Source organism: Shewanella sp. SP1S2-4 (genome assembly GCF_031932075.1).
Classification (GTDB): domain Bacteria; phylum Pseudomonadota; class Gammaproteobacteria; order Enterobacterales; family Shewanellaceae; genus Shewanella; species Shewanella baltica.
On sequence record NZ_JAUOET010000036.1, the window covers coordinates 1 to 42,114 of the forward strand.

At 46.2% G+C, this 42,114-nt stretch carries 37 protein-coding genes, 1 tRNA gene, 1 rRNA gene and 1 pseudogene; 22 read left to right on the forward strand and 18 right to left on the reverse strand.

Features of this window, described 5'->3' with window-relative positions:
- The first annotated feature begins 260 nt into the window (after nt 1–260).
- The 5 genes from Q4Q52_RS20505 to Q4Q52_RS20525 all read left to right on the forward strand — a co-directional run bounded on the left by Q4Q52_RS20505 (nt 261) and on the right by Q4Q52_RS20525 (nt 8,142).
- Nucleotides 261–1,700, forward strand: coding sequence for an ATP-binding protein (locus Q4Q52_RS20505; protein ID WP_311991521.1), 1,440 nt, complete (start codon nt 261–263; stop codon nt 1,698–1,700).
- Nucleotides 1,697–2,320 carry an HNH endonuclease gene (locus Q4Q52_RS20510; RefSeq protein WP_259541898.1) on the forward strand — a complete coding sequence of 208 codons (624 nt, stop codon included), beginning with the start codon at nt 1,697–1,699 and terminating at the stop codon, nt 2,318–2,320. Before Q4Q52_RS20505 ends, Q4Q52_RS20510 begins: the two co-directional genes overlap by 4 nt.
- Nucleotides 2,321–2,771: 451 nt before the next feature.
- A complete protein-coding gene (locus Q4Q52_RS20515) occupies nt 2,772–4,337 on the forward strand; it encodes a cryptochrome/photolyase family protein (protein ID WP_311991522.1) in 1,566 nt (521 codons plus the stop codon).
- A gap of 147 nt (nt 4,338–4,484) precedes the next feature.
- Complete coding sequence (locus tag Q4Q52_RS20520) at nt 4,485–5,192, forward strand: SDR family oxidoreductase (RefSeq protein ID WP_311991523.1); 708 nt, start codon at nt 4,485–4,487, stop codon at nt 5,190–5,192.
- Nucleotides 5,193–5,805: 613 nt separating this feature from the next.
- A complete protein-coding gene (locus Q4Q52_RS20525) occupies nt 5,806–8,142 on the forward strand; it encodes a M4 family metallopeptidase (protein ID WP_311991524.1) in 2,337 nt (778 codons plus the stop codon).
- Nucleotides 8,143–8,352: 210 nt separating this feature from the next.
- Here the strand turns inward: Q4Q52_RS20525 and Q4Q52_RS20530 are convergent, their stop codons facing one another.
- The 3 genes from Q4Q52_RS20530 to Q4Q52_RS20540 are packed head-to-tail and all read right to left on the reverse strand — an operon-like array spanning nt 8,353 to nt 11,134.
- A complete protein-coding gene (locus tag Q4Q52_RS20530; RefSeq protein ID WP_011847973.1) occupies nt 8,353–8,904 on the reverse strand; it encodes a response regulator transcription factor in 552 nt (183 codons plus the stop codon).
- Complete coding sequence (locus tag Q4Q52_RS20535; protein WP_220777258.1) at nt 8,901–10,211, reverse strand: sensor histidine kinase KdpD; 1,311 nt, start codon at nt 10,209–10,211, stop codon at nt 8,901–8,903. Before Q4Q52_RS20535 ends, Q4Q52_RS20530 begins: the two co-directional genes overlap by 4 nt.
- A gap of 8 nt (nt 10,212–10,219) precedes the next feature.
- On the reverse strand, nt 10,220–11,134 hold the full coding sequence (locus tag Q4Q52_RS20540; RefSeq protein ID WP_311991525.1) for an SDR family oxidoreductase: 915 nt from the start codon (nt 11,132–11,134) through the stop codon (nt 10,220–10,222).
- Nucleotides 11,135–11,312: 178 nt separating this feature from the next.
- Between Q4Q52_RS20540 and Q4Q52_RS20545 the strand changes: the two genes are divergently transcribed.
- Complete coding sequence (locus tag Q4Q52_RS20545; RefSeq protein WP_311991543.1) at nt 11,313–13,163, forward strand: alkaline phosphatase D family protein; 1,851 nt, start codon at nt 11,313–11,315, stop codon at nt 13,161–13,163.
- 4 nt (nt 13,164–13,167) lie between these two features.
- Here the strand turns inward: Q4Q52_RS20545 and Q4Q52_RS20550 are convergent, their stop codons facing one another.
- From Q4Q52_RS20550 to Q4Q52_RS20580, 7 genes are all read right to left on the reverse strand, one after another.
- Entirely contained in the window at nt 13,168–13,557 is a 390-nt protein-coding gene (locus Q4Q52_RS20550) for a hypothetical protein (protein ID WP_226059465.1), read from the reverse strand.
- Between the two features lie 160 nt (nt 13,558–13,717).
- Nucleotides 13,718–14,773, reverse strand: coding sequence for an HlyD family secretion protein (locus Q4Q52_RS20555; protein WP_311991526.1), 1,056 nt, complete (start codon nt 14,771–14,773; stop codon nt 13,718–13,720).
- On the reverse strand, nt 14,773–16,101 hold the full coding sequence (locus tag Q4Q52_RS20560; protein WP_311991527.1) for a glycosyltransferase: 1,329 nt from the start codon (nt 16,099–16,101) through the stop codon (nt 14,773–14,775). The genes Q4Q52_RS20555 and Q4Q52_RS20560 overlap by 1 nt, the downstream gene beginning before the upstream one ends.
- Nucleotides 16,102–16,103: 2 nt before the next feature.
- Complete coding sequence (locus Q4Q52_RS20565; protein WP_311991528.1) at nt 16,104–17,492, reverse strand: hypothetical protein; 1,389 nt, start codon at nt 17,490–17,492, stop codon at nt 16,104–16,106.
- A gap of 346 nt (nt 17,493–17,838) precedes the next feature.
- Entirely contained in the window at nt 17,839–18,750 is a 912-nt protein-coding gene (locus Q4Q52_RS20570; RefSeq protein ID WP_311991529.1) for a pseudouridine synthase, read from the reverse strand.
- A 54-nt stretch (nt 18,751–18,804) separates the two neighbouring features.
- Nucleotides 18,805–19,380 carry an LON peptidase substrate-binding domain-containing protein gene (locus Q4Q52_RS20575; protein ID WP_006083313.1) on the reverse strand — a complete coding sequence of 192 codons (576 nt, stop codon included), beginning with the start codon at nt 19,378–19,380 and terminating at the stop codon, nt 18,805–18,807.
- A gap of 201 nt (nt 19,381–19,581) precedes the next feature.
- The gene (locus tag Q4Q52_RS20580; RefSeq protein WP_311991530.1) at nt 19,582–20,637 is read right to left on the reverse strand and encodes an alpha/beta hydrolase; all 1,056 of its coding nucleotides are present in this window, start codon (nt 20,635–20,637) and stop codon (nt 19,582–19,584) included.
- Nucleotides 20,638–20,954: 317 nt separating this feature from the next.
- Between Q4Q52_RS20580 and Q4Q52_RS20585 the strand changes: the two genes are divergently transcribed.
- From Q4Q52_RS20585 to Q4Q52_RS20600, 4 genes are all read left to right on the forward strand, one after another.
- Nucleotides 20,955–23,348, forward strand: coding sequence for a TonB-dependent siderophore receptor (locus Q4Q52_RS20585; protein WP_259483825.1), 2,394 nt, complete (start codon nt 20,955–20,957; stop codon nt 23,346–23,348).
- Nucleotides 23,349–23,497: 149 nt separating this feature from the next.
- A complete protein-coding gene (locus Q4Q52_RS20590) occupies nt 23,498–23,959 on the forward strand; it encodes a YhcH/YjgK/YiaL family protein (protein ID WP_259483826.1) in 462 nt (153 codons plus the stop codon).
- Nucleotides 23,960–24,102: 143 nt separating this feature from the next.
- Nucleotides 24,103–25,023 (forward strand): manganese-dependent inorganic pyrophosphatase, encoded by a 921-nt coding sequence (locus tag Q4Q52_RS20595; RefSeq protein ID WP_311991531.1) that lies wholly within the window; start codon nt 24,103–24,105, stop codon nt 25,021–25,023.
- Between the two features lie 209 nt (nt 25,024–25,232).
- Nucleotides 25,233–25,847, forward strand: a complete 615-nt coding sequence (locus tag Q4Q52_RS20600) for a DedA family protein (RefSeq protein ID WP_311991532.1) — start codon at nt 25,233–25,235, stop codon at nt 25,845–25,847.
- 12 nt (nt 25,848–25,859) lie between these two features.
- On the opposite strand, the gene Q4Q52_RS20605 is transcribed toward Q4Q52_RS20600, so the two are convergent.
- The 5 genes from Q4Q52_RS20605 to Q4Q52_RS20625 form a co-directional block, all read right to left on the reverse strand.
- The gene (locus Q4Q52_RS20605) at nt 25,860–26,084 is read right to left on the reverse strand and encodes a DUF6500 family protein (protein WP_012586620.1); all 225 of its coding nucleotides are present in this window, start codon (nt 26,082–26,084) and stop codon (nt 25,860–25,862) included.
- 179 nt (nt 26,085–26,263) lie between these two features.
- Entirely contained in the window at nt 26,264–27,730 is a 1,467-nt protein-coding gene (locus Q4Q52_RS20610) for a thioesterase (protein WP_311991533.1), read from the reverse strand.
- 142 nt (nt 27,731–27,872) lie between these two features.
- Nucleotides 27,873–28,913: an MJ1255/VC2487 family glycosyltransferase gene (locus tag Q4Q52_RS20615; RefSeq protein WP_311991534.1), complete on the reverse strand. Its 1,041-nt coding sequence runs from the start codon at nt 28,911–28,913 to the stop codon at nt 27,873–27,875.
- Nucleotides 28,914–28,988: 75 nt separating this feature from the next.
- A complete protein-coding gene (locus Q4Q52_RS20620; RefSeq protein WP_311991535.1) occupies nt 28,989–29,501 on the reverse strand; it encodes a phosphatase PAP2 family protein in 513 nt (170 codons plus the stop codon).
- Nucleotides 29,502–29,914: 413 nt separating this feature from the next.
- Nucleotides 29,915–30,163 (reverse strand): YgjV family protein, encoded by a 249-nt coding sequence (locus Q4Q52_RS20625; RefSeq protein ID WP_006083323.1) that lies wholly within the window; start codon nt 30,161–30,163, stop codon nt 29,915–29,917.
- A gap of 324 nt (nt 30,164–30,487) precedes the next feature.
- On the opposite strand from Q4Q52_RS20625, the gene rraA reads away from it, so the two are divergent.
- The 12 genes from rraA (at nt 30,488) to hemB (ending at nt 41,272) form a co-directional block, all read left to right on the forward strand.
- Entirely contained in the window at nt 30,488–30,973 is a 486-nt protein-coding gene (gene rraA, locus Q4Q52_RS20630; RefSeq protein WP_006083324.1) for a ribonuclease E activity regulator RraA, read from the forward strand.
- A gap of 129 nt (nt 30,974–31,102) precedes the next feature.
- Nucleotides 31,103–32,167 (forward strand): formimidoylglutamase, encoded by a 1,065-nt coding sequence (locus Q4Q52_RS20635; protein WP_311991536.1) that lies wholly within the window; start codon nt 31,103–31,105, stop codon nt 32,165–32,167.
- Nucleotides 32,168–32,412: 245 nt separating this feature from the next.
- A complete protein-coding gene (gene ubiE, locus Q4Q52_RS20640) occupies nt 32,413–33,168 on the forward strand; it encodes a bifunctional demethylmenaquinone methyltransferase/2-methoxy-6-polyprenyl-1,4-benzoquinol methylase UbiE (protein ID WP_006083326.1) in 756 nt (251 codons plus the stop codon).
- Nucleotides 33,168–33,788 carry an SCP2 domain-containing protein gene (locus Q4Q52_RS20645; protein ID WP_113940132.1) on the forward strand — a complete coding sequence of 207 codons (621 nt, stop codon included), beginning with the start codon at nt 33,168–33,170 and terminating at the stop codon, nt 33,786–33,788. Before ubiE ends, Q4Q52_RS20645 begins: the two co-directional genes overlap by 1 nt.
- A complete protein-coding gene (gene ubiB, locus Q4Q52_RS20650; RefSeq protein ID WP_311991537.1) occupies nt 33,785–35,434 on the forward strand; it encodes a ubiquinone biosynthesis regulatory protein kinase UbiB in 1,650 nt (549 codons plus the stop codon). Before Q4Q52_RS20645 ends, ubiB begins: the two co-directional genes overlap by 4 nt.
- A gap of 59 nt (nt 35,435–35,493) precedes the next feature.
- A complete protein-coding gene (gene tatA / locus Q4Q52_RS20655; protein WP_006083329.1) occupies nt 35,494–35,733 on the forward strand; it encodes a Sec-independent protein translocase subunit TatA in 240 nt (79 codons plus the stop codon).
- Nucleotides 35,734–35,739: 6 nt separating this feature from the next.
- A complete protein-coding gene (gene tatB, locus Q4Q52_RS20660) occupies nt 35,740–36,240 on the forward strand; it encodes a Sec-independent protein translocase protein TatB (protein WP_311991538.1) in 501 nt (166 codons plus the stop codon).
- Nucleotides 36,241–36,243: 3 nt separating this feature from the next.
- Nucleotides 36,244–36,999, forward strand: a complete 756-nt coding sequence (tatC, locus tag Q4Q52_RS20665) for a twin-arginine translocase subunit TatC (protein WP_006083331.1) — start codon at nt 36,244–36,246, stop codon at nt 36,997–36,999.
- 45 nt (nt 37,000–37,044) lie between these two features.
- The gene (locus tag Q4Q52_RS20670) at nt 37,045–37,572 is read left to right on the forward strand and encodes a hypothetical protein (RefSeq protein ID WP_311991539.1); all 528 of its coding nucleotides are present in this window, start codon (nt 37,045–37,047) and stop codon (nt 37,570–37,572) included.
- Nucleotides 37,572–38,375: a TatD family hydrolase gene (locus tag Q4Q52_RS20675; protein ID WP_311991540.1), complete on the forward strand. Its 804-nt coding sequence runs from the start codon at nt 37,572–37,574 to the stop codon at nt 38,373–38,375. The genes Q4Q52_RS20670 and Q4Q52_RS20675 overlap by 1 nt, the downstream gene beginning before the upstream one ends.
- A complete protein-coding gene (locus Q4Q52_RS20680; protein ID WP_311991541.1) occupies nt 38,368–40,251 on the forward strand; it encodes a diguanylate cyclase in 1,884 nt (627 codons plus the stop codon). Before Q4Q52_RS20675 ends, Q4Q52_RS20680 begins: the two co-directional genes overlap by 8 nt.
- Nucleotides 40,252–40,264: 13 nt before the next feature.
- A complete protein-coding gene (gene hemB / locus Q4Q52_RS20685; RefSeq protein ID WP_311991542.1) occupies nt 40,265–41,272 on the forward strand; it encodes a porphobilinogen synthase in 1,008 nt (335 codons plus the stop codon).
- A gap of 164 nt (nt 41,273–41,436) precedes the next feature.
- Here hemB and Q4Q52_RS20690 read toward each other — a convergent pair.
- From Q4Q52_RS20690 to Q4Q52_RS20700, 3 genes and pseudogenes are all read right to left on the reverse strand, one after another.
- Nucleotides 41,437–41,715: pseudogene (locus Q4Q52_RS20690) on the reverse strand (transposase); the annotation flags it as partial.
- Nucleotides 41,716–41,856: 141 nt separating this feature from the next.
- Nucleotides 41,857–41,972: ribosomal RNA gene (rrf, locus tag Q4Q52_RS20695) — 5S ribosomal RNA — on the reverse strand.
- A gap of 37 nt (nt 41,973–42,009) precedes the next feature.
- Nucleotides 42,010–42,085 (reverse strand) — tRNA-Thr (locus tag Q4Q52_RS20700).
- Nucleotides 42,086–42,114 lie beyond the last annotated feature (29 nt).

The window sequence follows — 42,114 nt, forward strand, 5'->3', positions numbered from 1 at the left end:
CGCTCACGCAACGACCGCAAATGCCCCGCGGCAACTCCGAGGGGATGTGTATTCTGTGACTTCGACGTTGGCTGTTAATAGCAAGAGCCATCAGCATTGCAAAATTTAACAATGGAAGAAAGCTAGGCGTTGAATACAAGATTGATTGTGACTAGCGATAAACATCTGACCAAACTAATCTTAAAGTGATATCAAATATTGATCAGCAACTATACTTGCCTGATTAGATATGAGAAATTCTATACACATAAAATTGAGTTATGGCAGACTATCATATGGGTTTCAGGGTTAATACAATTTCGAATCATCAACTTTGGAATATGAAATCGACGGATGAAAACGCCTTTTCCGTAATAATAGGAAACAATGGTTGTGGTAAAACACAACTTTTAGTTGATACTTGTGTCTATTATCAAGAAATGTACTCACGTGTACTGGCCAGCGATTCTCCACACATTGCTACTGTGGTTCGTGATGTGAAAGAACAATCTGCCGAGTGGAGTTTATTAGAAGAAAGATTTGGGCATGCTCTACCGAAAAAATTGATTTCAGCTTCAACAAGTCAGTTTGAGAAATTTCCGCTTAGATGGAAAAATAAAAAAGACATTTTGCAAAACGGTTTCTATGCTTATGTTGGTTCTAAACCTTACAATCCGGTTCAATCACCTTCAACTAGAATAGCATCGAAAGCAATCCAACAATTGTTTGGCAATGAAAGGTTTGAAACGAGAAAGATTACAGCTTTAACGAAATTTCTTCAAAAATTTGATTTTGGCAGTATGCTACGGCTGTATTTTAATGTTGCAATTTCCAGCGAAGATTTAATTAATTTGCAAAATGGCGAAGAAGTAAAGCCTGAAACAGCAATTATAATTAGAGATGCACTAGAAGAATATGAGCATAATGAAATATTAGAGCTTATTCAATATTGTGAATTATTAATTAAAGAACCAGAGTTTATTTTTTATCTTGACAATGATAATTTCCAGCTAAAGCATTTAACAAAAAGAAAGCAGATAGGATCTGAGTATAACTTTGATCGTCATATCATATCGACTCTTCTTAGAACTGGCCTTATTCAACTGGAGAACCTTGAGACAATACGCCATAATAATCAACATACTCAATATACAGAAAATCTTGATATCTCAAATTTATCACTGACTGGTTTATCCAAACGTAGCTCTGGTGAACAATGTTTATTTTTACTGTTTCTCGGAATTATTTCATCAATAGAAGATAATTCTCTAATTTGCATTGATGAACCAGAGATAAGCCTTCACCCACAATGGCAAGAAAGATTTGTAGATATACTCCAAGACTCTTTTTCAAGTTATCAAGGTTGCCATTTCATTATTGCGACACATTCTCCATTGATAGTATCAGACATATCTGACTTAAACTGTTGCGTATACGATATGGTCAATAAAAGACTAATTGATGCCCAACTACATAAAGAACGTTCTTCCGACTATCAACTGGCAACGTTGTTCCATAATCCAGGAAATAATAATGAATACTTGATATCTGAAGTAATAGAGGTATTAGACATAATTTGTAAATCCCAAGATATTAAAGACGATACGATTAATAAGGCTTTATGGTTGTTAAGTTTCGAAGATTCGTTGGGCGAAGGGGATAGGGTTAAAGCACTCCTGACAATTTTACGGACAACATTAAAAGCGAGAATTGGAGAATGAATCCATATATTTTGACGTTGGATGAAAAAGAAATTATTTCTGAATTAAAAAACTCTAAATTATCGTCAGAAGAAATGTGGGAACATTCTTCTATTAAAAAGTTAAAGAGCAACATCAAAAAGCACTATCTAAAAGAACAAGGTAACAAGTGTGCCTACTGCCAAGTATGGAATCCATCTACGCATGGTATGGTATGGGATACAGAGCATATAATAGACAAAGACTCATCAATTGAATGGATATTTGAAACCCAGAACCTGTGTGTTTCCTGTAAAGATTGTAACCAAGCTAAAGGTGTAAAGAAGGTAACCAAATCAGACTCATATATATCTTTCCCTAGCAAATCAAATAACTATTCAATAATTCATGCTCATTTCGATCAATATGATAAGCATATACAAGTGTTAGCGCCAGGAGTCACTTACCGCTTTCACGATAAAAAAGGTGAAAAAACGATTGAAGTCTGTGGTTTGCTTAGATATCACCAAGTAGGCGGTAGACAAAATGTGGATCCACAAACACAAGCGATACTGCGCTATGCAGCAGACCTACAAACACCTGAAGCGTTTGCTTTGGCAATTGAACATATAAAATCCAGATCACAAGAGAGAATCAAATAGTACAGGCAAAAAACTTTTTGAGCTTAACAACTAACACTGAAACTTCAGGAGTTCACCTTCCCCTGCGAAGTTGCTGAAGGGCGTTGAAGAAAATAGCGTGACGCAGACAGGACGTCTGCGTAGCTTTCGGGGGGAAGGGACGCCCCATCGGAAGCGTTAGCAATTTTCGAATAAGCACGAAGCCAGTCACTAATGCATGTAACTTCGCTAGGGGCGGCAAGGGAGATCCAAGAGGGAATTGCTGTTGATCCCCTCTTGGTCGGGTGTGGGGTGAAGCCCCACGACTTTGACTTTGCTTTAAAAGCGATAAAACCAAGTTTAGATAAACCTCTTTGTCGAAATCACGACAAATACCCAGCCTTGTGATCCTCACTGCAACCCAATTCGTAATGTCCGGCAATATCCCATCGCGAAATGTTTAACCGCGAAAGTCATTCAACGAGTCCACTTAATGCAATTACAGCAATTCCATACAGTCAGGTTAATTTTAGGCGATCAACTCAATGCCCAGCATTCTTGGTTTAACCGCGTTGATGATCAAGTGCTGTATGTGATTGCTGAATTGCACCAAGAAAACACTTATGTGACGCATCATGTGCAAAAGATATGTGCCTTCTTTGCGGCAATGGCGCAATTTGCTCAAGAGCTTCGCGCGCAAGGGCATCAAGTGCTCTATCTCACCCTTGATGACACCTTCAATAACACTCAGGGCTATAGCGATCTATTGGGGCTCATTCAACATCAGGTAACACAGGTTGGCGCAATCAAGTTTGAATACCAAAGGCCAGATGAATACCGCCTACTTGAGCAATTGAGTCAGCTTAAGCTCAACACCGCCGTGGTGAACTGTGTTGATACTGAGCACTTTATCTTGCCGTTTGACGAAATCGATACGCAGTTCCCCGTCGGCAAACACATTATGATGGAGCACTTTTATCGCCGTATGCGTAAACGCTTCAACATCTTGATGCAAGACGCAAAGCCACTCGGCGGGCAATGGAACTTTGATGCCAGCAACCGCCAGAAGCTTAAAACTCAGGATATAAAAGTCTTGCCTGAGCCATTAATGTTTAGCCTCGATGTGACTGAAATTCTTGCTAGGCTTGAGCGTCACCAAATCCCGACCATGGGTCGCATTGATGCACCATTGCTATGGCCGATAAACCGTGCGCAAAGCCTCGAATTATTAACGTATTTTTGTCAGGTTTGCTTGCCTTCCTTTGGCCGTTTTCAAGATGCCATGACAGCGCAACATCCCGCCAAGTGGAGCTTGTACCATAGTCGGCTATCATTCAGCCTTAACAGCAAATTAATCAGTCCGTTAGAAGTCATCAATGCGGCTATCGACAGTTATCAAACCAATGCTGAAATTGATATCGCCCAAGTCGAAGGATTTGTGCGGCAGATATTAGGTTGGCGAGAATACGTTCGCGGCATTTACTGGGCCAATATGCCGCAGTACGCCAGCACTAACGCGCTCAATGCCCATGGAACGCTGCCCGATTATTTTTGGCATGGCGACACTAAGATGAACTGCATGCGACAAGCGTTATCCCAATCATTAGATTTTGCCTACGCCCATCATATTCAGCGCTTAATGGTGATCGGCAATTTCTGTTTATTAACTGAAATCGAGCCAAATCAAGTCGATGAGTGGTATTTAGGCGTGTATGTTGACGCCATCGAATGGGTTGAAATGCCCAACACTCGCGGCATGGCCTTGTTTGCCGACGGCGGCATTGTCGGTACTAAACCCTACGCAGCCAGCGGTTCCTACATCAATAAAATGAGTGATTACTGCAGCGGCTGTCACTACAAGATAAAAGAGCGCAGCGGCGCACTCGCCTGCCCGTTCAATAGCTTTTATTGGCGCTTTATGGACAAACACCGCGCGCGATTGTCGCAGAACCCAAGGATCGGCATGTTGTACCAGACTTGGGACAAGATGGACGAGTCCGTAAGGCACGCCATATTAGCCACGGCCGAACACAATCTTGTTCATCTAAACCGTTTATAGCTGAACCATTAGCACTGAGTGTTAGTGCTTAGCATTTGTACTGATTGTTAGTACTTAGCATTAGTACTGGGCCTAAGCGTGACTCTTGGATATAGAGAGTTTGATATGGAAAGTTTGATATAGAGATTTGGATAGGGAGAGTTTGCTATGAAAGTACTTATCGTCGGTGGAAGTGGGGGTATTGGCCAAGCTATGGTTAAACAAGTCCAAGAGACATATCCCGACGCAACCGTGCACGCCACCTACAGGCATCATCTTCCACAAGACAGGCAGAATAATATCCAATGGCATCAGTTAGATGTGACCAATGAGGCCGAGATTAAACTGCTGAGTGAACAACTCACTGAATTAGATTGGCTGATTAACTGTGTCGGGATTTTACACACCCAAGATAAAGGGCCAGAGAAAAGCCTACAGTCACTAGATATCGCCTTTTTCCAGCACAATTTAACGCTCAATACCCTACCCAGCGTCATGCTGGCTAAGCACTTCTGCCATGCCTTAAAACAAAGTGACTCGGTAAGATTTGCCGTGATATCGGCAAAAGTCGGCAGCATTACCGATAACAGAGTAGGTGGCTGGTACAGCTATCGCGCCTCAAAGGCTGCGCTGAATATGTTTCTCAAAACACTGTCGATTGAGTGGCAGCGGAACATGAAACACTGCGTGGTGTTATCCCTGCATCCGGGCACCACAGATACGCCATTGTCTCAACCCTTTCAACAGAGTGTGCCTCAAGGCAAACTGTTTACACCTGAGTATGTCGCCAACTGCTTGCTGCCCATCATTGCCAATGCCACTCCGGCACAAACAGGGTGCTTTTTCGCCTACGATGGCAATGAGTTACCTTGGTGAAATGAGTTAAACAGTGAGTCAAGCCATAGCGACGCGGGCGGGCTCTTGCAACATGCATATTTCAAAGGCCATCTTTCAAATGGCCCTTGCAAAGTGCATTTTTCAAAATGAATCCGGCAAAGCTATGGATCTTTCCCCTTAAAAAAGGGTTATGCCCAGAAGCCCCGCTAATCCTTAAATCTATCCACTTAAAAAATCACTCGCCTAAAAACACCCGCTTAACCTCGCCACCAGCTCCAACCTAAACCAATGAAAATCAATCAATAAAGCACTTTTTACGACTCACAAAGCCCGCTATTTGAATAGGCTAAATCGCTATTACCCAAAAGTCCTAATTCAGATTTAAAAGCGTCTAAATGAACGCTGAAGATAGTTCCTTTGTACGATTGTTAACACTTTTACATTTAAATAACATCTAAGGTCATGCGGTCATTCACGCTTTACACAGAATAAAAATCTGAGAATCTCCGCCTGAGCAACAGCTCATTCTATTCGGCCATGGCAGAGGGATGCCGACGACCCTGTAGAAATTACAATAAAAAAACGATCGCCCGAGCCAGTTAAGCAGTATGGCATTCCAACGTTAATGACAAACGGAAAAAGGATTTTAAGCATGATGCTAAATAAAAAACTGTCGCTACTCTTCATTGCTGTGTCGGCCACGTTAGGCACATCAGCATTTGCTGCTGATGTTGTCGATGTCGGTACACTCAGAAGTGCGTCTTCAAGCAATAACTTAGTGTCTCAGTTCAACTTAGACGCAGGTAGCCAACTCAAAGTCGAGAAAAAACTCGATCTAGGTCAAGGCAAGCAGAAACAACGTTTACAACAATATTTCCATGACGTGCCTGTTTATGGTTTCTCTGTTGCAACGTCACAATCGAGCATGGGCTTCTACAGCGACATGTCTGGCCGCGTATTAAAAAATATTGAAAAGTCGGCTGATTTTGTCAAACCCACTTTAACGGCTAACAAAGCGTTAGATATTGCCATTCGTGGCAAGTCTGAGAAAGCGGTTGCCGGCCTAAAAGCTGAAAACAAACAAGCTAAATTATGGCTTTACCTTGATGATGCGGCTAAAACTCGCCTCGTTTATGTGACGTCTTTTGTGGTATATGGCGATGAGCCAAGCCGTCCATTCACTATGATTGACGCGCACTCAGGTGAAGTACTCAAGCGTTGGGAAGGGATTAACCACGCTGCGAGCGGTACAGGTCCTGGCGGCAACATCAAGACTGGTCAATACGAATACGGTACAGATTTCTCTTACTTAGACGTTGAAGTGAGCGGTGACACCTGCACCATGAACTCACCTAACGTGAAAACCGTTAACTTAAACGGTGCCACATCAGGCGCAACAGCCTTCTCTTATACTTGCCCACGCAATACAGTTAAAGAGATCAACGGTGCTTACTCGCCATTAAACGATGCGCACTATTTCGGTAACGTGATCTACAACATGTATAGCGAGTGGTACAACACTGCGCCGTTAACTTTCCAGTTAACCATGCGGGTTCACTACAGCAGCAACTATGAAAATGCCTTCTGGGACGGTAGTGCTATGACCTTCGGTGATGGCGCAACGACCTTCTACCCATTAGTGAGCTTAGATGTCTCGGCACACGAAGTGAGCCATGGTTTCACTGAGCAAAACTCAGGCCTGATTTACGATGCCCAATCTGGTGGCATGAACGAAGCCTTCTCAGATATGGCGGGTGAAGCCGCTGAATTTTACATGCACGGCACGAACGACTGGTTAGTCGGTGCAGATATCTTTAAAGGCAATGGCGCACTGCGTTATATGGCAGATCCAACCTTAGACGGTATCTCAATCGGCCATATTGACGATTACTATGATGGCATCGACGTACACCACAGTTCAGGTGTCTTCAATAAAGCCTTCTACACACTCGCAAACTTACCGGGCTGGGATACACGCAAAGCATTCCAAACATTTGTGGTTGCTAACCAATTATATTGGACGGCTGACAGCTTGTTCTGGCAAGGCGCATGTGGCGTTAAATCTGCGGCGACTGACTTAGGCTTAAGTACTGACGATGTGGTTACTGCGTTTGCAGCAGTAGGTATCACACCTTGTGAAACGCCACCACCACCGCCACCACCAGAAGCCACTGAACTCGCGAACGGTGTCGCTGTGACAGGTTTAGCGGGTGCGTCAGGTAGCAAACAGTACTACAAACTCGACGTAGCAAGCGGTGCAACCAACCTGAGCTTTAATATGTCAGGCGGCACGGGTGATGCGGACATGTATGTTAAATTCGGCCAAGCTCCTACCTCTAGTAGCTATGATTGCCGTCCATACAAAGCCGGTAATGCCGAAAGCTGCCCTATCGATCCAGCCCAAACGGGGACTTATTGGGTCATGGTCAGTGGCTATAGCAGCTACACAGGTGTGAGCCTAGTGGGTGCTTATGACGGTGGCGATGAGATACCAAACCAAGATCCAACAGCGGGCTTTACTGCAAGCTTTGCCAACGGTAACGGTAGCTTCACTAGCACCAGTACTGACAGCGACGGTGATGTCGTTGCATGGAGCTGGAGCTTCGGTGATGGCACAACTGCTTCAGGCGCAAGTGTAAATCATCAGTATGCTCAGTCAGGCAACTACACAGTGACATTGACAGTGACTGACAACGATGGCGCAACGGCAAGCACTTCTGCAGAATTTGCGGTTGAAGTACCAGAAGTGGCGTTAGAAATGACAGTGAAAAACGCTAACAAATCTCGTCGCGGTAGCATTCGTGTTGCACTCGCATGGGAAGGCCATAACGCTGATGAGTACACTATCTTCCGTAACGGCGTTGCGGTAGGTACTTCAAGCAATTCATCGTTTATTGACCGTTTCACCGACCTAGCTGGCACTAGCTTCAGCTATAAAGTGTGTGAAACTAACGGCCCTTGCTCAAACGAAGAAACCGTTAACTTTTAATCGCATAAGATAATCGTATCGTGGCGCTAGCGTAAAATCCTAGTGCCAATTTATCGATAAACTTCTCGTTTCTTGTTAATGCCACTCAGCCTTTTTTGAGTGGCATTTTTTATGCGCAAATTCGGTGCACTAAGCCAGCCTCAATCCCGTCAGCATCCTTATGTCATGTGCTTGAGTCAGCTTCACTAGCCAGCATGCGAGAATAAAGCGTTACTTCAAATGGCCACTTTCACCCACAGGTTTTTTGAGTAACTTACGTTGTAAGGTACGACGATGCATCCCGAGTTGTCGGGCGGTGGCGGACACATTGCCTTGGTTAGCATTAAGTACTTGCTGAATATGTTCCCACTCCAAACGCTTAGGATTAAGGGGCGAGTCATCGACTTCATCTTCTTGAAGTGTATGGGAATGCCCTTCCATTTCCAACGCGGCGAGCAAGGTTTGAGTATCGACAGGTTTAGCTAAATAATTATCGGCGCCGAGGCGAATCGCTTCCACCGCAGTGGCAATACTGGCGTAGCCGGTGAGTAACACCATGGTCACCTTAGGCAGTAGATTACGTAGCGGCACAATTAACCCTAAGCCATTAGCTTCGGCAAGCTTCATGTCCAACAAAATGTGGCTAGGGCGAAACTCCCGCGCCACCAGCAGAGCATCGCTGGCATCATGGGTTAAGCGGCACTCAAAGCCGTGGCGCGTAAGCCGTCGGCCTAAAATACTCGCCAGAGAAAGATCATCCTCAACAATCAATAAACGTTTCATGATCTGACTCCATCAGCAGCCTGAGTCTTGGGCGATAACGATGCCGTTTTGTCCTTGAGAATCGTAAAGCAAATTTGTGCCACAGTACCGCCTTGGGGATGATTGGCCAGAATCAATTCTGCGCCCAAACGCTCTAGGCTGGCGTGACTGAGTAGCAGCGCAACCCCTAAGCCCTTGGGGCTCTCAATTAATAAGGTGCCCAATTGCGGTAATAAAGAAGGCGCAATGCCGGCGCCATAATCACGGATCTGCAAATAGATTTGAGCTTCACTTGGCGCGATATCTAAGCTGATATCCACCTGCGGCGCACCTAGGGTTTCGACACTGGCGCGGGCGGCATTCTCAATCAAAGCCATGATGGCAGGCGTTAGACTCATATCGGTCAGAATGCTTTGCTCTGCCAGTTGCTCAGGCGCACAGGTAAACAGCCAGTTCAGTTCGGTCTGCGGCATAAGCAGTAAGGTTTTTTGCTTTAAACCGTCCACCAGCTCAGCGATCTTTTGTGGCCGCTGGCGGCGATCGCGGATCGACTCCGTCGCTAATCGCAGCTCGGCGAGCGTATGTTCACAGCGGCCTAACGCAGTCTCCATCTCGACAACCGTTATCGAAGTGCCGCTCATATCTTCTTTTACTTCATCGAGTAACAACCTCAGGCTTGAGAGCGGTGTGGCCAATTGATGCGCCATCTGCGCCGATGCAGTGCCTAGTGCCAAGAGTTGTTCCTGACGTAATTGCCCCTCGCGCATATAGGCTAGCTGCGCGTCTTGGCGGCGCATACGTTTAGTAATCAGCGCCACGCTGGTTGTCATCACCAAAGCTGAAATCACAAAGTTAAACCACATGCCTAAATAGTGGGAGCTCATGTCCATGCCGTGGTGCTGCATGGGGGATTCGGGCACAGTAAAAATCATCAAACTGTAGGCTAAGGTTGAAATAGCCGTCAGCGCCCAAGGCGCCCAGATTGGCAAAGTCACAGCCGCAAGTGCAATCGGCAACAATAATAACGAGATAAACGCATTGGTCGCGCCGCCGGAAAAGTGCAGCCAAGAGATCCAAAACAGCGTGTCTAAACTGAGCGCAATAAAGAGGCCACGCTCCTTAGCAAACAAAGGTTTACGTAGCGCCAATGTGAGCGAAAGGTATAACACCTCCAGCACTAACACATGCACTAACGGCTCCATTTGCAGGCTAAGACCAAAAGTATCAGCAGCAAACGTGGTTAAGCCTATTTGCAGCAGCAAACCTAAGGTTCGCAGTAATGCGACTTGGTCGGCAGCCTGTAGACTGGTCCCTAAGATCTTAGCCATGGCGATTCCTATAGAGTGAGTCCGAGTGCGGCCAATGCACCACTCGATTGCGTTAATGCTTGGCGCACGCCAGTGGCGAAATTGATTTCAGAACAAATTCCGAGCGCAGCTAAACGCGTACAGCTTAAGGTGCAGTCCCTTGGCCGTTTGGCGTTATCTGTCGGTGTCGACTCAGGCGTTAAGTGCGCCGTGCTGAGTTGGAGAATCTCCCCAAGGGTCAGCAGCATCTGATACTTAGTCATGGTCTCTATGGCGCTAAAGTGATAAATCCCCTGCACTATTGGCGCTGCAATATGCTGTGCAATCATCTTATCTATGGCTTGAGCAATATCGGCGGTCGAAGTTGGACTGCGGACAGCCCAATGATCGACACCCTGAGCGCGACTTTCAATCAGTTGGTTAACCAGCACTAACACAGCAGATTCACTCAGCTTCTCGACTTGGCCGTAAAGGATTGGCAAGCGCAGCACAGCAAAATCAGCACGAGTGTTGAGCACGATTTCTTCGCCCTTTAGCTTAGATTCACCATAAAAATTAACCGGATGAGTGGCGGCATCTTCGGCGTATTTAGGCTGAGTGCCATCGAACACATAGTCGGTGGAGATATAGATAAGCCAAGCGTTATTGGCCTTAGCTGCCATAGCGAGGGCTTGGCTAGCAGTTAAGTTAAGTGCCAATGCAGCCTGCGGATTTTGCTCCGACACATCGGGGCGACGCTCGGCGGCGCAGTGCACTATGACTTGCGGTTGTTCGCGGGCGATAAATGCCTCGACAGCCAAAGGGGCAGTCAGATCGAGTTTATGCACTCGTGCACTTGCGCGGCTAAAACCTGTGGCCACAACCTCATGTCCCGTTAATTCAAGCTGTTTTACAACAGCTCGGCCGAGTAGCCCAGTCGCGCCTGTTACCATGATCTTAGCCATATTGCCCCGTTCAGTTTCAACTCATGTGTATGGCTGACAATTCTAAAAGCTTTTCATATTCAACGCACTTGTTTACTCTTTTAAACCAAACTTACTTAGGGTTAACTCACTTGAGATTAACCTGAGCACCAATAGGCTGAATTTGAGTCCGACACTTCCTCTGATATTGGCAGGCCCTATGCTGCGCCACTGCGATGCCACACACTTTACTCTGTGGTTTGTGAGTCGTGAGCCATTAACTGAGCTTACGTTGCGTCTAGGGGAACATGAGTTTCCGTTGCAGGATGCCGATGTGCACTATGTGCCACTCGGGCAGCACGCCCATCAATATCTGATTATGCTGTCGCGACCAGAGTTACTCACACCTAATCGAGTCATGAGCTACCAAGTGTCCGCCGCCCAACATGGGGATATTTTTGCCGCTATCCATCAGTTGAACTATGGCGATGCATCAACACCAAGTGTGCGTTTTACCCCAGAATTAACCCAAGTATTTCATGGTTCTTGCCGCAATCCGCATCACCACAGTGACGATGCGCTCGTCGCCGCCGATACCCATTTAGCCCAAATAATCGACACGGGTGTAGCGGACGATCGCCCCGCACTTATCGTGATGAGTGGCGATCAAGTGTATATCGATGATGTGGCAGGCCCTATGTTAAACGCCATAGGACAAGTCATCGACTTGCTTGGCCTTCAGCATGAACAATTTGAAGGGGCGAACATAGCCAGTAGTGAAGCGCTGCATTATCAGCCCGCCGATTTGTATCAGCGCCATAAAAACCTGCTGCCGCACACTCAATATCCAGCTAAAACCGCGCTATGGCGTTGGTATCGCAATCACCCGATTTTCACTTCCTCCATCGCTGAGAATCATCTTGTCAGCCTGAATGAAATCATCGCCTTGTATTTACTTACTTGGTCGCCAGAACTGTGGGAATTAGTCAATATCCCCAAAGATGTCGATGGCTTAACGCCCGCAAATAACGCCCGCTGGCAGAATGAATGGCAACATTTGCTCGGCTTTAAAGCTGGGCTGACGCAGGTGAGGCGCTTTATGGCGCACATTCCCGTTTACATGATGTTTGACGACCACGACGTCACCGACGACTGGAACCTCACCGCCAAATGGGAACTCGCTGCCTACGAGCATGCATTTTCGAAACGCATTATAGGTAATGCCCTTATTGGCTATACCTTATTCCAAGGGCTTGGCAATGCGCCCGATAAATTTGCTGATGAAATCCGCCCGCTGCTCGATGCTTTTTTTGCACAGCCACAGAGTGAAAGTCAGGATCTGCTCATCGACGAATTACTTAAATTTGAGCAATGGCATTACACCTTAGCGACCTCGCCCAAACTTGTGGTGCTCGATACCCGCACCCGCCGCTGGCGCAGTGAATCCAATCTCGCAAAACCTTCCGGCTTAATGGATTGGGAGGCGTTAATGGATTTGCAGCAAGAATTGCTCGGCCAGTCGAAGGTCATTATCGTCTCGCCTGCCCCTATGTTTGGGGTCAAACTGATTGAGGCTGTGCAGCGTACAGCCACGCTGATGGGCGCTTCTTTGTTGGTGGACGCCGAAAACTGGATGGCCCACCCCGGTGCCGCCAACGCGCTACTGAGTATTTTTATGCACCGTAAAACCCCTGAGGAATTTGTGATCCTCTCCGGCGATGTGCATTACTCCTTTAGTTACGACATTAGTATTCGCTTTAGGCGCAGCAGTCCTAACATCTACCAAATCACCTGCAGCGGCATTAAAAATCACTTCCCCGAGAAGTTGTTACCGATTTTCGATAAACTCAATGGCTGGTTTTACGGCCACTTTTCGCCACTGAATTTACTGACAAAACGAAAACGCATGTCGCTGCGCGGCAGAAGACCGAATGGTGCACCGAGCAAACGTTTAGTGAATAAAAGCGGTATTGGGATTTTGGAACTTGCGGATGATGGTGCGCCGACAAAAATTGCGGTTTTACATGGTGATATGAGCGAAACCTTGTTCGAACCACCCAAACAGGAATAACGAATTAGACAGGTTTATGATGTTTAACCGTTTCAGGTTGAGTGGCACCAGAACCCGAATCCAGCGGCGGAAGATTTTTAGATAAAGCCTCATCGGTTTCGACATTCTTCGGCTGGGCTTGATTGAAAATCAACGCCTCTGGCTGCGGCTTATTCGCCGGCTTTTCATGCACCATTTGATCCCAAATCACCTTAGAGTGCTGATTTGCATCATCAGCCTCAATGGCCGATGCCGCAGACGAACTCGGTTTCTTCGGTTCGATCACCGCAGTCCCCTTGCGGATCTCTGCGGCAATATCTTTTAAATAAGGTTGTTTCGTCCAGTCGCCAAAAAACATGGCCGCCACCAATACCGCAGCGCAAAGTAAGATAGAGATCATCGCAGATTTGGTCATTTTACAATCCTAACGGGCTGATAAAACGCAGTCTTGATAATTTAGATTGCACTTATCATAACCACACAAAAACCAATTAGACCAGCGGTGAGCTTTATACCCTATTAGCAATGAGTATCAAAACCTGTACACAGCAGGCATTTGGCGCATTAAGCTAACACTACCAACCATAATCGAAACTGACTTCAACAGGTACTCCTTCAATAGAAACAGGTAAAGCCATTTCAGGTTTTAAAGTAATCTGCAGCACAGGCTTTTCTCCATCAAATGGTCCAGAAAGCTGTTTAGGTAAACGCCCAACTAACTCAGTTGGTTCGGAAATGCTCGCTCTAAAACGGTCACCATTTGCTAAAGTAATTGTCGCTTGCTGGCCAATTGTTGTGTAATTCAAATATTTAGGCTCGAGAAATGCTAAAACGACTGGATTATCTCGTCCTGCAAGCAAAGCTAATGGACGATCTTCAACAATATGCTCTCCAGATTGCACCAGAATATCCACGACCCGAGTTGCCGTTAGTGCCTTAATTTGTAATTGTGATTGCTGCGCCTTAAGCCGAGCTAGTTGTAACTCAATATTGCGACGGGACTGGGTGACCACACCAGCACTCAACTCCACGAGCTGCTTTTGCTTGGCCTGCATTAAATCAACCTTAGCTTGCTCCAATGCCATTTTGGAGGCGGTATGAGCTTGTAGTACTGTCGCCATATCAGAGGTTGGTACAACTCCCTTTTTCTGAAAATTCTCATAACTTTTCAACAAAATGTCCTGCCGAGTAACGCCCTCGCTGGCGACGTCAATACGAATTTGTAATTGCGCCAAAATCACTGAATTTAAGCTTAGGTCCTCAATATTAAGTTGGGCTAACTGCCTTTCTAACTCACCTATTTGGGCATTCAGTTGCGGATCTGTGATTGAGAGGATTGGCGTTCCGACATTCAGCGTATCACCAGGCTTTACCTCAATAGCACTGACATCGCCAGTACTCGGAGCTCGCACTTCTAATGGCTCAGTCGTTACTATGCCACTCGCCAACACAAATAAATGTGGTCGCAACAAAATCCAACCGACAATGGCAACTGGCGCAATAACTAACAATAACAATAAATACCAACGCCCTTTGAATCCACTACGCTTAGCGGCAGCATAGCGCACTCCAATACCCTTATCTTCAGTCGGATTTTGCGCCTTGTCACTGGCTTGATAACTCACTTTCATTAAAACTTTCTCCCGCGTTTTAACACCCACCAAGGCGCCATTGAACTTTCTTCATGTGAACGTCGCACCATTTCGTTTAACAAGGCAAACAGACACACCATTCGCATAAACAATGCATAAAAAGGATATAGCGGTAGCCAAACAGCTAAGCGTAAATCTTGAGGAATTCGCTCAGATATCGCCAGTAGAACCATTGAATAAAAGAAAGCTAAAATGACCAAATAGAAGCCATAAATCGTTAATGCAATAGACAAAATAAACTGCCATGGGAAACTAACAACAATACCAATCCCATAGAAAACGATCACAAAGGGCATTAATACGTTCTGTAAAAAACCGTAGAGCAAGGTAAATACAAAAGTACCGCTACCCAATAGCTTGGGTGTAAATGCTGGCCAGTGTTTACGAAAATATAAAAACAATAAATCGCCATCCCAGCGTAGCCTTTGCCAGACTAAGGTTTTTAGATCCGCAGGTGCATCCGTATGGCCAATAGCCAGTGTCGCAAAAGGGATCCGCCAATCAGGATGTCGTTTAAAGTACTGTTTTATTCTTATGGTTAAATCAAGATCTTCTGCAGTGTGAGTGTCCCAGCCACCAATTTGGATTAAAAAGGTTCGTCTGAAAGCGCCAAAAGCACCAGAAATATTGTTCAGCAAATTCCACTGCCCTAACCCTGTTTTACCACCTTGCATTGAGATCAAGTATTCAATAGCTTGCATCCGAGTAAATATGGATTCACTCACATTCCTCACTCGCAATGCTCCACCCACAGCGGGCACATTCGGGTCTTCAAAATGTGGCACTATCTGCGACACCATATCGTTATCAAAGGAAGTATCAGCATCGGCATTGATCACTATCTCACCCGTCGCCGTCGCCAATCCCGCATTTAATGTGGAGACTCGTCCACCCCGCTGCCATTTAGGCAACACAATCACAGTTCGATTATGAGCTTGGCACGCCTTAGCCGCGGCCATAGCAACACGGTAAGTCAATCCATTTTGAACAGCCCCATCAACCACAGCAATGATCTCTATCTCACCGTCATAAACTTGCTCGATAAAAGAATCAATCGTTGACTTCACAGCCTCACCTTCGGCATAGCAGGTAATCACACAGGACACTTTAGGTCTAAACAGCGACTGCTTAGGCACTCGCATAAAGCTGGTATAAAAGAAACGTAAAATGCCTGTCACTACGAGTAGCATTAAGGGGACTTCATACAATAATATCAACGGCACCAACCACACAAAGAACGTCAAGTGCTGTGCAAGTTGATGCCAGATATCCAGCAACATATAAGTGATGGTATTGAATTCACTCATCATCACATTGGCTTAGCTTGTAGGAGTTGATCTGTAAGCCACTCACCGACATTTTCACCAATATTGGCTGGTAGGCTAATGGCCTTAACGCTTAACTCGATTTTCGAGGATGATTGCAGCTCTTTCAAATCAAAAAGCTTGTTATAAATACTCTTTAACTGCTTGATTTCTGTCATAGGCAACAGCATTAACAGCCCATCTTGAGTGTAATTACTGCAAGCATCAGTCACCCGGATCACACTGCGTAAACGCTCTTGCAATGCGTCCAGTTGAGCAAAACCTTTAGCCTCACCCTCTGCACTTAAAAACTCAGCCACATTAAGCATTTGCACCGACAAAATGGAATGTGTCTGATGATGACGTTTTGCCAGTTTGTTCTGCCAATCAAGTAACCAATAGAACTGCTCACTGACCATCTGTTCACCCGGCGCTAAACTGAAAAGCGATTGCGATCTTCCTTGGCGAACCAAACTACGTCCATGCGCCGTCAATTGAAAACTATACACATTACGTACATGTAAAGAATCGAGCTTACTACTTACCTTACAATGCAAACACTCGGCCTCAACCACAGCATCGACAAATAAAGTGTGACATGAATTACAGTGATGATTTTCTATTGGTCTATCGTAATCAACACCTATGTGTCGTAGGTTCTGCAAACAATTCGGGCAACTCAAGATATTGAGTTTTCGGAACAATGCTTGATCACCTACATGTCCGCAATTAAAACAATGCAAGCAACTTTGCTGCTCAGTATCAATACTGTGGCATTGCGGACAAACATCAATGTAATTTAAATGCCCCGAATGGCAACTCGGGCAAAATCGTAAACGATTTGATAGTGTAGATTTCTCAATCCAATTATTTTTTTGTAAATCACTCAACCAAGCGAAACTCTCCTCAGGACTCACACCCCAAGCGTTTAATAAAGGATAATCATATAAATAGCGTCGTGCTGGCACAGAATGAGGTTCAAGAATCGCGTCATGATGACACCACAAATAACATAATAATTTATGTACAATATCATCTTGAAAATTGAGTTTTATTTGCTGTTTTTTTAGCTTATACGACTGATATTGCTCTTTATAATCTTCTCGCCACATTCCATTTCCGAGAAAAGATGACAATGGACTTTCGCGGGAGACCAATATTAAGCTCAATGCAGTAAGTTCATGTTGCCTCAGCATCATAAGCCACTTGTCTTGCTCCTCTGCTTGTACTGATAAGACAATTATCTCTGGGATTCGCCCATTACCAATCAAAGCTTCTACTGAGTTAAATTGCTCAAACCAAGGGTGCCAATCAGCATTTTGATAGCGACCAATCCAGACAAAATAATCATGGGGTAAATCGACACTCAAATTACTAAGAATGACTTCTTTCATATCAATATCCTACATAGATTGCGATCTTGTCTCAGAGAGTTAAAAGACAGTTCTAGAACAACATCCATGTAATAAACTAATACTCTAGACTAAAAATTATAAATAACAGCTAATTTAGGGCTAAATTAATAATCAGTTAAGTATTATAAACAGAAGTTAAATCTTATTGTGGTTAAATCTAATACATTATAAGTGATAATTTATAAACCAATATTTTACAGATAGTTAGTTATCAACGACGGGTTTAACATATTTACACACTTGTTAGTTATACATTTATCATTCGCAATTTTGTTAATAAAAAGATAAATATAAACATCAAAAAAGAAATGATATTGAGCTTTAATTAAAAACCCTCACATTGCACGTCGTGATGGATCCCACTCACAGGGTCAATGAAACGTAAACGCTGTGCCATCAACTTAAGAGGCGTCGCAAACTTATCCGGCCCTTTGGATAATAAGCTTGGATAAAATCTGTCGTTTAACAATGGCATACCTAAGCTTTGCATATGCACCCGCAACTGGTGGGTTTTGCCGGTAATCGGGCTCAGGTGGAACAAACCAAGATCGCCTTTTATCGCCACCAGACTGATTTCGGAATGGGTATTCGCCTCGCCTTCAACGATTTTCATGGTAAAACTCGGGTCGCTCGGCTGCATGCGATTTCTCACCGTCCAATGCAGGGGTAACGTTAAGCTTCCCTGTTGATATTGTTCAATAATCTCAGGTGTCAGCTTGGCAATGGCTTGATAGTCTTTACGAATAGCATCGTCGATAAATAATTGATGATAAAGGGCGCGGGTTTCGGGCGCGACTGTCATCAAGATCACCCCTGCGGTTTCACGGTCAAGCCTATGAGCAGGCGCGATAGTGTCTATGCCGGTGCGTAATCTCAGTCTATGTACCAGACATTCGTTCACATAATTGCCGCTTGGGGTCACAGGTAAAAAGTGTGGTTTATAGGCCAAAATAACGTTGTCATCTTGGAATAGGATCTGTTCTTCGAAGGGAATTTTCGCTTCGACTGGCACTTCACGGTAGTAATACACCCGCGCAGCTGGACGATACTCGGTGTCCAAGGCGATCAAACTGCCGTCGCGCCAATGCACTTTTCCGTCAAGGATCCGCTGACGCCACACATCTTCACCTATGCGGGCAAAATGCTGCGCGAGAAAGGCAAACACTGTGGGTTTATCTGTGACATTCACAGGAAGCACTATGTAAGAAGGTTGGGCGGCGCGGGCAGATGCAGTCATATCACAAAAAAAAGCGGCTATAGAAAGCCGCTATTCTAGCCTTTTTGTGGTTTTTCAGTCCACATGGGACTTGATAAGTTGCAGCACGAAGTCCAAGGTTTTGTGGCAATCGGGCTGATTCACTAACACTAATTTGTCTTTATTATACATGGGTAAAACCTCGAGCCAGCGCTGGCTTACCCATGCAGCATCTTCTAAATGCACTTGAGAATAGAGCTCAAACAGATCGGGATTCACCTCATAAAATTGCTCTAATGCAGCGCTTATCAGCTCAAATTCACCTTTAATCGGCTCTTCTTGCCAGTTACGGCAGGGTAAAGTGCGCGCCATCCACAGCTTATCTTTGGCCTGCGCCGCCGAGAGGATGCTGACGCGCTGGCGCCCTTCGAGCACTATGCTGAGTGAATCGTCTTCTAGCTGATTAAAATCGATAATGTCGCACTGGGTAGCGGTGGGATAACAGGGCGGACTACCGCGGGGTCGAATGGTGGCAAAAGCGAGCGCATATTTTCCCTTGAAAACATCGGCCACCATGCGCAGATGACCGGGGTCGACCACACGAACCTCTACCCGTCCCTGTGGCAGCAACAAGGCATCGCGCATGAGTAACGCCATTTCTCGTGTTTGCATAGCAACCTCCTGCCCCTCAAATAGAAGGAAACGAACATCAATGTATTCGTATTCCCTATTACCTTAGAGTGTAGCAGGTGGAATTATTTCCTTCCTGAAGCCGTTGAGTGCAAAAAATAAATTGGCGACCCAACTAGGTTAAATCAGGGCATTTCAAACCAGCCATTTTAAAGCCCGTTTTCTGGACCACCGCACTTAAAACTAAAAGCGCTCTAGTCGCTCCAGCACATTTCCCTTAGCAACAACCTCGGCAAACTCCTCGGCCAGACGTTCACTCAAGGCCACAGCTGTTCGCCAATATTGCATCCGCTGCGCCGTATCCAGTTGTTTAAAATCTTCGCGGTCGGGGATTTTGCCAAAGGGTAATGAAGCCACAAATTCGGCCGTTGGCGCCAACACGAGTGCATTGTGATAATTGGCTCGACCTTGACGCCACTTCAAGGATTTATCGAACCATCCTGGGCTGATCGTCGGATAGAAATGCGGATACAGCGTCAAGCCGGTTGCGTGGGATAAAGGCAAGTCGAAGTGATAGTCGGTAATGCCTCCATCGTAATATTGTCCATCGGCAACGCCCTCAATTTGCGGCACTGGGGCTAGCAACAAAGGAATCGACCCAGTTGCTAACATCACGGCATCGACATTGGCCTCGGTTAATTCGGCCTGCTGACTGGGTAAATCATTGAGCTGCAAAAAGGGGGATGCTACAGCTTGTTGACTAAAGACCACACGTTCAAAATGCCAGCCTAAACTTCGGCGGCTCAATAAGTTGGTCGCCGCCGTCATCGCCAGTCCGGCAGCGAGTGGCAGCTTTGCCGTTAAACGATTTAAATGTTTGCCGCGGCACACTACTAAATGACTGTGGATATGAGTGTTGTTGACGAGCTCACTACCACCACTGGCGCCTAAAATCCCTTGCACTACGCCTTTAACTTGTACACTGACTTCCTGCGGGGTTGGCATGCTGTCGTAACGCTGACCAATATAAAAATCCTCTAAACGACCATAGGCTGCGAAGGGATCTTGCTGCGCCAAACACGCTAAACGCCACGCCCCTGAAGACGCGCCGAGTGTATAAAGCGGTGTTTGTCTATTTTTGAAAAACTCAGAAAACAGATATTTATCTAACCCAGCGATACCAAGCCATTTGGGTCCACCAGAGGCGGCAAGTAGCTGGGTAAAATGTTCAGATTTAAGACCTTGTTCTGCCAAGGTATTAAATGCCGTTGCTCCCGCGAGAAATCGTAACGCTGACAAATCTGTGTTCCTTCAAACCAATGCCATCAAAGCGAAATAACGCATTAAACCACGATGGCGCACGTCAATAAACAATTCATATCATCGACTTAACTCGCCAACACACCCAAAGCACATCTGCCGATAACAAGGTTTAATCCATATATTCAACTGCATTTTAAACATTAACTAGAACACTCGGCTCTGAGTTAGCACATTTATGTCTAGATGTAACAATTGTTACAGTGATAACCTTCTCTACATTGAATTGTTACGTTATCTTTAATCTGCACTCCTAAGTTCGAGTATCGGGTTACAAACATCATTGAGAGGTTTTTATGCGCCTAGGGATTATCGCATTGGCAGTGTCATCTATACTCGCCATTCCAGCTGTTCAAGCCGAAGAGCAACAGCCTGGCTTCGAGAAAATCGAAATCATAGGTTCACGCATAGCACTGCGCACGGCAACTGACAGTGTTGCCCCTGTAGACATTATCACCGCCGAGCAGCTCGAATCGACCGGCATGACTGAAACCGCTAAAGCACTGCAATTTGCCGCGCCAAGCTACAGCTTCCCATTTTCCTCAGTGACTGACGGTTCAGATGCGGTGCGCCCCGCGAGTTTGCGCGGCCTGTCACCCGACCACACCTTAGTACTCGTTAACGGCAAACGTCGTCACGGCTCAGCGCTAGTGCATTTAAGTGGCACTGTGGGTAAAGGCTCATCTAACGTCGACTTAAACGCTATCCCTATGACGGCGATTAAACGCATCGAAATTCTGCGTGATGGTGCCTCGGCACAATACGGATCGGATGCAATTGCCGGCGTCATCAACGTGGTGCTAAAGGACAGCGATCAAGGCGGTAGCCTCTCGGCTCAAGCAGGACAAACCTACATAGGTGATGGCGAGCAATGGCGTGTGGGTGTAAACCACGGCATCAGTTTAAGTAACGATGGCTTTGTGAATGTATCCCTAGAAGCCCACCATAAAGACAGCACTAACCGCGCTGGATTGGACCCTCGTCAACAGTATGAAAAATTACCCGATGGCTCAGCCGATCCCCGCGAAGCCACATTCAACCGTAAGAGTCACCAGGTCGGCGATGCCGAATATGACAATTTAGGTCTATTCATCAACGCTGCCCAGCCCATCACAAAAGATGGCAAACTCTATGCGTTTGGTGGCATCAGCCAACGTGAGACTAAGTCAGGCGCCTTTTACCGCCGCGCACTCGACGCCCGTAACTTAACTGAAATCTATCCAGATGGTTTCTTGCCGCAAATCAATCCTAAAATTATCGATGCGTCCTTAGTGCTGGGGTATGAATTCAGCCTAGGCGAGTGGAATATTGATACTTCGGCAGGCCATGGTGAAAACTCATTTAACTACAATATTGTTAATACCTTAAACGCCTCTTTAGGCCCAGATAGCCCAACCGAGTTTGATGCAGGTACACTCACGACCCGTGAAACCAATCTTAATCTCGATGCCTCGCGCTACTTTGCCTTTGCTAATGATTCTGAAATCCTGTTTGCGACGGGTGTGTCATGGCGCCAAAACGGCTATCAAATTGAAGCCGGCGAAACGGGTTCATACATCAATGGTGGTTACGACAACCGCGCTGCGGGTAGCCAAGGTTTCACCGGTTTTACCCCTGAGTCGCAAGTGGATGAAACCCGTGATAACACCGGCGTTTATATGGAACTCGAAAACCAGTTAACCAATGAGTTTTATTGGGCGGCGGCGCTGCGTTACGAAAACTATTCTGACTTTGGTGGCAACACCAGTTGGAAATTAGCGGGCCGTTACGACTTTACCGATAACTTGGCCCTGCGCGGTACCATCAACACTGGCTTTAGAGCGCCGAGCGTACAACAACTGTACTTCAGCAATATCTCGACGCTGTTTAATCCCGATCCTGTGACTGGTCAGCTGGTGCCTATTGAGTCAGGCACTTTTAACACCCTATCGCCAGTGACCAAAGCACTGGGTATTAATGAGTTAGATCCCGAACTATCCCAGTCATTCAGTTTAGGCTTGGTGTACACCAATGACACAGGCTTAGCACTGACATTAGATGCCTATCAAATCTCCATCGATGATCGCATTATTCTGTCGAGCTCAGTGACGCCTAATGATTCGCCCGCCGTAGCGGCCGCGTTAGCGGGCACCAATGCAGAATCGGCGCGCTTCTTTATCAACGCCGTCGATACCCGCACCCGTGGCGTAGACCTTGTAGTGAGCCAAGATTTTGATATCGGCGCATGGGGTGATTTACGGGCGAACTTAGCCTATGCCTACAATAAGACTGAAATCCAAGATATTCATTTCCCACAAATTTTAGATGGGTTAGGCAAAAAGCTATTCGATAGCATTGAACAAACTCGCATGACCTCGGCGACACCGCATAACACAGGTAACTTGGGCTTGACCCATGAGCTAGGCGACTTTAAGACCAATATTCGCCTCAGCTACTTTGGTGATTACACTGTTGGCTATGCCACGGGTGATGTGAATTACAGCGATCAATGGGTGATGGATCTGTCGGTGAGATACGCAGCAACCGATGCGCTAAGTTTCACCGCTGGAGTACAAAACCTGTTTGATGTGTATCCCGAAAAAACACCCGCGATTAACAGCAACAACGGCATTTTCGTCTACCCATTAACCAACACCCCGTTTGGTTTTAATGGTGGCTATTACTTCTTAGAAGCTAAATACACTTACTAAGCGAGTCTTAGCGAACAAAGTGACACTTGATATAGAAACAGGCCATGCTACGGCCTGTTTTTTTATGTCTAAAGCTTATGTCCTAACGGCGACTATCTGATTATAATCTTTACAATTCACTCATTCACATCCGCCATGTCGAGTAACCGATGATCGTCGATACCTTAGCAAACCGCCATATTTATCAATCCCTAAGCCCTCGGCTTGCCACAGCATTAGCACATCTTGCCACCACAGACTTTAGTCAGCTGCCCGTGGGCAATTATCCCCTCGATGGCGACAATATTTTTGTGATAGTCAACGACTACCACACTAAGCATAGATCGACTGAACCCTTTGAAGTGCATCAAAAATATATTGATGTGCAATATGTGTTTAGTGGTGAAGAAGAGTTTGGTTACTTACCACTAGCGGGCCAAACACCCTCAAAGCCCTATTTTGACAAACACGATTACGCCGAGTTTGATTACGAGGTAAACAAAGCCAATGCCTCTTTTGTGCAACTCAAAGCGGGTATGTTTGCGCTATTTTTCCCCGGTGACATGCATATGCCTGGCACGGGCGATATCGCCACAGCAGTGCGTAAAGTCGTGATAAAAGTAAAGATCTAACCCTTAAGCCATCTTTGCCGAACCTCAGCTCGGGATTTTTAGCGTTATAGCGTCTTAAGGGCGCAGTGATATGCGCTTTGGCTATTTCCGATCCGAGCCAAATATTGCTAAAATTGTCACAAATTTAAAGGAGAGTCCCTGAAATGCCTATTTACGTTGTCGGTCACAAGATCCCCGATTCTGATTCAATCTGCGGTGCTATCGCGTTAGCCTATTTAAAAAACCAAATCGGTGAAGAAGCCATTGCCGCACGTTTAGGTGAATTGTCACCCGAAACCGCTTTTATTCTGGAACGTTTCGGCTTCGAAGCACCGGAATACAAAACCAGCTACGCTGGCGAGCAAGTGTATATCGTTGACCATTCAGAACTGACTCAAGCACCGGATGATATCGCTCAAGCGACCATAGTCGGGATTGTCGATCACCACAAACTTGGCGATCTGACCACAGATACCCCGTTAGAATGCTGGATCCGCCCAGTAGGTTGCAGCAACACAGTGATCAAGATGATGTTCGACTTTTACCAAGTCGCTATCCCTAAAAATATCGCTGGCATCATGATGTGCGCCATTCTGAGCGATACCGTGATTTTCAAATCACCGACTTGTACCACTGCAGACATTCGTTGCGTTGAAGTCTTAGCTGAAATCGCCGGCGTTGAAGATTTCAAAGAACTGGGCATGGAAATGTTCAAAGTGAAATCAGCTGTACAAGGCACGCCAGCACGCGACCTCGTTATGCGTGACTTTAAAGACTTCAACATGAACGGTAACTTAGTCGGTATCGGCCAGTTAGAAGTCATCGACCTGTCAGTATTTGACGATATCAAGGCCGAGTTAGAAGCCGATATCAAAGCACTGAAAGTGGAAGGCAATCGCCACAGCGTATTGTTACTGCTGACTGATATCATGAAAGAAGGCTCAGAGCTGTTAATCGTGTCTGATGATAGCGACCTGACCCAACGCGCCTACGGTAAAGATACCGTCGATGGCAAAGTCTGGTTAGACGGCGTATTAAGCCGTAAGAAACAAGTTGTTCCACAGTTACAAGCGGCATTCGCATAGTCGTTTTATCGTCGCGACAGTACTGACATTAAGGCCGAACTGAGTTCGGCCTTTTTTATATTTCAGGTAAAAGCTAATAACCCCTGCGTTACACTTATTCACCGCCGCTAACTAAAACTGGCATGAAACTTTGCTCATAAATCTATCCAGCCAGAGAAGTTGGCTAGTATGATGGGCTAATTGTCCCACTGATTCGATCACTTTCATCCATGCCAGAAGCGCTACAACATATCATCACCGAACTCACCCCTTGGCTGCAGCAATACGGCTATGTGCTGCTATTTATCGCGATTGCTGTCGAGGGTTTTGGCATTCCAGCGCCGGGGCAATCCTTATTGATTGTTGCAAGTTTATTAGCTGCTGCAGGGCAAATGTCACTGCCATTGGTGTTGATCGTCGCAGCTTGCGCTGCACTCTGCGGTAACAGCTTGGGATATTTTATCGGTTGGCGCTTTGGTGATGTGTTGCTTAAGAAGGGCTGGATAAAACCGCAATTGGAAGACAAAATCCATGGCGTTATTGGCCAATATGGCATTGCCGCTTTAGTGCTGAGTCGTTTTGTTGAGGGATTAAAACAATTTATGTTTATCGGCTGTGGCTTAGCTAAAATGCCGCTAAAGCAATTTGTAATAGGTAATGCCCTAGCCACCAGCATTTGGGTGGCACTTTTTGGGTTAGGCACAGTGTTAATCCGCGATGAAATTGCTCCTATGCTGGCATTTTACCACCAGCACAAATACCCCACATGGGCCATTGTCAGCCTAATACTCGCCGCGCTAATCACTTTTACTTGGCGCAAGTGGCAAACCAAAAATCCGCAGTAAGCGATTTAAGATCTATTCTTCCGATTCCTTTTGGATTATCTCTATCACCTTATGAGCCTTAACAAAATGATCTAAGCGATGAGTTTGAATCCACCAAGTCGCCGCTTCCATAAGCAACTCTGGATCATCATTTTTGTTCGCAAAGAAGGCGTAAAATGAGACACCGACATTATCGCCTTTAGTCTCAATTTTTTTATGACAAACCGTGATGATTTTTGCTCTTAACTCAGCTCTCATATTGACTCATAAAGTTTATTGGCCAGCTTATTATTTATTTCCAATGACATATAACACTTGATGTATATGCCTATTACTTTCTAAGCTCGGCCAATTTTGGTTTCAAGAAAATGCCCTGAGGGCTCTGCATAGCAAGTAACATCACTAGCTGAATTCTACTTGCTTCTCAGCACTACCGATCACTTTATGCCTTCAGTCTCAACCTTAGGTTGAGGCTCTGCGCCGTCATTTGGCTTAGCCTCAGGTTTTGATTCTAGTTCTGGCGCTTTGATTGGCGCGTGCGGTACCTCAGTAACGGCAGACTTATCTTGTTCCTGTGATACGTTTGGTTCCTGCAATGGTGCGTTGACCTCAGGCGTCGGTGAACCTTGTTCTTCAGGTAAGGGCTCGACAATCATCACCGGCTCTTGTGGCACAGGCGCTTCACCTTGTGTGGATGTTGCAGCTTCTGACTCTGGGGCTAAAGTACCGAGATCTTGGTTTGCGGGACTTTCCACTGCATGTTTAGGTAATTGATTTCGATACAAATCAATCATACTCATCACTTCAGACAAAGCTTTGGCATGATCCGGCGTCAGAATACCATTGTGTCCTGAGACGATTTCATCCGACACCGCCAGCACCCACACGGCCTGCATATTGGCATCGGGACAGGTTTGCACACTGCGGCGAGCCTGCAGACGAGCACGAATTTTCCAGCCAGAATGGGGCAAGGTCATCATACAGCCAGGGATTTGATCGTGCGCCATCAAAGCCGATGGCATCTTCATCGGCGTAGTGCAATTGCCACCTGAGCATTTGTCGATATCGTGGGTAATAGCCCAAGAGTTACCGACGGCGCGCTCGCCATCCTTGATGTAATTGAAAGCTTCTTTCACCGCAAAATCGCCCTTCGACTGCAATACCACCATACTTGGTTTTTGCCTATCTAAGCTCACTAAGGTATCGAGTGGCTGGTACTCCTTCGCGGGCACGGCAGGATTTAACAGTAAGAATAAATTAGGATTATCCTGCTGATGATCGATAGCAGCCTTGATGCGGTCTTTGCTGGCATGCAAAACAACCGCCCCGCCAAGACTATGACCAATTACGGTATAACGCAGCAGTTTATGCTCTGTCACTAAGCCATCTAGCTTATCAAGCAGTTGGGATAAACCTAGCTGACCTATGCGTTTAGCAACCCGTTTACGCTGTAAAATGGTAGGAAAATCTAAGGGTTCAATCCAGCTTTTCGCATCATCTGAGCCATCGAGCCAGAAAGGATCGTATTTATCGCCGCGCCAGCCAATATACAAACCCAATAAGTTGCGCTGCGTATCGGACGCCGCCATCTGCTGATAAAACTGCTCGAAGGCGATAAAGTTTTCATCTTTAGGCTCTGCACTATGGTGCCAGCCGTGGACAAAGATCAATAGTTCAGGGATTTGAGCAGGCTCAGGCTGAGATATGCGCGCCTCTAGACCTTGCCATTGCCTTTCGTCATGGGGCTGACCTTGATCGTTAAACTCAATCACATGGAAGTTTTGCTTCGCGATATCTGGGCCGGGAATGTGGTAAGCCTGATCTGGAATAAAAGGGAGTAAGACACAAAGCGACAACAACATTAAAAACAGTAACTTGTACTGGGTAAACTTTTTCAGGCTCATTTATAACAACATAATTAACGGCCAAGCTAGGCCAAAATAGACGTGCTGAAAGGGGCTAACAGCAAAAGTGCCGAAATTATACGCTAACCCCATTGACCCAGCTAGTGCCTAAATTGCTTTTCGCCACAGCTTATGAGCTGATTTAACGCCAAGTATCAGGCAGCGTAACTTGGCTCCACAGCTCTTTACATAGCGGCTGACTATCGTGCCAATCGCCGCCATCAATCCATTTAACCAGCGCATCCCCAACCTGAGGATAGGCAATCGGATTAGGTGATGCCGTTTTCAGCCAGCGCTTCACGACGTTCACATCGAGACTCATCATGCTATCTGCGGCCGCCAAGAGTTGCAGCGCCGCCACATTCGATAATTGCTCAAACTGGCCAATCAGTGGTTTCACTAACAACTTTTTACCTAAGGTTAATGCTTCGCTGGCAAGCTCAAAGCCCGCATTGCCGATAACACCACCGCAGCTGGCAAGATGTTGCTTAAAGCCCTCACGATTAAAGCCGTGCCACTTAATGTGTTCCGCAATTTGTCCCTTAGGCTGTTGGCTGTGGTACACCAAAAACTGATAGTCACTGAAATGCGACAGGAAACGAGCAATCACATCCGCATCCTCAAATGGCAAATACACTAAGATTTGATGCGTGTGTTCGAATGGGCTGGCATCCACTTCGACAAAAGGCGGCAAGATAGGGAAACCAAAGTGATGCCAATGGCACCCCAGCGCGATATCCACAGGGGCGAAGTAATTGAGCAGCATTTCATTAAACCAAGTGCTACCGAGTTTTGGCACAGGATGAGTCAACGCCGCCTGATGGCTAATGCCAATCGATGGCACGCCTTGGCGCCGCGCCGCCCAAGCCGATACTGGCTCAAAGTCGTTGAGCACAAGATCGTAGCAACTGAGATCTAAGGCTTTAATATCTTTAAATAACGACAATGACAGATTCTGCCGAACCGTTTGCGGCACATTCACGCGCCCGGAGTGAGTCGCAAACGTCATGCCCGCTTGTACGCGATAATCGCCAAAACACTCCATATCGAAAAACTGCTCAGGCTTACGCCCCGAAAATAAAAAGTCCACTTCAATATCTTGTTTCATCAGTGCTTTAGCCATGACGCGTGCACGACTTAAGTGGCCATTCCCTGTGCCTTGAACTCCGTAGAGTATTCGCATTACGTATCCTTAAACTGATGAGTGAAGGAGAATTCCAACTAATGAGATGAAATGATTAACGTGCGCTTGCTTGAATTAAATCACCGGATGGACCAGTAATACCGCCCCGCTCCCCAATGAGGCTCCCGCCAAAATATCTAAGGGATAATGCACGCCGAGTGCGATACGTGAGCCCCCTATGCTAAAAGCCCATAAAAACGCGATAGGAGCCGCTGCTGGGTAAACTTGCGCCACACTCGTTGCCATCACAAAGGCGGCGGCCGTATGTCCCGACGGTAAACTAAAGCGATCCGATGGCTCAAAACCACTCTCAAATCCCACAAGCGCATGGCAAGGTCGTGTACGGCGAATGCTATTTTTCAACAGTAAATACAGCGGCAACTCCACCAAAAAACTCGCTAACATCAAGTTGAATAAAACTTGCCCTTGAGCGTGAGTCAGCATCAAGCCCACTGACAAATATAAATACACATGCCCATCGCCACTCGCCGATACCCGCTTTGCATGGGCATATAAACCATGGCGTTGGGTGAAACTCACGATATGACAAAACATTCGCTTATCTAAGTCTGCAACGTAACTCAACATAAAACAGGCTCCTTGCTGGCATGCCAGCGAGTTTTACTGCGATGTTAATCTGTGCATTCTCTCGACGACGCTTAGAGTGCTTGGTATCACACAACCGACTCACCAAGGCCCTACTCACGATTGAATTCGTTATTTACCGTTTGCTGGCTAATTTAAAGTTTGCTAATGGTCAAACCCGAATCGAATTAGCTAAAGCACTATTAGATAACTTGAGACTAAGAAAGACCTGTGACGGCTAAGTGACATCTGCTCGAAGGTTTTATGACAAGAAGCATGGCTTGGGCTTTGATCTAGAAGGATTCTAGGGAGGTTATGCTGGAGCTAAGGGATTTATTTAGGAATAGTGATAGGACTGAGACAGGATATTGTGTTGCTCTAAACGTGAATTCCAAGAGCAACACAATCAAATAAACTTAGGCTGCGGCGGGAGTATTTGCCTTAGCACGGTAAATTTTCGTCAAATGGTAAATATTAATACAAGCAACAAACGCATTCATACCGGCCACAGGCCAAGCAGAAATAAACACCCCATAAACAACAAACAGGGTGCATCCCACAAAATTCAACCATCGCAACCAAATGATATTCTTCATCATTAGAGAGATCGCCACCATTACAGAGGCAAAATAACCAATAATTTCAATCGTATTTACAGCTTCCATAGGCACCTCTCGAAGGCCCTCTACCGTCCATAAGCGTAACGGGGGGTCCATGCCCCTAAAGCAAATTAAGTTAAGTAAGTTAATTTAAACTTGGGATATAATACCAAAGCACGCAACAGAGTTGTAATAAAAAACCGTTATTTAATGACTAATATCAAGTTTTACCGCATAACTTCTAAAGTGCGACGAAAATTTACTACAGATGTGTTAACAGCCCAATGGCAACAATACCGTGATTGATAACACTTTTCTTTTCAAGAATCCCTTTTATACTGGCGTAAACTCGCTAAACTGTACGCAACGCGGATCAATAGGAGTGTAAATATGGAATACAACACCTCAGAATTATGTGACATGTACTTAGATGTCGTAGATGTAGTCGAGCCCATGTTCAGTAACTACGGTGGTTGTAGCTCTTTTGGCGGTTCTATTAGCACCATCAAGTGCTTTGAAGACAACGGCCTAATCACCGAAGTCCTACAAGAGGATGGTCAAGGTAAAGTCTTACTCGTTGATGGCGGTGGCTCATTACGCCGTGCGCTGATCGATGGTGCTATCGCTGAACTTGCGGTTAGCAACAACTGGGAAGGCATTATCGTTTACGGTTCTGTACGCGATGTGGATGCATTGGAAGAGTTAGACATTGGTATTCAGGCTCTTGCCTCAATTCCAGTGGGTGCTGATGGCAATTCAGTGGGCGAAGTGGAAATTCCGGTCAATTTTGGCGGTGTGACTTTCTTACCCGGCGATCACATTTATGCTGATAACACAGGTGTGATTTTATCACCTGAACCACTCGACATTGAGTAATCTCACTGTTCAGCCAAGAAAGCCAGCTAAGCTGGCTTTTTTATTCACTATTTTCAGCGTTTCCCCATTGAATCCTCGCGCCACACTGGCCACAATAGCTCGACTCCGGCCGAATAAGAATATCAATCTATGCCTGAATTTATTCCCTTTACCCAGACAGATATTGCCTCATTAGTCAGCCCAAGAACCGGCGAAACTAAGTTAGGCCAATGCGTCCATCTGGCTAATCACGAACATACGTTAGAGACCATACTTGCGACAGCCAAAGCCCACGGGGCAAACTTTGCCATTTTCGGCGTTGGCGAAGATATCGGCCCACGCGCCAATTTGGGCCGCGGCGGCGCGACCGATGCGTTCACAACCTGTATGCGCCAATGGCTCAATCTGCAATCTAATCGCTTTCTTTCCGGTGCCGAATGCCTAGTATTAGGCCAAGTGAACACCGCCGATCTGCAGCAACAAACCGCGGGTAATACAACAGCTAACACTAACGTCACCTTAGATGAATTACGCGATGCGGTGGAGCAACTCGATGAGCGCGTTATCCGTATCGTTAGTGCGATTTTGAAAGCGGGTTTAGAACCCATACTCATCGGCGGCGGTCACAACAATGCCTATGGTTTATTGATGGCGACCTACGGCCACTACCAACGCCAAGTGGCCGCAGTGAATCTCGATCCTCATTCGGATTTTCGTCTGCTTGAAGGTCGTCACAGCGGCAATGGTTTTAGTTACGCGGCCGATCGCGGCGCCTTAGGTTGCTACCATGTACTGGGTTTACATGAGTTAAAAAACAGCGAAGCCAATCTAAGTCAACTCAGCGAATTTGGTGGCACTTGGCATAGCTTGCAACAAATTTGGGTGCGCCGCGAAATCAGCCTCAGCCAAGCCTTGCTTGAGATCGCCGCCAAACTGAATGACACAGGTTTGCCCGTAGGGCTGGAACTCGACGTCGATGCTATCGCTAAAATGCCCAGTAGCGCCTCAACGGCAGCGGGTGTGCCATTGCTAGATGCGGCGCATTATGTCAGTTATATCGCCCGCCACTGCCCTTGTGCTTATTTGCATTTAGCCGAGGCTGCGCCAAGTTGCCACGAAGCAGGGATTGAAGCTGGATTTAGGGATGTTGGCCAAAGCCTCAGCGAGCTTATCTACGCTTATGTGCAGGCTCGGATGCAGTTTTTGGCACAATGAGCGCCACCAGTTATAGCCAACTGGGCGCTAAGCTATTCACCAAATCCTGATATTGTGGTCTAATGCCAGTCCATTTTACGTGGTCGACAAGCACTTAATCCTACGACTGTTAGGGAGTGCCTCAAGCTAAGGCATTACAGTTAGTTTACTAACTCGATCACAGAGTGATAGTTCAAAGATTCAGCAAATGCAGGCGATGGCTTACACTCGCAACTAATACATTGCAAAACAATAGGAACACATTGATGTCTGAGGGCGAATCTAAAAGTACCCACTTTGGTTACAAAACCGTAGAGGCCGATAAAAAGGCCGAACTCGTTGCCGGCGTGTTTCATTCTGTTGCCGCTAAGTACGACATAATGAACGATGTGATGTCCTTCGGCATTCACCGTTTTTGGAAGCGTTACACCATTGAAGTATCTGGCGCCCGCCCTGGCATGAAAGTGCTCGATTTGGCTGGTGGCACCGGTGACTTAACCGCAAAATTCTCTCACTTAGTGGGCGATAAAGGTGAAGTGGTTTTAGCTGACATTAACGATTCCATGTTGAAAGTCGGTCGCACTAAGTTGCGCGACAAGGGCATAGTCAACAATGTCAGTTATGTGCAAGCCAACGCCGAAGCACTGCCGTTTCCCGATAACCACTTCGACATCATTACCATCGCCTTTGGTCTGCGTAACGTGACCGATAAAGATGCGGCGCTGCGTTCGATGAACCGCGTGCTTAAGCCTGGTGGCAAGTTATTAGTGCTTGAGTTTTCTAAGCCTCAGCATGAAATCATGCGCAAAGTGTATGATTTATATAGCTTCAAAGTCTTACCTAAGATGGGCGAACTCATCACTAAAGATGCCGACAGCTATGAATATCTGGCTGAATCGATTCGTATGCATCCAGATCAAGATACATTAAAGCAAATGATGGTAGATGCCGGCTTCGAGCAAGTCGACTACACCAACATGACCGACGGCATTGTCGCATTGCACCGTGGTTATAAATTCTAATGATGCCGCAAGAAGTTGTGCTGCTTGCCTGCGCCGCAATTGAAACGGGTCTGAAAAAACTTCAGGCCCAAGTGGGCGACGATTATTCACGCCAGCGCCAGTTGCATGGCAAAGTGTTTCGTATCCAATTATCGCAGCTCAGCTGGCCATTCTATTTAGTGTTTGCCAAAGAGATCCAAGTACTGAGCCGCTATGAAGGCGATGTTGATGTCAGTCTACATGCCGATGCGACGACGCTTTACCGCGTGTCCGAAGGCGCAAACCTAACTGAACTAATCAAGCAAGATAAACTCAAGCTTGAGGGCGATCTCAATTTATTACAAAGCTTTAGCCAATATCTACGCGGTATAGAGTTTGACTTTGCCGAGCCAATATCCCGTTATTTAGGTGATGGTCCCACTCACAAACTCATCTGTTCTAGCCATCAGGCAAAAGACTTTGCACTCGAAGTGTTGCGTAAAACCCGCTCCCACTTAGGGCAACTCGCAGTTGAAGAGTATCGCCTCGCACCGCACCCAATTGAGTTAATGCACTTTCGAGATCAAATGGATGATTTAGTTGCCGATACTCGCGCGATTGAACAACGGATTGCCCAATTAAGAGACCAAATTAAGCCATGACCTTTGCCAGTATCCGCCGCGGTTACCACGTCATCAAGACCTTACTTCAGTACGGGTTAGATGACGTATTGCCGCCAAAGATGACACCTTGGTACTTTAAACTCGCCCGTAACAGCCTATTCTGGATCCGCAATAAGCATAAAAATAAGCCCGGTGGCGAACGCTTAAAACTGGCGATGCAGGAACTCGGCCCCGTTTATATCAAGCTTGGGCAAATGCTCTCGACCCGCCGCGATTTACTCAGCGATGAATGGGCCAGTGAATTGGCCATGCTACAAGACAAGGTGCCGCCCTTTGATGGTGCACTTGCCCGCCAAGCGATTGAAACTGAGCTAAAAGCGCCGATTGAATCCCTATTCGATGACTTTAATGAAATACCGCTGGCCTCAGCCTCTATTTCGCAGGTGCATACCGCGACCCTAAAATCTAACGGCAAAGACGTCGTACTTAAGGTGCTACGGCCGAATGTAGAAGCTAAAATTCAGGCCGATCTGCAGTTGATGTCGCAAACGGCCAAGGTCATCGATTATCTCCTCGGTGAAGGTAATCGCCTGCGCCCTGCTGAAGTGATTGAAGATTACCGCGTGACCATTTTAGGCGAGTTAAACCTTAAGCTCGAAGCCTTAAATGCAGTCAAGCTACGCAATAACTTCCTCAACTCAGATGCGCTCTATGTGCCTTATGTGTATGAAGAATTTTGCTATCCGCGCCTGATGGTGATGGAGCGCATTTACGGAATTTCGGTCTCGGATATTGCCGCCCTTAAAGCGCAAGGCACCAACTTTAAGTTATTAGCTGAGCGCGGAGTAGAGCTGTTTTTCACCCAAGTGTTCCGAGATAACTTTTTCCATGCCGACATGCATCCGGGCAATATCTTTATTTCCCGCGATCACCCAGAGAACCCTTATTACATAGGGCTCGATTGCGGCATCATGGGCACACTCAGCGAAGTCGATAAACGCTATCTCGCCGAAAATTTCCTCGCCTTCTTTAATCGCGATTATCACCGAATCGCCCAGCTCTATATTGAATCAGGCTGGGTGTCGGAAAAAACCGATCTACAAGCCTTTGAACAGGCGATTAAAGTGGTGTGCGAACCTATGTTCAACAAACCGCTCGATGAGATCTCCTTTGGCCATGTGTTGCTGGAACTATTCCGTACCGCACGCCACTTCGATATTGTGGTACAACCGCAATTGGTATTGCTGGAAAAGACCTTACTTTATATCGAAGGCTTAGGTCGTCAGCTGTATCCGCAATTGGATTTATGGCAAACCGCCAAACCGTTTTTAGAGCAGTGGATGGCCGACCAAGTGGGTCCTAAGGCTATGTTTAAAAAGGTATCCACAAAACTGCCATATTGGGCTGATAAACTACCAGAATTCCCTGAACTGATTTACGATAACCTTAAGTTAGGCAGGAAATTGCTGAGTTCTCAGCAACAAATGCTAGATAAGTATTTGAAATACCAGCAGCAGGCACACAAGAGCAACTACTTGCTTATCACTTCTGCAGTTTTATTGATCTGTGGCACGTTATTGATCAATAGAGACGCTACACTATGGACCCCTTATGTTTGTCTAGTTTCAGGCATTATATTGTGGTTTGTCGGATGGCGATCTAGGCCAAAGAATCGCAAATTTTAGCTAGCACTAATTAATCATAGGTTCATAATAGAACCGATATCAATTAAGAGGATACCTTCATGGGTGGTATTAGTATTTGGCAACTTCTTATCGTTGCATTAATCGTTGTCTTGTTGTTTGGAACTAAAAAATTACGCTCTTTGGGCGGTGATTTAGGTGGTGCGGTGAAAGGCTTCAAAAACGCCATGTCTTCAGAAGAAGATAAAAAGGCATTAGAAGACACCGAAGCGGCTAAAACAGCACAAACGACTCAACAGGCGACTGAAAAGAAACCTGAGTCTAACAAAGAACAGGCGTAACTCTTTATGTTTGACGGTATCGGCTTTATGGAGCTGCTGCTGATCGGTGTTTTGGGGCTAGTGGTTCTTGGCCCCGAACGTCTACCGGTTGCGGTACGTTCGGTAACGAGTTGGATCCGTGCGATGAAACGCATGGCAAACTCGGTAAAAGAAGAACTTGAGCAGGAGTTGAAGATCGAGCAGTTGCATGCCGATCTAAAAAAAGCTGAGAGCAAAGGTTTATCTAACCTCTCGCCGGAACTCAAAGAGTCTATTGAACAACTGAAGCAAGCGGCACAGTCAGTGAACCGTCCTTATCAAGTTCAGGACCCGGTAAAAGACACGCCTACGCCAGAGAATCAAATACACTCTCCAGTTGATAGCACAGTTCAAACTAGTTCAGCTCAAGCGAGCCCAGCTAATCCGACTGCCACTGTAGAGATGAGTCCAACATCGGCATCTCCCGCTACTCCAAGTGAGCCATCTCAGGGCGCGGATACCCGTTCTAACCCGAAAGCCAACGGATAATTCATGTCGCAACAGCAGCCACTTATCAGCCATTTGCTTGAACTTAGGTCCAAGCTGCTAAAATCCATTGCCAGCGTGTTATTAGTGTTCATTTGCAGCGTGTACTGGGCAAATGATATCTACCATTACATGGCAATACCTTTAATGCAGTCTTTACCCCTTGGTGGCAGCATGATTGCGACCGATGTCGCTGCCCCTTTCTTCGCTCCTTTTAAATTGACCTTAGTATTATCGTTTTTTGTGGCTGTGCCCTATGTGTTGTTCCAGATCTGGTCCTTTGTCGCACCGGGTTTATACAAACATGAAAAACGTTTAGTTATGCCACTGCTATTTAGCAGTACCTTATTGTTTTATCTCGGTATCGCCTTCGCTTATTACATCGTTTTCCCCGTCGTTTTTGGCTTCTTTGCTAACAATGCCCCAGAGGGCGTTCAAGTTGCGACCGACATTACCAGTTACCTTAACTTCATTCTGAAGCTGTTCTTTGCCTTTGGTCTATCCTTTGAAATCCCTATCGCCGTTGTTTTACTATGCTGGGCGGGTGTGACAACACCTGAAGAACTTAAGCAAAAACGTCCTTATATCGTCGTAGGCGCCTTCGTTGTGGGCATGCTGTTAACCCCACCCGATGTGATTTCCCAGACTATGCTTGCCGTACCAATGCTGTTATTGTTCGAAGGCGGTTTATTAGCGGCTCGTTTCTACAGTAAGCAAGGTGATGACGAGTCAGACGAAGATAGCGAACAAACAAACGACTAACGTCCTCGATGGCGTTAGGGGAATAATATAATAAGGAACATTCTCATGCGCTTAACTCTTTTTGCAGCAGCAATTATGCTGGTATCAGTCCAAGCAAATGCCAGCATTGAACAGCAGTTAACCCAATGTGCAGCAACAGCCGATAAACTCGACCGCTTGATTTGCTATGACAAGCTAGCAGAAAGCTTCAAAGGCGTAACACCAGCGTTGGCGAGCACTCAAGTAGCGCCTGCGACTGTAGCAACCGTTGCAGCCCCGACTGCTGTAGCAGTAGCGGCCACCGCGCCCCAAGCACCAGCTGCTAATATTGTCGATGACTTTGGGATGGAAGCTAAGCGCGTTAAAGAGAATACTGTCGATAAAATTTATCTTGAAGTACAGTCTATTACAGAAGATCCCTACGGTGCTATCAAAGTAACATTCACTAATGGCCAGGTATGGAAACAAACCGACGGCCGTAAGTTCAACTTAAAGCAAGGCGAAAAAGTCTACATTGAAAAAGCAGCCCTAGGCTCTTTCTTAATGGGCACTGATGAGCGCAATGCCAAGGCACGGGTAAAACGCCTAAACTAATGCCCTCATACATAGATATCGCTGTCAATTTACTTGGCAGCGCACTCGAGCCAGACACAGCATCGATAATACAAGCGGCGGCGGACCAAGGGGTTTCGCCGTTAATTGTTATTGGCAGCGATTTAACTGAAAGTGCAGCTGCCATCGAGATTTGCCAACAATATCCCAATCAACTTTATTGCACTGCTGGTGTGCATCCTCACCATGCCAGTGGCTGGCAAGCAGACTCAAGCAAGCGACAAACCGAACTCTGCCAAGCACCACAAGTGGTTGCCGTTGGCGAATGTGGCTTAGACTACAATCGTGATTTCTCTCCTCGACCCATACAGCGCCAAGCATTTATTGCCCAACTCGCCTTAGCGGCTGAATTGCAAATGCCCGTGCTGATGCACGAACGTGATGCTCACGCAGACTTTATTGCAATCCTGCGGGAATATCGCCCGCAGCTTAGTGGCGCGCTTTTGCATTGTTTCACTGGCACTCACGCCCAAATGGAAGCCTATATCGACCTCGATTTACACTTAGGCATTACAGGCTGGGTTTGCGATGAAAGACGCGGCCAAGAATTGGCGCAGCTGGTGCCATTTATCCCACAGAATCGTATTTTAATCGAAACAGATAGCCCGTACTTATTGCCTCGTAGCATGCGGCCTAAACCTAAATCGAGTAAGAACAAGCCCGAATATCTCCCCTATATTGCGAACTATATTGCAAATCTGCGCGGTGAAAGCGCTGATGAGTTTGCAGCGCGTTGTTACCTGAATAGCGTAGCTTTTTTTAATTTGGACCAAGTCCATGCTTAAACGAAACTCGTCACTTATTCTCTTACTGTGGCTGTGGATGTGTTCAACATCTTCATTCGCAACCCTATTAAGCATTGATGAATCCACAACGACACCGCTAAACCTTACACCTTGGTTGATGGTGAGCCACCCAGCTTCGGCGAAGGAGTTTACCGAGATCCAAGCCTTGCCAAAAACGGATTGGCATAACTTCACCAGTAAAGACATTCAAAAACTCAGCGGCCATGATTTTTGGCTCAGTTTCAGCTTAACCAGCCCAGACGATGCACTTTCACGTATTTTAGCGTTAGATAATCCCCTGTTAGACAAGGTCACTATCTACCATTTAGTTAATAATAAGCTCGCTAATACTGTGCTAATGGGCGACACCTTTCCCTATAACGAACGACCATTTTTGAGCAATATCTTCCTGTATCCTTTTAAACTCAACATGGATGATACCCATACTTTTTATTTGCATATTCAAACTGAAGGCAGCGCTGCGGTATCGTTAAACCTCTGGTCATCTAATGACTTAGCCCAGATTGCCGAATCCACCGCCGTCGAACATGGCTTCCAACTCGGCGTACTGGCCGCGATTGGTATCTTTAGCCTTTTTATTGCCATTGCATCGGGCTCATTCAGTTACAGCTATTATTCTGGCTATGTGCTCAGCATGACCTTGCTCGTCGCTACCATCAACGGTTTTGCCTTTCGATTCCTCTGGCCAAATTGGCCGATATTACAGCAAGTTATGGTGCCATTTTTACTGCCAATCGTTATGGCATTTGCGCTAATGTTTACCGAAAAAATATTACAGCTCAAATATTTAAACCGCCGCATGCTGCTGACTTGCCGCTACAGCGCTGTGTATATCCTCTGTGTTGGACTCGCCACACCATTTATCCAATATGGTACTGCGCTCTATATCGAGATCATTTCCGTTGCAGTGCTCAGCCTGGTACTGATGGTCTTTGCCATTACTCAGGCCATCAATGGCCATAAACTGGCACGTATGTACACTATTGGCTGGGTGAGTATGCTCACAGGAGCTTGCATCAGTAGCTTGCTATATCTCAGCGTGATTGACCTCAACTTAAAACCGCAAACCCCTGTCATGCTCGGCCTGACATTTGAAATCATCTTTATGTCTTTGGTACTTGCCATCCGTTATAACGATGAGCGCAAAGCTAAACTGCGTATCCAGCAAGAAGCCTTGAAACAAGCACAGAAAATTCGTAGTGCGCGGGAAGAAGCCCTAAAAGCAGAAGCCGAGAGCAATGAGAAACTCGAACAAATGGTACAAGAGCGTACTTTAGAACTGGAAATCACCCTCAGAGAATTGCATGAGGTGAATCAAAAGCTCACCGAACAAAGCACTATCGACAGTTTAACTGGGGTCAAAAACCGCAGTGCTTTCGATAAACGTTTGATTGCAGAAAGCAGGATCAGTCGCAGGCAAGAAACACCAATAGCCCTGTTGATGCTCGATATCGATCGCTTCAAGTTGATCAACGACAGATTTGGCCATCTTGCAGGTGATGAAGCTTTACGCACTATTGCCCAAACATTACAGCAACATTTAAAGCGGCCAACGGATCTCGTATCACGTTATGGGGGCGAGGAGTTTGCTATCATCCTACCTAATACAGCAGAAGATGGTGCACTTCAGGTCGCTGAAACGATAAGAGACGCAGTTTCCTCTCTCCATTTCGAATGGGAAGGTGAAGTGATACCTTTGACTATCAGTATTGGGGTCAGTGCCGATATCGTCACTAACGATCAACACAGCACCAAATTATTAGAACAAGCGGATAAAGCCCTCTACCAAGCCAAAAATAGTGGACGTAATCAAGTCAGCTTGTATTCATCCGTTCCAAGTAAGACCAGTACCTAATTAGGAGTCAAATGTGAATATCATTACCAGTGCCTTCCCTCAGCGCAGAATGCGCCGCATGCGTAAACATGATTTTAGCCGTCGTCTCATGGCTGAAAATCAGCTGACGGTCAACGACCTGATTTATCCTATGTTTGTTCTAGAAGGCAGCAATCGCAGTGAAAAGATCGCCTCTATGCCAGGTATTGAACGTTACTCAATAGACCTCCTACTAAACGAAGCAGAAGAATTGGTTGAGTTAGGCATCCCATTAATTGCACTCTTCCCTGTGACCCCTGCAGAGAAAAAGACCTTAATGGCAGAAGAAGCGTATAATGCCGATGCCTTAGTGCAACGCGCTGTACGCGAGCTTAAAAAAGCCTTTCCACAGCTTGGCATCATGACGGACGTAGCACTGGATCCCTTCACCACTCATGGTCAAGACGGCATCATAGATGAGACTGGCTACATCCTAAATGACATCACTACCGAGATTTTAGTGAAGCAAGCATTGTCACACGCCGAAGCCGGTGCAGACATAGTTGCACCGTCGGACATGATGGATGGCCGCATAGGCGCTATTCGCCAAGCCTTAGAAGCAGCAGGCCATGTAAACACCCAAATCATGGCTTATTCAGCAAAATACTCTTCGAGCTACTACGGCCCCTTCCGTGACGCAGTAGGCTCAGCAGGCAATCTCAAAGGCGGCAATAAACACAGCTACCAGATGGATCCTGCAAACAGTGACGAAGCCCTCCACGAAGTTGCACTCGATATTCAAGAAGGTGCCGACATGGTCATGGTTAAGCCAGGCATGCCGTATTTAGATATAGTGCACCGCGTTAAAACTGAACTTGCGGTGCCAACATTCGCCTATCAAGTCAGTGGTGAATACGCCATGCACATGGCCGCCATCCAAAATGGTTGGTTAGCCGAAAAAGCCATCGTCATGGAATCTCTACTTTGCTTTAAACGCGCAGGCGCAGACGGTATCTTAACTTACTTCGCTAAACGTGCCGCACAGTGGCTGAAAGAAGCTTAGACCTCGCGATAGCTGTGTATAAATTGAAGAAAGCAGCCTTATGGCTGCTTTTTTGTATCTAGCCGGTGATAACTATCGAGACTAAATCAGCACATTTGGAGTTATGGAGAGAGTAACCGGAGACAAACCTATACCAACTTAATGAATTAACTGGTCAGAACATTTCACTGGCTAGTACGCAACTCTATCACTCTTACTTTCCTCTCATTCCATACGATAGAACACTGCTCGACAATGTCGCCATAGCCACTAACACGACGATTGGCCAACACATTTTGACCCAGCCATTGCCATACCGGCTCCATCGGATTCAACTCCGGTGCATAAGGAGGCAACTTGAGGAGGGTGAGATTATCAAAGTTATCGGTCAAATCCTGTTGATGCCAGCCAGCTCCGTCCATGATGACCAGTGCGTGACGTCCGAATAGCGTTGCGGTTGAGATACCTGTGAGGCTCTGAACCGATTAGATATTTAATCTTAATGATATAAATTGAGTATCAACTAGGTTGATTTCACAAATTTCAAACGCAAAAAAGCCAGCTTATTCAGCTGGCTTCGTTACATATCTACGAGATAATTAGGCGCTTGGCGATGACCTACTCTCACATGGGGAGACCCCACACTACCATCGGCGCGTTTGCGTTTCACTTCTGAGTTCGAGATGGGATCAGGTGGTTCCACAAGGCTATTGTCACCAAGCAAATTTTGTATTCTAGGAAATGACACTAGATTGTAATGGTGCTGATACCCAGAATCGAACTGGGGACCTCATCCTTACCAAGGATGCGCTCTACCGACTGAGCCATATCAGCAATTTTATACTAATCAATTAAGATTATTT

Excerpts from the sequence above, each read along its gene's own strand:
- Q4Q52_RS20620 (WP_311991535.1), bottom strand. The coding sequence starts at position 29,501 with ATGTTGAGTTACGTTGCAGACTTAGATAAGCGAATGTTTTGTCATATC.
- Q4Q52_RS20635 (WP_311991536.1), top strand. The coding sequence starts at position 31,103 with ATGCCTGAATTTATTCCCTTTACCCAGACAGATATTGCCTCATTAGTC.
- Q4Q52_RS20530 (WP_011847973.1), bottom strand. The coding sequence starts at position 8,904 with ATGAAACGTTTATTGATTGTTGAGGATGATCTTTCTCTGGCGAGTATT.
- Q4Q52_RS20590 (WP_259483826.1), top strand. The coding sequence starts at position 23,498 with ATGATCGTCGATACCTTAGCAAACCGCCATATTTATCAATCCCTAAGC.
- Q4Q52_RS20560 (WP_311991527.1), bottom strand. The coding sequence starts at position 16,101 with ATGAGTGAATTCAATACCATCACTTATATGTTGCTGGATATCTGGCAT.
- tatC (WP_006083331.1), top strand. The coding sequence starts at position 36,244 with ATGTCGCAACAGCAGCCACTTATCAGCCATTTGCTTGAACTTAGGTCC.
- Q4Q52_RS20555 (WP_311991526.1), bottom strand. The coding sequence starts at position 14,773 with ATGAAAGTGAGTTATCAAGCCAGTGACAAGGCGCAAAATCCGACTGAA.
- Q4Q52_RS20615 (WP_311991534.1), bottom strand. The coding sequence starts at position 28,913 with ATGCGAATACTCTACGGAGTTCAAGGCACAGGGAATGGCCACTTAAGT.
- tatA (WP_006083329.1), top strand. The coding sequence starts at position 35,494 with ATGGGTGGTATTAGTATTTGGCAACTTCTTATCGTTGCATTAATCGTT.
- Q4Q52_RS20570 (WP_311991529.1), bottom strand. The coding sequence starts at position 18,750 with ATGACTGCATCTGCCCGCGCCGCCCAACCTTCTTACATAGTGCTTCCT.
- Q4Q52_RS20625 (WP_006083323.1), bottom strand. The coding sequence starts at position 30,163 with ATGGAAGCTGTAAATACGATTGAAATTATTGGTTATTTTGCCTCTGTA.
- Q4Q52_RS20575 (WP_006083313.1), bottom strand. The coding sequence starts at position 19,380 with ATGCAAACACGAGAAATGGCGTTACTCATGCGCGATGCCTTGTTGCTG.
- ubiB (WP_311991537.1), top strand. The coding sequence starts at position 33,785 with ATGACCTTTGCCAGTATCCGCCGCGGTTACCACGTCATCAAGACCTTA.
- Q4Q52_RS20550 (WP_226059465.1), bottom strand. The coding sequence starts at position 13,557 with ATGACCAAATCTGCGATGATCTCTATCTTACTTTGCGCTGCGGTATTG.
- rraA (WP_006083324.1), top strand. The coding sequence starts at position 30,488 with ATGGAATACAACACCTCAGAATTATGTGACATGTACTTAGATGTCGTA.
- Q4Q52_RS20595 (WP_311991531.1), top strand. The coding sequence starts at position 24,103 with ATGCCTATTTACGTTGTCGGTCACAAGATCCCCGATTCTGATTCAATC.
- Q4Q52_RS20680 (WP_311991541.1), top strand. The coding sequence starts at position 38,368 with ATGCTTAAACGAAACTCGTCACTTATTCTCTTACTGTGGCTGTGGATG.
- Q4Q52_RS20540 (WP_311991525.1), bottom strand. The coding sequence starts at position 11,134 with ATGGCTAAGATCATGGTAACAGGCGCGACTGGGCTACTCGGCCGAGCT.
- tatB (WP_311991538.1), top strand. The coding sequence starts at position 35,740 with ATGTTTGACGGTATCGGCTTTATGGAGCTGCTGCTGATCGGTGTTTTG.
- Q4Q52_RS20520 (WP_311991523.1), top strand. The coding sequence starts at position 4,485 with ATGAAAGTACTTATCGTCGGTGGAAGTGGGGGTATTGGCCAAGCTATG.
- Q4Q52_RS20600 (WP_311991532.1), top strand. The coding sequence starts at position 25,233 with ATGCCAGAAGCGCTACAACATATCATCACCGAACTCACCCCTTGGCTG.
- Q4Q52_RS20535 (WP_220777258.1), bottom strand. The coding sequence starts at position 10,211 with ATGGCTAAGATCTTAGGGACCAGTCTACAGGCTGCCGACCAAGTCGCA.
- Q4Q52_RS20545 (WP_311991543.1), top strand. The coding sequence starts at position 11,313 with ATGCTGCGCCACTGCGATGCCACACACTTTACTCTGTGGTTTGTGAGT.
- Q4Q52_RS20645 (WP_113940132.1), top strand. The coding sequence starts at position 33,168 with ATGATGCCGCAAGAAGTTGTGCTGCTTGCCTGCGCCGCAATTGAAACG.
- Q4Q52_RS20565 (WP_311991528.1), bottom strand. The coding sequence starts at position 17,492 with ATGAAAGAAGTCATTCTTAGTAATTTGAGTGTCGATTTACCCCATGAT.
- Q4Q52_RS20605 (WP_012586620.1), bottom strand. The coding sequence starts at position 26,084 with ATGAGAGCTGAGTTAAGAGCAAAAATCATCACGGTTTGTCATAAAAAA.
- Q4Q52_RS20670 (WP_311991539.1), top strand. The coding sequence starts at position 37,045 with ATGCGCTTAACTCTTTTTGCAGCAGCAATTATGCTGGTATCAGTCCAA.
- Q4Q52_RS20675 (WP_311991540.1), top strand. The coding sequence starts at position 37,572 with ATGCCCTCATACATAGATATCGCTGTCAATTTACTTGGCAGCGCACTC.
- Q4Q52_RS20510 (WP_259541898.1), top strand. The coding sequence starts at position 1,697 with ATGAATCCATATATTTTGACGTTGGATGAAAAAGAAATTATTTCTGAA.
- Q4Q52_RS20505 (WP_311991521.1), top strand. The coding sequence starts at position 261 with ATGGCAGACTATCATATGGGTTTCAGGGTTAATACAATTTCGAATCAT.
- Q4Q52_RS20585 (WP_259483825.1), top strand. The coding sequence starts at position 20,955 with ATGCGCCTAGGGATTATCGCATTGGCAGTGTCATCTATACTCGCCATT.
- Q4Q52_RS20515 (WP_311991522.1), top strand. The coding sequence starts at position 2,772 with ATGCAATTACAGCAATTCCATACAGTCAGGTTAATTTTAGGCGATCAA.
- Q4Q52_RS20525 (WP_311991524.1), top strand. The coding sequence starts at position 5,806 with ATGATGCTAAATAAAAAACTGTCGCTACTCTTCATTGCTGTGTCGGCC.
- Q4Q52_RS20610 (WP_311991533.1), bottom strand. The coding sequence starts at position 27,730 with ATGAGCCTGAAAAAGTTTACCCAGTACAAGTTACTGTTTTTAATGTTG.
- ubiE (WP_006083326.1), top strand. The coding sequence starts at position 32,413 with ATGTCTGAGGGCGAATCTAAAAGTACCCACTTTGGTTACAAAACCGTA.